Origin of the sequence: Nonomuraea spiralis (genome assembly GCF_014648435.1) — a bacterium.
GTDB classification, from domain to species: Bacteria; Actinomycetota; Actinomycetes; order Streptosporangiales; family Streptosporangiaceae; genus Nonomuraea; species Nonomuraea spiralis.
Map to the genome: position 1 here is coordinate 333879 of NZ_BMRC01000004.1, position 55429 is coordinate 389307.

General features: G+C 69.7%; 58 protein-coding genes, 1 tRNA gene and 1 pseudogene (2 of these 60 only partly in view). 31 read left to right on the plus strand and 29 right to left on the minus strand.

Annotation, left to right across the window (positions count from 1 at the left end; translation table 11 throughout):
- The 6 genes from IEZ27_RS11870 to IEZ27_RS11890 form a co-directional block, all read right to left on the minus strand.
- Nucleotides 1-624 carry the 5' portion of a DUF6082 family protein gene (locus IEZ27_RS11870; protein WP_189647213.1) on the minus strand. It extends 108 nt beyond the left edge of the window, so the window shows 624 of its 732 coding nt (coding positions 1-624); the start codon lies at nucleotides 622-624; the stop codon falls past the left edge of the window.
- 4 nt (nucleotides 625-628) lie between these two features.
- Nucleotides 629-1243, minus strand: a complete 615-nt coding sequence (locus IEZ27_RS11875; protein ID WP_189647214.1) for a DUF6879 family protein — start codon at nucleotides 1241-1243, stop codon at nucleotides 629-631.
- Nucleotides 1236-1505, minus strand: a complete 270-nt coding sequence (locus tag IEZ27_RS53795; protein ID WP_229823892.1) for a hypothetical protein — start codon at nucleotides 1503-1505, stop codon at nucleotides 1236-1238. The genes IEZ27_RS11875 and IEZ27_RS53795 overlap by 8 nt, the downstream gene beginning before the upstream one ends.
- A gap of 130 nt (nucleotides 1506-1635) precedes the next feature.
- A complete protein-coding gene (locus IEZ27_RS11880) occupies nucleotides 1636-3435 on the minus strand; it encodes a flavin-containing monooxygenase (protein ID WP_189647215.1) in 1800 nt (599 codons plus the stop codon).
- 79 nt (nucleotides 3436-3514) lie between these two features.
- Entirely contained in the window at nucleotides 3515-4045 is a 531-nt protein-coding gene (locus tag IEZ27_RS11885; RefSeq protein WP_189647216.1) for a flavoprotein, read from the minus strand.
- Between the two features lie 49 nt (nucleotides 4046-4094).
- Nucleotides 4095-4583, minus strand: coding sequence for a MarR family winged helix-turn-helix transcriptional regulator (locus IEZ27_RS11890; RefSeq protein ID WP_189647217.1), 489 nt, complete (start codon nucleotides 4581-4583; stop codon nucleotides 4095-4097).
- Nucleotides 4584-4670: 87 nt separating this feature from the next.
- Between IEZ27_RS11890 and IEZ27_RS11895 the strand changes: the two genes are divergently transcribed.
- A complete protein-coding gene (locus IEZ27_RS11895) occupies nucleotides 4671-5519 on the plus strand; it encodes an alpha/beta fold hydrolase (protein ID WP_189647218.1) in 849 nt (282 codons plus the stop codon).
- Nucleotides 5520-5535: 16 nt separating this feature from the next.
- On the opposite strand, the gene IEZ27_RS11900 is transcribed toward IEZ27_RS11895, so the two are convergent.
- On the minus strand, nucleotides 5536-6204 hold the full coding sequence (locus IEZ27_RS11900; RefSeq protein ID WP_125640925.1) for an HNH endonuclease family protein: 669 nt from the start codon (nucleotides 6202-6204) through the stop codon (nucleotides 5536-5538).
- Between the two features lie 84 nt (nucleotides 6205-6288).
- On the opposite strand from IEZ27_RS11900, the gene IEZ27_RS11905 reads away from it, so the two are divergent.
- Nucleotides 6289-6873, plus strand: coding sequence for a hypothetical protein (locus IEZ27_RS11905; protein ID WP_189647219.1), 585 nt, complete (start codon nucleotides 6289-6291; stop codon nucleotides 6871-6873).
- Entirely contained in the window at nucleotides 6870-7400 is a 531-nt protein-coding gene (locus tag IEZ27_RS11910) for a MarR family winged helix-turn-helix transcriptional regulator (protein ID WP_189647220.1), read from the plus strand. The genes IEZ27_RS11905 and IEZ27_RS11910 overlap by 4 nt, the downstream gene beginning before the upstream one ends.
- 522 nt (nucleotides 7401-7922) lie before the next feature.
- Here the strand turns inward: IEZ27_RS11910 and IEZ27_RS11915 are convergent.
- On the minus strand, nucleotides 7923-8792 hold the full coding sequence (locus tag IEZ27_RS11915) for a permease-like cell division protein FtsX (RefSeq protein ID WP_189647221.1): 870 nt from the start codon (nucleotides 8790-8792) through the stop codon (nucleotides 7923-7925).
- Between the two features lie 287 nt (nucleotides 8793-9079).
- Between IEZ27_RS11915 and trpS the strand changes: the two genes are divergently transcribed.
- Nucleotides 9080-10060 carry a tryptophan--tRNA ligase gene (trpS, locus tag IEZ27_RS11920; protein WP_189647222.1) on the plus strand — a complete coding sequence of 327 codons (981 nt, stop codon included), beginning with the start codon at nucleotides 9080-9082 and terminating at the stop codon, nucleotides 10058-10060.
- Here the strand turns inward: trpS and IEZ27_RS11925 are convergent.
- The gene (locus IEZ27_RS11925) at nucleotides 10049-10597 is read right to left on the minus strand and encodes a hypothetical protein (protein WP_189647223.1); all 549 of its coding nucleotides are present in this window, start codon (nucleotides 10595-10597) and stop codon (nucleotides 10049-10051) included. The genes trpS and IEZ27_RS11925 overlap by 12 nt on opposite strands.
- Before the next feature lie 88 nt (nucleotides 10598-10685).
- Nucleotides 10686-13304 carry an ATP-binding protein gene (locus tag IEZ27_RS11930; protein WP_189647224.1) on the minus strand — a complete coding sequence of 873 codons (2619 nt, stop codon included), beginning with the start codon at nucleotides 13302-13304 and terminating at the stop codon, nucleotides 10686-10688.
- A 63-nt stretch (nucleotides 13305-13367) separates the two neighbouring features.
- On the opposite strand from IEZ27_RS11930, the gene IEZ27_RS11935 reads away from it, so the two are divergent.
- On the plus strand, nucleotides 13368-14483 hold the full coding sequence (locus tag IEZ27_RS11935; protein ID WP_189647225.1) for an epoxide hydrolase family protein: 1116 nt from the start codon (nucleotides 13368-13370) through the stop codon (nucleotides 14481-14483).
- Between the two features lie 546 nt (nucleotides 14484-15029).
- Here IEZ27_RS11935 and IEZ27_RS11940 read toward each other — a convergent pair.
- Nucleotides 15030-15734, minus strand: a complete 705-nt coding sequence (locus IEZ27_RS11940) for a hypothetical protein (protein WP_189647226.1) — start codon at nucleotides 15732-15734, stop codon at nucleotides 15030-15032.
- Nucleotides 15735-15834: 100 nt separating this feature from the next.
- On the opposite strand from IEZ27_RS11940, the gene IEZ27_RS11945 reads away from it, so the two are divergent.
- Nucleotides 15835-16656 carry a TetR/AcrR family transcriptional regulator gene (locus IEZ27_RS11945; RefSeq protein ID WP_189647227.1) on the plus strand — a complete coding sequence of 274 codons (822 nt, stop codon included), beginning with the start codon at nucleotides 15835-15837 and terminating at the stop codon, nucleotides 16654-16656.
- 1004 nt (nucleotides 16657-17660) lie between these two features.
- Nucleotides 17661-17915: a hypothetical protein gene (locus IEZ27_RS11950; RefSeq protein WP_189647228.1), complete on the plus strand. Its 255-nt coding sequence runs from the start codon at nucleotides 17661-17663 to the stop codon at nucleotides 17913-17915.
- Between the two features lie 442 nt (nucleotides 17916-18357).
- Here IEZ27_RS11950 and IEZ27_RS11955 read toward each other — a convergent pair whose 3' ends face one another.
- Nucleotides 18358-19182: a hypothetical protein gene (locus IEZ27_RS11955; protein WP_189647229.1), complete on the minus strand. Its 825-nt coding sequence runs from the start codon at nucleotides 19180-19182 to the stop codon at nucleotides 18358-18360.
- Nucleotides 19179-19679: a SigE family RNA polymerase sigma factor gene (locus IEZ27_RS11960; RefSeq protein WP_189647230.1), complete on the minus strand. Its 501-nt coding sequence runs from the start codon at nucleotides 19677-19679 to the stop codon at nucleotides 19179-19181. The genes IEZ27_RS11955 and IEZ27_RS11960 overlap by 4 nt, the downstream gene beginning before the upstream one ends.
- Nucleotides 19680-20351: 672 nt before the next feature.
- Between IEZ27_RS11960 and IEZ27_RS11965 the strand changes: the two genes are divergently transcribed.
- The 4 genes from IEZ27_RS11965 (at nucleotide 20352) to IEZ27_RS11980 (ending at nucleotide 24311) form a co-directional block, all read left to right on the plus strand.
- Complete coding sequence (locus IEZ27_RS11965) at nucleotides 20352-21383, plus strand: hypothetical protein (protein WP_189647231.1); 1032 nt, start codon at nucleotides 20352-20354, stop codon at nucleotides 21381-21383.
- A 2-nt stretch (nucleotides 21384-21385) separates the two neighbouring features.
- On the plus strand, nucleotides 21386-22603 hold the full coding sequence (locus IEZ27_RS11970) for a hypothetical protein (protein WP_189647232.1): 1218 nt from the start codon (nucleotides 21386-21388) through the stop codon (nucleotides 22601-22603).
- 659 nt (nucleotides 22604-23262) lie between these two features.
- Entirely contained in the window at nucleotides 23263-23538 is a 276-nt protein-coding gene (locus IEZ27_RS11975) for a site-specific integrase (RefSeq protein WP_189647233.1), read from the plus strand.
- Between the two features lie 191 nt (nucleotides 23539-23729).
- Nucleotides 23730-24311, plus strand: coding sequence for a DUF6461 domain-containing protein (locus IEZ27_RS11980; protein ID WP_189647234.1), 582 nt, complete (start codon nucleotides 23730-23732; stop codon nucleotides 24309-24311).
- 288 nt (nucleotides 24312-24599) lie between these two features.
- Here IEZ27_RS11980 and IEZ27_RS11985 read toward each other — a convergent pair whose 3' ends face one another.
- On the minus strand, nucleotides 24600-24998 hold the full coding sequence (locus tag IEZ27_RS11985; RefSeq protein ID WP_189647235.1) for a hypothetical protein: 399 nt from the start codon (nucleotides 24996-24998) through the stop codon (nucleotides 24600-24602).
- Nucleotides 24999-25106: 108 nt separating this feature from the next.
- On the minus strand, nucleotides 25107-26537 hold the full coding sequence (locus tag IEZ27_RS11990; protein ID WP_189647236.1) for a M20/M25/M40 family metallo-hydrolase: 1431 nt from the start codon (nucleotides 26535-26537) through the stop codon (nucleotides 25107-25109).
- Between the two features lie 475 nt (nucleotides 26538-27012).
- On the opposite strand from IEZ27_RS11990, the gene IEZ27_RS11995 reads away from it, so the two are divergent.
- The 6 genes and pseudogenes from IEZ27_RS11995 (at nucleotide 27013) to IEZ27_RS12010 (ending at nucleotide 30813) form a co-directional block, all read left to right on the plus strand.
- Nucleotides 27013-27525: a hypothetical protein gene (locus IEZ27_RS11995; protein ID WP_189647237.1), complete on the plus strand. Its 513-nt coding sequence runs from the start codon at nucleotides 27013-27015 to the stop codon at nucleotides 27523-27525.
- A gap of 364 nt (nucleotides 27526-27889) precedes the next feature.
- A complete protein-coding gene (locus tag IEZ27_RS12000; RefSeq protein WP_379478585.1) occupies nucleotides 27890-28279 on the plus strand; it encodes a DUF6463 family protein in 390 nt (129 codons plus the stop codon).
- Between the two features lie 646 nt (nucleotides 28280-28925).
- The gene (locus IEZ27_RS12005; RefSeq protein WP_189647408.1) at nucleotides 28926-29456 is read left to right on the plus strand and encodes a CbrC family protein; all 531 of its coding nucleotides are present in this window, start codon (nucleotides 28926-28928) and stop codon (nucleotides 29454-29456) included.
- Nucleotides 29383-29805: pseudogene (locus IEZ27_RS55485) on the plus strand (helix-turn-helix domain-containing protein); the annotation flags it as partial. The gene IEZ27_RS12005 and the pseudogene IEZ27_RS55485, both read left to right, overlap by 74 nt.
- Nucleotides 29806-29839: 34 nt before the next feature.
- A complete protein-coding gene (locus IEZ27_RS53800) occupies nucleotides 29840-30019 on the plus strand; it encodes a tyrosine-type recombinase/integrase (protein WP_229823894.1) in 180 nt (59 codons plus the stop codon).
- Nucleotides 30016-30813: a tyrosine-type recombinase/integrase gene (locus IEZ27_RS12010; protein WP_229823895.1), complete on the plus strand. Its 798-nt coding sequence runs from the start codon at nucleotides 30016-30018 to the stop codon at nucleotides 30811-30813. Before IEZ27_RS53800 ends, IEZ27_RS12010 begins: the two co-directional genes overlap by 4 nt.
- A gap of 41 nt (nucleotides 30814-30854) precedes the next feature.
- Here IEZ27_RS12010 and IEZ27_RS12015 read toward each other — a convergent pair.
- The 3 genes from IEZ27_RS12015 to IEZ27_RS53805 form a co-directional block, all read right to left on the minus strand.
- Nucleotides 30855-30927 (minus strand) — tRNA-Ala (locus IEZ27_RS12015).
- Nucleotides 30928-30942: 15 nt separating this feature from the next.
- Nucleotides 30943-31671, minus strand: a complete 729-nt coding sequence (locus tag IEZ27_RS12020) for an HAD-IA family hydrolase (RefSeq protein ID WP_189647240.1) — start codon at nucleotides 31669-31671, stop codon at nucleotides 30943-30945.
- Between the two features lie 15 nt (nucleotides 31672-31686).
- Entirely contained in the window at nucleotides 31687-31806 is a 120-nt protein-coding gene (locus tag IEZ27_RS53805; protein ID WP_020542320.1) for a DLW-39 family protein, read from the minus strand.
- 978 nt (nucleotides 31807-32784) lie between these two features.
- On the opposite strand from IEZ27_RS53805, the gene IEZ27_RS12025 reads away from it, so the two are divergent.
- The 3 genes from IEZ27_RS12025 (at nucleotide 32785) to IEZ27_RS12035 (ending at nucleotide 36302) form a co-directional block, all read left to right on the plus strand.
- Nucleotides 32785-32994 (plus strand): heavy-metal-associated domain-containing protein, encoded by a 210-nt coding sequence (locus IEZ27_RS12025; protein WP_189647241.1) that lies wholly within the window; start codon nucleotides 32785-32787, stop codon nucleotides 32992-32994.
- Nucleotides 32991-33977 (plus strand): hypothetical protein, encoded by a 987-nt coding sequence (locus tag IEZ27_RS12030; RefSeq protein WP_189647242.1) that lies wholly within the window; start codon nucleotides 32991-32993, stop codon nucleotides 33975-33977. Before IEZ27_RS12025 ends, IEZ27_RS12030 begins: the two co-directional genes overlap by 4 nt.
- Nucleotides 33978-34088: 111 nt before the next feature.
- Nucleotides 34089-36302: a heavy metal translocating P-type ATPase gene (locus tag IEZ27_RS12035; protein ID WP_189647243.1), complete on the plus strand. Its 2214-nt coding sequence runs from the start codon at nucleotides 34089-34091 to the stop codon at nucleotides 36300-36302.
- On the opposite strand, the gene IEZ27_RS12040 is transcribed toward IEZ27_RS12035, so the two are convergent.
- Nucleotides 36285-37475 carry an MFS transporter gene (locus IEZ27_RS12040; RefSeq protein WP_189647244.1) on the minus strand — a complete coding sequence of 397 codons (1191 nt, stop codon included), beginning with the start codon at nucleotides 37473-37475 and terminating at the stop codon, nucleotides 36285-36287. The genes IEZ27_RS12035 and IEZ27_RS12040 overlap by 18 nt on opposite strands.
- On the minus strand, nucleotides 37472-37921 hold the full coding sequence (locus IEZ27_RS12045) for a carboxymuconolactone decarboxylase family protein (RefSeq protein WP_125640851.1): 450 nt from the start codon (nucleotides 37919-37921) through the stop codon (nucleotides 37472-37474). The genes IEZ27_RS12040 and IEZ27_RS12045 overlap by 4 nt, the downstream gene beginning before the upstream one ends.
- 73 nt (nucleotides 37922-37994) lie before the next feature.
- Here IEZ27_RS12045 and pdxR point away from each other — a divergent pair, with 73 nt between their 5' ends.
- The gene (gene pdxR / locus IEZ27_RS12050) at nucleotides 37995-39392 is read left to right on the plus strand and encodes a MocR-like pyridoxine biosynthesis transcription factor PdxR (protein ID WP_229823933.1); all 1398 of its coding nucleotides are present in this window, start codon (nucleotides 37995-37997) and stop codon (nucleotides 39390-39392) included.
- Here the strand turns inward: pdxR and IEZ27_RS12055 are convergent.
- Nucleotides 39389-39907, minus strand: a complete 519-nt coding sequence (locus IEZ27_RS12055; RefSeq protein ID WP_221762469.1) for a universal stress protein — start codon at nucleotides 39905-39907, stop codon at nucleotides 39389-39391. The two genes, pdxR and IEZ27_RS12055, sit on opposite strands and share 4 nt — an antisense overlap.
- Nucleotides 39908-40018: 111 nt before the next feature.
- On the opposite strand from IEZ27_RS12055, the gene IEZ27_RS12060 reads away from it, so the two are divergent.
- From IEZ27_RS12060 to IEZ27_RS12070, 3 genes are read left to right on the plus strand one after another with little or no spacing between them, the layout of a single operon-like run.
- Nucleotides 40019-43216 (plus strand): BTAD domain-containing putative transcriptional regulator, encoded by a 3198-nt coding sequence (locus IEZ27_RS12060; RefSeq protein ID WP_189647247.1) that lies wholly within the window; start codon nucleotides 40019-40021, stop codon nucleotides 43214-43216.
- A gap of 35 nt (nucleotides 43217-43251) precedes the next feature.
- Nucleotides 43252-43413, plus strand: a complete 162-nt coding sequence (locus tag IEZ27_RS12065; RefSeq protein ID WP_185844989.1) for a hypothetical protein — start codon at nucleotides 43252-43254, stop codon at nucleotides 43411-43413.
- Between the two features lie 49 nt (nucleotides 43414-43462).
- Complete coding sequence (locus tag IEZ27_RS12070) at nucleotides 43463-46063, plus strand: LuxR C-terminal-related transcriptional regulator (protein WP_189647248.1); 2601 nt, start codon at nucleotides 43463-43465, stop codon at nucleotides 46061-46063.
- Here IEZ27_RS12070 and IEZ27_RS12075 read toward each other — a convergent pair.
- A complete protein-coding gene (locus tag IEZ27_RS12075; protein WP_189647249.1) occupies nucleotides 46060-46740 on the minus strand; it encodes a hypothetical protein in 681 nt (226 codons plus the stop codon). The two genes, IEZ27_RS12070 and IEZ27_RS12075, sit on opposite strands and share 4 nt — an antisense overlap.
- 165 nt (nucleotides 46741-46905) lie before the next feature.
- Here IEZ27_RS12075 and IEZ27_RS12080 point away from each other — a divergent pair, with 165 nt between their 5' ends.
- The 3 genes from IEZ27_RS12080 to IEZ27_RS12090 are packed head-to-tail and all read left to right on the plus strand — an operon-like array spanning nucleotide 46906 to nucleotide 49362.
- Complete coding sequence (locus IEZ27_RS12080) at nucleotides 46906-48285, plus strand: MFS transporter (RefSeq protein WP_189647250.1); 1380 nt, start codon at nucleotides 46906-46908, stop codon at nucleotides 48283-48285.
- Nucleotides 48286-48305: 20 nt separating this feature from the next.
- On the plus strand, nucleotides 48306-48845 hold the full coding sequence (locus IEZ27_RS12085) for an RNA polymerase sigma factor (protein WP_229823896.1): 540 nt from the start codon (nucleotides 48306-48308) through the stop codon (nucleotides 48843-48845).
- Nucleotides 48838-49362: a zf-HC2 domain-containing protein gene (locus tag IEZ27_RS12090; protein WP_189647251.1), complete on the plus strand. Its 525-nt coding sequence runs from the start codon at nucleotides 48838-48840 to the stop codon at nucleotides 49360-49362. Before IEZ27_RS12085 ends, IEZ27_RS12090 begins: the two co-directional genes overlap by 8 nt.
- On the opposite strand, the gene IEZ27_RS12095 is transcribed toward IEZ27_RS12090, so the two are convergent.
- On the minus strand, nucleotides 49359-50687 hold the full coding sequence (locus tag IEZ27_RS12095) for an aminotransferase class I/II-fold pyridoxal phosphate-dependent enzyme (RefSeq protein ID WP_229823897.1): 1329 nt from the start codon (nucleotides 50685-50687) through the stop codon (nucleotides 49359-49361). The two genes, IEZ27_RS12090 and IEZ27_RS12095, sit on opposite strands and share 4 nt — an antisense overlap.
- 47 nt (nucleotides 50688-50734) lie before the next feature.
- On the opposite strand from IEZ27_RS12095, the gene IEZ27_RS12100 reads away from it, so the two are divergent.
- Nucleotides 50735-51358, plus strand: a complete 624-nt coding sequence (locus IEZ27_RS12100) for an FMN-binding negative transcriptional regulator (RefSeq protein ID WP_189647253.1) — start codon at nucleotides 50735-50737, stop codon at nucleotides 51356-51358.
- On the opposite strand, the gene IEZ27_RS12105 is transcribed toward IEZ27_RS12100, so the two are convergent.
- The gene (locus IEZ27_RS12105) at nucleotides 51336-51563 is read right to left on the minus strand and encodes a hypothetical protein (protein ID WP_189647254.1); all 228 of its coding nucleotides are present in this window, start codon (nucleotides 51561-51563) and stop codon (nucleotides 51336-51338) included. The genes IEZ27_RS12100 and IEZ27_RS12105 overlap by 23 nt on opposite strands.
- 110 nt (nucleotides 51564-51673) lie before the next feature.
- Here IEZ27_RS12105 and IEZ27_RS12110 point away from each other — a divergent pair, with 110 nt between their 5' ends.
- Entirely contained in the window at nucleotides 51674-52150 is a 477-nt protein-coding gene (locus IEZ27_RS12110; RefSeq protein ID WP_125640822.1) for a GbsR/MarR family transcriptional regulator, read from the plus strand.
- Here the strand turns inward: IEZ27_RS12110 and IEZ27_RS12115 are convergent.
- Together IEZ27_RS12115 and IEZ27_RS12120 are read right to left on the minus strand one after the other, a co-directional pair.
- On the minus strand, nucleotides 52147-52371 hold the full coding sequence (locus tag IEZ27_RS12115) for a helix-turn-helix transcriptional regulator (RefSeq protein ID WP_125640819.1): 225 nt from the start codon (nucleotides 52369-52371) through the stop codon (nucleotides 52147-52149). The two genes, IEZ27_RS12110 and IEZ27_RS12115, sit on opposite strands and share 4 nt — an antisense overlap.
- Complete coding sequence (locus IEZ27_RS12120; RefSeq protein WP_189647255.1) at nucleotides 52372-52791, minus strand: hypothetical protein; 420 nt, start codon at nucleotides 52789-52791, stop codon at nucleotides 52372-52374.
- 184 nt (nucleotides 52792-52975) lie between these two features.
- Here IEZ27_RS12120 and IEZ27_RS12125 point away from each other — a divergent pair, with 184 nt between their 5' ends.
- Entirely contained in the window at nucleotides 52976-53305 is a 330-nt protein-coding gene (locus IEZ27_RS12125; RefSeq protein WP_189647256.1) for a CU044_2847 family protein, read from the plus strand.
- 95 nt (nucleotides 53306-53400) lie between these two features.
- Here IEZ27_RS12125 and IEZ27_RS12130 read toward each other — a convergent pair whose 3' ends face one another.
- Both IEZ27_RS12130 and IEZ27_RS12135 read right to left on the minus strand, forming a co-directional pair.
- On the minus strand, nucleotides 53401-53790 hold the full coding sequence (locus IEZ27_RS12130; protein WP_189647257.1) for a YybH family protein: 390 nt from the start codon (nucleotides 53788-53790) through the stop codon (nucleotides 53401-53403).
- 102 nt (nucleotides 53791-53892) lie between these two features.
- Nucleotides 53893-54474, minus strand: a complete 582-nt coding sequence (locus IEZ27_RS12135; protein WP_125640808.1) for a TetR/AcrR family transcriptional regulator — start codon at nucleotides 54472-54474, stop codon at nucleotides 53893-53895.
- Between the two features lie 90 nt (nucleotides 54475-54564).
- On the opposite strand from IEZ27_RS12135, the gene IEZ27_RS12140 reads away from it, so the two are divergent.
- Nucleotides 54565-54936: a DUF4267 domain-containing protein gene (locus IEZ27_RS12140; protein ID WP_189647258.1), complete on the plus strand. Its 372-nt coding sequence runs from the start codon at nucleotides 54565-54567 to the stop codon at nucleotides 54934-54936.
- Between the two features lie 31 nt (nucleotides 54937-54967).
- On the opposite strand, the gene IEZ27_RS12145 is transcribed toward IEZ27_RS12140, so the two are convergent.
- On the minus strand, nucleotides 54968-55429 hold the final stretch of the coding sequence (locus tag IEZ27_RS12145; protein ID WP_189647259.1) for an MFS transporter. The gene runs 804 nt beyond the window's last position; the window shows 462 of its 1266 coding nt (coding positions 805-1266); the start codon falls outside the window, past its right edge; it ends in the stop codon at nucleotides 54968-54970.

The following is a 55429-nucleotide window of genomic DNA, read 5'->3' on the forward strand; positions in this document are numbered from 1 at the left end:
CCGGCCGGGCGCCGCCGCCGGGGACGCCGCCTCACCGCCGGTCATCTCCCAGTAGACGTCGTCGATGATCCGGTTGAACCGGCGTTCCCTGCGCGACCCAGCGCTCGTCATCCGCAACGCCCTCACCTGCCGCCAGAACCCGTGCCCGATCGGCCCGGCGAGCACCGTACCGGCGATCTCGCGCAGGTGCGCCTCGGTGATCGAACGCAGCTCCCACATCAGCAGCCAGTGGTTGAGGATCATGTTCACGTACAGGTGGGCCCGCTGGCTCTCCTCGTCGCCCGAGGCGAAGAACGCCCCCCAGCACGCCCGGTAGAGCGGGTCGTCCATCGCCATCTTCATCAGGTCGCCGTGCAGGGTGCGCAGCGCCTGTTCCCGGGCGGACTTGGCTTCCCTGGCCTGGAGCACGAGCGAGAACGCCACTCCGATGAGCGCGAGGACGGCCAGGATGGCCGAGGCCGCGCCGTACGTCTGGCCGATGTCGCCGAGCACCGACCAGTCGCCCCGGCTGCGCCCCAGGGCGGCCAGGAAGAAGGGGGACGCGACGACCAGGCCCGCGGCGGCGACGACCGACAGCAGGAGCAGGATGGTCACCCAGTAGCGCCCGAAGGACCGCCTGTTCACCGGGCTAGAACGTGGCGGAGTGGCGCACGGGCGGCGGGAGGACGTCGCGTTCGGCGGTCATGTACGGGATGAGCTCCACCCCTTGGCCGAAGAGCTTCTCCATGTCGTCTCCGCAGCTCTCGATCAACGACCGGTCGAGGATCTTGCGCGCTCCGGTCAGTGTGCCGTCCTCGCTGTAGAGCACCTCGTACATGACCGTCGAGTCAAGGACGACCAGCTCGGGCAGCGGACGGGAGAAGCCGAGCGCCGGCAGGCGGTCGGCTTCGAGCACGCGGATCTGCTCGCCGGCCAGCGCCCGCAGCCGAATGTAGTAGAGCTCCCATTGGACGTAGCGGCTGAAGGGCCGCTCGACGAGGCGGACGCGCCGCATCGCGAACTCCCCGGCTTCGCGCAGCGGCCGCTGGATCTCCTGGCGGCGCTCGTCGATGAGCCGGATCGCCTCGCCCCAGTCGCCGGCGTCGAGGGCCTGCCAGCTCGGCTCCTCCGGCTCGCGATAACTTTGGTGCGTCTCAAGCTTCCAGAACACCCGTTCCAGCCCGCTGAAGTACGGCCAGAAATCCGAGAAATACTCATCGGGCGTGAGGAGCTGGGACTTCGCCGCAGCGACGTTTCTAAGCATCAGGGATATCCGGCTTGGCGGCAACGAGCATCTTGCGGGGAATCACGACGAGGCGTTCGTCACGGGCAATACTAACTCCCGCAGGCAGACGGCCACGGTAACTCTCCGTAAGGTCGCGTCCGATTATCGCGATATCGCCGTTCGATAGCTCCCAGATGTCAGGACATGAAGGACTTGCCGTGGTATCGCCCAGTTCAAGGGCTGACCTCCCCAGGCGTCGTCGCAGTTCGGACGATGCGTCAGCTTCCCATGGACGCGCCACGGCATAACTCCTTTTCTCTGGTGGCGTTACGCATGAGTGTGACATCGAATACCATGACCGACAATATCCGGCTGCGGAAGAGTGAATTCACCGGCGAGGCAGTAATGGCGCCCGTATCAGGCGGGCGAGATCACATTCTCCGGGCGCGCTCGCGGAACTCCAGTCCCTCGAACGTTCCCGACGTACGCCAGCGGTCGATATAGGAGAAGTACGCCGTCGCGCCCTGTGGGTGGCCGATGTTGAGACGGCCCTTCATTCCCGGGTCGCGGCCCTCGTTGTTGTAGTAGCCGGGTGTGCAGTCGGCGGAGGCGCCCAGGATGCCGCCCGGCCCGGACAGCAGCAGCTCGATCCAGGCGTTCTCGGCCTCCTCGGTCACCTCGATCTCGTCGAAGCCGTGGTCGAGGGCGTGCCGGATGATCATGGCGATCGTCCGGCCGGCCTCCGTCAGGTTGTGCGGGATGTTGGAGATGAGGTTCGCGCCCTGGGCGGGCTGGACGATGAAGGCGTTCGGGAAACCATGCACGTGGATGCCGTGCAGGGTGCGCATGCCCTCCGCCCAGCGGCCGGTCAGCCGGACGCCGTCGCGACCGGTCAGCTCGTAGCCGGCGCGGCGGGTGTAGTCGGTGGTGACCTCGAAACCCGATGCGTAGATGACGCAGTCGACCTCGTACTCGACGCCCGCGACCACCACGCCGCGCTCGGTCACGCGCTCCACGCCCCTGCCGTCGGTGTCGACGAGACGGGTGCCGGGCACGTTGAACGCCTGAAGGTACTCGTCGTGGAAGCAGGGACGCTTGCAGAGCTGGCCGTACCAGGCCTTGAGCTTCGCGGCGGTCTCGGGGTCGCGGACGATCGTGTCCACGCGGGCCCGGATCTCCTCCATCTTCTCGAAGTCGCAGTCCTCGTACGCCTGCGCCATCTTCTCCGGGGTCAGGTCCTCGGGCGGGAGCGCCGCGATGCGGGCGCGGACCCGGCGGGCGATGTCGGTCCAGCCGTCCATCACCAGGTCCTCGCCGGTCAGGCCGCCGGTCTGGTTGCCGGTGAAGTTCTCCAGCCAGCGTTGCTGCCAGCCCGGGGTCGCGATCCCGGCGAACCAGGCGGGGTCGGTGGGCCGGTTGTCGCGTACGTCCACGGACGAGGGGGTGCGCTGGAACACGTACAGCTCGGCGCAGGCGCGGGCCAGGTGCGGCACGCACTGCACGGCCGTCGCGCCGGTGCCGATGACGGCGACGCGCTTGCCGGCCAGCCGGTCCATGGGCGCGCCCGAGGGGTCGCCACCGGTGTAGTCGTAGTCCCATCGGCTGGTGTGGAACGAATGCCCGCGGAAGTCGTCGATGCCCGGGATGCCGGGGAGTTTGGGCACGTGCAGCGGGCCGATCCCCATGACCACGAACTGGGCGGTGAACGCGTCCCCGCGGTTCGTGCGGACGGTCCAGCGCGACCGGGAGGCGTCCCATTCCAGGTCCTGGACCTCGGTGTGGAAGAGGGCGTCGTCGTACAGGCCGTAGTGCTTGCCGATGCGGCGGCAGTGTTCGAGGATCTCGGGGGCGTGCGCGTACTTCTCGGTCGGCATGTGACCGGTCTCCTCCAGGAGCGGCATGTACACGAACGACGCGGTGTCGCACTGGGCTCCCGGGTAGCGGTTCCAGTACCAGGTGCCGCCGAAGTCGCCGCCCTTCTCGACGATGCGCACGTCGTCGATACCCGCCTCCTTGAGCCGGGCGCCGGTGACGAGCCCGGCGAACCCGCCGCCGACGAAGGCGACCGTCACGTGGTCGGTCTTCGGGGCGCGTTCCGTCCTCGGTGTGTACGGGTCGTCGAGGTAGTGGGCGAAGCGGCCGGTGAGGCGGACGTACTGGTCGTTGCCGTCAGGTCGGAGCCGTTTGTCGCGCTCTTCGAGGTATTTGCGGCGGAGGGCTTCTTTGTCCATGCGTCCTCCGGGGACGACGAGGTACCGAATTCCAGAATGTCATTCGCGAATCTCGTTCGACAAGGGGCGCGCTCCCTCCCTACGGGCGCAGCGCCCTGAGCGCGCTCTCCCAGACATAGGTGTCGTTGCCGTCGCCCGCGCTCGGCTCGTGCGGCTCGAACTGCCCGGGGCCGAGCAGGACGCGCACGCCCTCCGCGCGCAGATCCGCGACACTGCGCAGGAAGGGCGCGCGGGCGGCGAGCGCGCTGTTGACGAAGGGCAGGACGACCACGGGGATGCCGAGCCCCGGAGCCTCGGCCAGCAGCCCCAGCGCGTAGGTGTCGGCGATGCCCCCGGCGAACTTGTTGATCGTGTTGTACGTCGCCGGCGCCACGATGATCGCGTCGGCCCTGGGCGGCCTGGGCTCGTGCGGCTTGCGGTAACGGCTGCGGACCGGACGCCCCGTCCGGCGTTCCAGCTCGGGCACGTCGATGAAGTCGAGCGCCGACGGCGTGGCGACCACCTGGACGGTCCATCCCTCGTCCTGGGCCGGGCCGACGAGCCGGCCCACGTCGCCGGCCGGACCTGCCGCGCACACGATGACGTAGAGGCTCCTGCCGGGGGCGGTCACGCGGCTCGCCGCCGTGCTTGCCGTCGTGCTCGCCGTCGTGTCGGTGTCTTCACGGTTGAGATCGTAGAGCGCCCGCCGGGGCTTCGACGTCCCGTACGCGGGCGGCGACCTCCGGGGTCAGGTGGCGGGCCAGCACCTCCAGGGCGGCGACGACCTCGCCGACCACGCCGGGGTCCGGGTCCGCGAGTGCCGCGCCGAGAGCGTCGTCGATGGTGGCGGCCCGGACCTCGGCGACCCGGGCGGAGGGCGTCGCGGCGGGACGGATGAGCCGCCGCCGCCGGTCGGCCGGATCGGACGCGCCCTCGACCGACCCGGTCGACTCCAGCCGGGCGACGGCCGTGGACACCTGGCTCTGCGGCAGGCCGGTCCGCGCCGCGACCTCGCTGACCGTCGTGCCGGGATGGGCGACCACGTCGCCGAGGACGACGAGCACCGTACGGACCGAGCCCCGCGCGCCGTCCCCCTTGGGCTGGGGCATCGCCTGCTCGCCGATCTTCATGAGGGTCCGGCCGAGCAGGAAGAGTTCGACTCCGTTCATGGACCCAGAATACATCTAACTTGATACATCTAATTCGATGGATTATGGTCTGGAGGCGAGATCACGTCCAACCGAGGAGACTCCGCCATGACCGTCCTTTCCGTCCCGGGTGCCACCCTCCACTACCAGGTCGAGGGCAGCGGGCCCGTCCTGCTGCTGTCCCAGAGCGGCGAGGGCGACGCCGACCGCACCGTCGACCTCGTGCCGCTCCTGGCCGACACGTTCACGGTCGTCACCTACGACCGGCGCGGCCTGTCGCGCAGCGTCCTCGACCCGGCCGCGCCGCCCGTCACCATGGCCGACCACGCCGACGACGTGGCCCGGCTGCTCGCCGAGGTGGCCGACGGGCCCGCGCTGATGGCCGGGTTCAGCATGGGCGCGGCGATCGGCCTCCAGGTCGCCGCACGTCATCCCGGCGTGCTCGGCACGCTGATCGCGCACGAGCCCGTCATGCCGAACCTGCTGCCCGACGCCGGCCGCGCCGACCACGTGGCCGAGCTGACGGCCATCCAGCAGGCGTACGCGTCCGGCGGGCTGACGGCGGCCCTCCCCGCGATCACCCGGCACCTCGGCATCGACCCGGCCCACGACGAGACCGAGGACGGGCTCACCCCGCAACCGCTGACGGCCCGGCGGCAGGCCAACTTCGGGTTCTTCATCGGGACGGAGTTCACGGCGGTCACGAAGGACGCCCTCGACCCGGCGCGGCTGGCGCACACCGGGACGCGGGTGATCCCGGCGATCGGCCGTACGACCCGGCCGTCCGTGCACACCTACCGCTGCGCGCTCGCGCTGGCCGAACTGCTCGGCACCGAGCCGGTCACGCTTCCGGGCGGCCACAACGGCAACACCGCCTTCCCCCACGCGACCGCCCGGACCCTCAAGACGCTGCTCACCACCCCCGAAGCCCTCGGCGAACAGGCCTCAGACCTCTGACGGGCAGCCAGGACGGTCAGCGGCAGGTACGGAGCATGTTCGCGAGGGCCACGCGCTCGCTCCGCGTGACGGACAGGCGGTAGTGGTGTTTCACGGTGATCCACGAGGTCGCGTAGCGGCACCAGTAGGCGCGGCGGCGCGGGCGCCAGCTCTGCGGCCCCTGCCCGCCCTTGGCGATGTTGGCGGAATGGCTGACGGTGACCAGCTCAGGACGGGTGAGGTCGTTGGCGAAGGCCCGCCGCCGCGCCTGGCTCCACCTCTTGGCGCCGGAACGCCAGGCGTAGGCCAGCGGTACGACGTGGTCGACGTCCACCAGGCGCTCGCTCTTCAGTCGTTTCCCGTCGTACGGGCTGTACCAGACGCCCTTGACCGGGTGGCAGGCGGCGTTCCTGCGTACCCGCCGGCCGTCGCGGGCCAGGACCGTCTCCCGTACGTCGCACCTTCCCTTGTGACGTCCCCACTTCGGCTGGAACCGGCGATGGCTGTAGCCGCGCAGCGATAAGGGCCTGGCGACGCGGAGTTGCGCCAGCATGCGGCGGGCCCGTGCCGCGGCGGCGTCGGCCTCGGCCCGCGTACGGACACGGGCCTGCGCGGACGCCGGCTGCGGAGCGGCGATGACAGCGGCGATCGGGATGACCAGGAACGCGAGGACGGCCAGCAGGACGGCCCGTCTCAGGAAGATCATGCTTTACCCCATACCCACCCGCGGCGGACGTGCTCCAAGTGGATGGCCAGCCCGCCGCAAGCGGGGGTGCGTACCTTCCTGACCATGAGAAAACGCCTTCCCCTCCTCGCCCTTCTGACGGCCGCCGCCGTGTTGCCCGCGGCCGCGCCCGCCTCGGCCTCCTCCAGCGGACAGGCCAGGACCCTCTCCTTCCGCGGCATGACCTTGACGATCCCCGCCGACTGGCAGGTACGCCGCGAGGGGGACCACGTCGTGGTGGTGACCGGGTTGTTGTGCAAGAAGGCCGAGCCGTTCGCCCCCGACTGCGAGAGCTTCTGGATCTTCGGGCCGAAGGAGTACACGAACGTGCCCGTCGGGGGCGGTTCCGTCACGTACACGGGGAAGCAGCAGTTCCATCCGTTCAGCGGCGTGATCCCCTGCCCGTTCAACTCCAACCAGAGCTGGTATCCCGGCGAGAAGGCGTCCTACCGGGGGCTGCGGCCGGTCGGCGCCGGGCACAAGGCCCAGTACAGCACCTGGCCGAACAGGTGCGTGACGAACAACACCGGCCGTACGACGGCGAAGTGGACCCAGCGCGAGTGGTTCCTGCCGAAGTCCAGGATCCTGGTGGTGGACGTCTGGAACACGTACGGGCTGCCGGGGGTGCTCAAGCGGGCCCGCTGGACGTGACGAACCCCCACCAGGCCGACGACGAGGACGGCGTCCAGCCGCGGGAGCTGGGGGCCTACTTCGTGCTCCGCGAGGCCGTCAGCCTCCTCGAACACCAGGTGGAGCAGCAGCTACGCGCCGACGGCGGCCTCAGCCACGTGCAGTTCCACCTCCTGGCCCGCCTCCACCACGCCCCCGGCCCCCTGACCATGACCCAGCTGGCCGACGGCGTCGTCTACAGCCGCAGCGGCCTGACCTACCAGGCCGCCCAGCTGGAGAAGGCCGGGCTCGTCACGCGCGGCGCCACCCCGCACGACGAACGCGCCACCCTGGTCACCATCACCGACGAGGGCCGGGCCGTGCTGGACCGCGTCCTGCCCGGCCACGTGCGGCTCTCCCGCCGTCTGCTGTTCGATCCCCTGTCCGACGAGGACGTCCACCGGCTCGGCGACATCATGACCCGCGTACGCGACCACATGCGCACCCGTCCGCCCCGCTCCGCCGCCCCGCGCGGACGCCGGCCCGAGCCCGCCGCCCCGGAATCGTGACGCGCTTCGTCATCGGCGACGGATATGCGGCGTACGAGGGGCCGTCGTCCGACAACTCCCTCCACCGTCACGCCGCCTTCCAGGTGACCGCCGCCGTGGAGGGCGAGGTGGTCGTCCTCGACGAGCACGGGACGGCTCACCGCGGCGCGGCCCTGGTCATCCCGCCCATGGTGCGGCACCGCATGCCGGGGGCGCCGATCGTACGCATGTGGTTCGTCGAACCGCAGTGCTCGTTCGCGTCCGCGCTGCGCGAGCGCTGCGGCGCCGGGATCACCCCGGCCGCCGACCTGCGTGGCCTGCGCGAGGAGGACGTACGTCCGGCCGGGCCGCCGCGGCGCGACGTGCATGGCCACCGGGCTGCGCCACAGCCGCTCGCGCGTCAGGGCGACGACGGAGTCGTACAGGCGGGTGAGACCGAGGCGGCCGAGGGCTGGGGTGAAGGTCTGCTGAGACATGAGCGCAGTCTCGGCCGCGCGCCACTTCCCGGTCTTGAACAAAACGCTCGAACGACGACCGCCGCGGCTAATCACACCCCTTGGTCGCGGTCGCGATTCCTCGGAGCCCGTATTCCGTCAGGAGCCTCAGGTCTTCCTGCATGCATCCGTAGTCGAACACCTGACTGACCCCCGGCATCCCCGCCAGCCGGGTACGCGAAGAACCCCACCGTACGCCGGGCCGCATCTGCAGCCGATAGGACTCCGGCATGTCCGACTCCCTGGTGGCCTCGACCAACGCCGTATTTGCCGCGTACATCTCGGAGAAGACCCGGTAGGCCGTCTTCTGGTCCTCGAACTCGTACGATTCGAGCCCTGGAATACGCTCGATGAAGGCCACGATCGCCTTCTTCTCCTTGGCGGTGGCGTCCGCCTTGTTCGCCTTGCCCCGCCCATGCCGGCATCCGGCATCGAACGAATCTCGACCGCAGAGAAACACCGAGACCTCCACCAGCTGGAACGGGGACGCCGCCTCGACCTGCTGCTTCGCCTGGTCGACGACCAGCGCCACCCCCGGCCGCGAACGCGCCGACGTCACGATGCGCCGACGATCGGCCGCCTCCGTCACCCGTACCCGGAACGACTCCGGCAGGTCCTTGGCCCGCACCTTCTCCCTGCCGGCGAACTCCCGCCGCAAAGCCTGGTACGACGCTTCCCGGCTCACGAACCGCACCTCGGTGACCTCGGGCAGCGCCCTGAGAAACGACTCGACGTCCCGCCGTTGTTTCGCGGTCGCGTACCGCTTGCCGCAATCGGCGGCGGACGGCGTACACAGGAAGACCGCGATTTCCCGGTCGTTCCCGGGAACAGGTTCCGCCCCGGCCGGCACGACCTGCGCCGCCATTCCGGAGAATGCCACGACGGCCGCGACCGCCACCCGCCATAACCAGCGCTTCACCGAACTCCTCATTCCGCGATCAGGCTTCCGGGAACGCGACACCGCTTCCCGGAATTGCGTGATCGCATCAACCCCGAGGACGCGAGCTCTCCGAAGCTGGTGGTACCGTAAGCGTTATGCGGATGATCCACTCATTTCTCGGCTGGTGGCGCCCCTGACAGGGCGGCACTGCTCATCCGCGCAGACCTGAACCAAGCGGCCGCCCAGTCCCGGGCGGCCCGTCGGTGTCACGGTGCCTCGGCCGACCCAGGACGTGAGGCGGCTCCCGACCTGAGGGAGCTCCACCGATGCCACGACGACTCACGGGCTTCACCCCGTCCGGCGACCTGCACCTCGGCAACTACTTCGGCGCCATAGCCCCGATCATCGCCCAGCAGTCCACCACGGACACCGTCGTCTTCATCTCCGACCTGCACGCGCTCACCCTGGACCACGACCCGGCCCTCGTCCGGCAGCGGACCCTGGAGTTCGCCACCCTGCTGCTCGCGGCCGGTACGGACCCCGAGTCCTGTCTGTTCCTCGTCCAGTCGCACGTGCCCGAGCACACCGAGCTGCACTACCTGCTGGAATGCACCACCGGCTACGGCGAGGCCCAGCGGATGATCCAGTTCAAGGAGAAGTCCAGCCGCCAGCAGCAGGTACGCATGTCCCTGCTGACCTACCCGATCCTCATGGCCGCCGACATCCTCCTGTACGACACCGACGAGGTCCCGGTCGGCGAGGACCAGCGCCAGCACGTGGAGCTCGCCAGAACCGTCGCCCAGCGGTTCAACACCCGATATGCACCCGTTTTCACCGTGCCCACGACGGTCAACCCGCCGGTGGCCGCCCGGCTCATGGACCTGACCTCCCCCACCGACAAGATGAGCAAGTCGGCCGCCTCACCCGGCGGCGCCCTGCGCCTGCTCGACACCCCGGACGTACTCCGCCGCAAGGTCATGCGCGCGGTCACCGACGCGGACAACACAGTGGCGTACGAACCGGACCGCAAACCCGGCGTCTCCAACCTTCTGGCCATCCTGGCCGCCTGCACCCACGGCGACCCCAAGGAACTGGCCACCCGGTTCAACCGCTACGGCGAGCTCAAGGAGGCCGTGGCCGACGCGGTCGTGACCACCCTCACGCCCGTCCGCGACCGCTACCTGCGCCTGTCGGAAGACCCCGGCCACGTCCAGAAGGCCCTGCGCGCCGGCGCCGAACGGGCCCGCGACCTGGCCACCGCCAAGATCCGCCGGGCCAAGGAGGCCATCGGCCTGCTACCCGTCTGACTGCGACACCCCGAACCGCCCGACCGCCTCTGAACCCGCCCAGAGGCGGTCCCCACCCGCGGATCCCGTGACGCCTTCCACCCGGGACCTCCTCGCCCTGCCGCGCACCCTTCGACGTACGGGGGCGGCCCGCGGGTCGTAGCCGGACCATCGAACCAGGGCGATGGCGAGACCGACGACGATCGTGACCACACCAGAGGCGAAGGCCAGGAGCGCCACGAGGCTCTCGCCGTCCGGATCCCCGATACCGGGGGGATCTCCGTCGATCCAGCCCATCGTGGCCCATGCCAGCGCGGCGACGATCACACCGAACACGCTCGTGACCGCCCCCAGCACGAAGCCGGGAGGACGGGACCACAAACCCAGGGCGGCGAGCACCAGGCCGGCCACCAGCCCGACAGGGACGGCGATGAACTGGCCCACCTCCAGCAGGATCAGGGCACTGAGCCGCGCCTGCTCGAAATCCTCGCCGCGTCGCAGCCACATGAGCGGCATCACCACGCCGCCGAGAAGGCCGATCGCCAGTAACCGGAGCATCGCCACGTACAGCATGATCGTGGATCGCCGTCCGGCACGCACCTGCGATCGCGGGGGTGGTTTCGTTCGGCTGGGCTGTTCGTCTGGGCTATTCGTCGAGCGTGAGGTCGGCCAGCTGGCCGCGGGCGGTGACGCCGAGCTTGGGGAACGCCTTGTACAGGTGCTGGCCCACGGTGCGCGGGCTCAGGAACAGGTGCGCGGCGATGTCCCGGTTCGACAACCCCGTGGCGGCGAGCTGCACGATCTGCCGTTCCTGCGGGGTGAGCCGCACGAATCGGTCGGCGCCGGTGCGGCGCGGCGCGCTCCAGCCCGTGGCGCCCAGTTCAGTACGCGCCCGCTCGGCCCACGGCTCGGCGCCGAGGCGTTCGAAGACCTCCAGCGCGGCCCGCAACTGCTCCTGGGCCTCGCCGGTGTGGCGGGCCCTGCGCAGCCACTCCCCGTACAGGAGTTCGGTACGCGCGCGGTCGAAGGGACGTTCGTGGGCGGCCAGCGCGGCGCGGAAGTGCGCCCCGGGGTCGCCGGAGCCGTCCAGCAGGGCGCGGCATCGGGCGACCAGGGCGTCGGCCCAGCGCTGATCCAGCATCGCCGCCCAAGCCTCCAGCCGGGCGAACGGCTCCACGGCACGGGCGATCCGGCCGCTGCGCAGCGCGGCCTCGACCAGGTCGGGGACGTGGTGCATGGCCTGGATCCGGTTTCGGGACCGGCCGTAGACGAGCGACTCCAGGCTGAGCAGGGCCTGCTCGGAGCGTCCTTGGCCGAGATCCAGCAGGGCGAGCGCGCCCGGGTGCGCCGTGGCCGGGTCGAGCGCCTCGCCCCGGACCGCCGCGTACTGGTCCAGCAGCCCGGCGGCCTGGCGCGCCCACGCGGGCTGGCTGGTGTCGTCGGCGATGGCCACAGCCTCGCTGGCCAGGCCGCGCGCCTCGGCGTGGCGGCCGCGCGCGTACTCGACCCGGGAGAGGAACGTCAGCGCCTGCGGCAACAGGCCGACCATGCCCTCGGCCCGAATCGTGGCGGTCGCCGCGGAGGCCAGCATGTGGGTACGGGCGTCGTACTCGGCCAGGCCCAGCCCGCCGATCAGCAGCAGCCCGCGACGGTCGGCCTTCGCCAGCGCGCGAGCCGACTCCACGACCTCGGCCAGGGGCGGAAGCCCGTCAGCCGGCCGCCCGAGCGCCATGGCGATGAACCAGCGCGACAGCCGGTGAACCGGGACGACCTCGTCGCCGGGCGGCACCTGGAGCGCGTCGAGCTGTTCGGCGGTGCGCCAGGCCATGTCGCGATCCCCGTCGAACCAGATCATGGACGCGGCGTCGAGCAGGAGCCAGGCGGCCGAGCGCGGATCGGCGGCCCGCAGATGGTCGACGCCCGCCGACAACATCGCGTGCGCTCCGGTGAGAAGTCCTTCGCCGTAGTCGGAGCAGGCGCGTACCCGGATCAATCGGGAGGTCAGCTCCGTGTCGGGATTGCCGGCGCCCTCGGCCAGGTCCCTGGCCCGGTCGAAGCGGCCGCTGAACTCGGTGGCCTCGGCGGCCAGCGTGAGCCTGCGCGCCCGGTCCGCGACCTCTGGACTCAGCGCGGCGGCGCGCTCGTAGGCCGCCGCGGCGGCGGCGTACCCGCTGCGGGAGTGGGCGCGGGCGGCGGCCGCCTCCAGCCGGGCCGCCACCTGCTCGTCGGGGGCCAGCGTGGCCACGGCCAGGTGCCAGGCGCTCCGGTCGGCGTCCGCGGTACGGTCCAGGGCCTGGCTGAGCGCGTGGTGCACGGTCAACTGCCTGGCCAGCGGCGTACGCTGCCGGACGGCCGCGCGTACCAGGGGGTGGCGGAACTCCAGCCGCTTGCCCTCGCCCAGGACGACCAGCCCGGCCGCGAGCACCCGTTCCAGGTCCTCCGGCGTACTGCCCAGCCCCCCGGCGGCGGCCAGTACGACGCCCGGCTCACCCGTGCTGTCGGCGGCGGCGACCTGGAGCATGACCTGGGCGCTGGTCGGCAGCCCGTCGGCCTGCGCGGCGAACGCCTCCTCCAGGCGGACGGTGAGGGAGAGTTCGTCGGCGGGACCGTGCGACTTGGGCAGTTCGATGAGCGCCAGCGGGTTGCCCGCAGCCTCGGCGAGGATCCGCTGCCGGAACCCGGCGGGCAGGGTGCGGCCGGCGGAGTCGAGCAGTTCCACGGCCGCCGCCTCGTCCAGGCCGGACAGCTCCAGCACGGGCAGTCCCTTGGCCTCGAACCCCGGACGCGCGGCGAACACCATCACCACGCCTTCGGCTCCGAGCCGCCGGGCCGCGATCAGCAGCGCTTCGGCCGAGGCGTGATCCAGCCATTGAGCGTCGTCGATCAGGCACACCACCGGCCCGTTCTCGGCCAGCTCCGACAGCAGCGACAGGACCGCCAGCCCGATCAGGAAGCGGTCTCCCGTACCGCTCTCGCCGAGCCCGAAGGCACCGCGCAGGGCGGCCGCCTGCCGGTCCGGGATGCGCTCCAGGCTGCCGAGCACCGACCTGAGCAGCATGTGCAGCGCGCTGAACGGCAACTCCGCCTCGGCCTCGATGCCCGTGGTCCTCAGGACGTGGGCGCCGCTCCCGTCGGCGTGACCGAGCAGGGCGGTCTTGCCGATGCCGGGCTCCCCGCGCACGACCAGGGCGCCGCTGACTCCCTCCCGCGCGCCCTCCAGCAACGCATCGAGCATCTTCGACTCATGAACCCGCCCACACAACATTGGTCGAACATACCTATGCGATGACTCATGCCGAGATAAAGGGACGCTTCTACCGTTATCGACATGAAGCCCTACAGCGTGAACATTCCTCAGTCCGACCTCGATGACCTGCACGAACGGCTGCGCCGTACCCGTTGGACCCGTGAGATCGCCGGGCAGGGCTGGAGTCGCGGTGTGCCCCTCGACTACCTCAAGGGGCTGACCGACTACTGGCTCAACGACTTCGACTGGCGGGCGGCCGAGACCGAGTACAACAAGCACCCGCAGTTCGTCACCGAGATCGACGGGCAGAACATCCACTTCTTCCACATCAGGTCGAGCTCCGAGACCGCGCTGCCGCTGCTGCTCCTGCCTGACAACCCGGGCGGCGTGATCGGTTTCCTCGACGTCCTCGACGACCTGTCGCGCGACTTCCACCTCGTCGTCCCCACCTGCCCGGGTGTCGGTCTGTCCGGATACGTCACCGAGCCCGGCTGGACCGTCCCGCGCACGGCGGCGGCCTTCGCCGAGCTGATGTCCCGGCTCGGCTACGACCGGTACGGCACGCAGGGCGGCGGCGGAGGCGCCAACCTCGGCCTGGAGCTGGCCCGCCAGGCGCCGGAGCGGGTGGTGGGCGTGCACGTCAACGCCTGGGTCGCCTTCCCCTCGCCGGACGAGAGCGAGTTCACCGCCGACGAACAGCGACGCCTCGGCATCATGCAGAACTTCATGCAGGACGGGCTGGGATTCAACCAGATCATGTCGACCCGTCCGCAGACGCTCGCGTACGGGTTGTCCGACTCGCCCGTGGGCCAGCTCGCCTGGATCGTGGAGAAGTTCAAGGAGTGGACCGATTCCTCCGCCGAGCTGCCCGAGGACGCCTTCTCCCGCGACCGGGTGCTGACCGAGGTGAGCCTCATGTGGTTCACCGCCACCGCGGGCTCGGTCGCCAACCTCTATTACGAGGTCGGTCACGACCCGGGCGCCTACGCCCCCAAGCCGCGGGTGACCGTGCCCACGGCCGTACTGCTGGCCAAGGACGACGTCACGATCCGCCGCTTCGCCGACCGGGACGCCGACGTCCAGCGCTGGACCGAGCTCGACCGCGGCGGCGCCTATCTGGCGCTTGAGGTGCCGGACTTGCTGGCGGCGGACGTACGGGCGTTCTTCGGCCCGCTGGCCTCCACAGCCGGCGCCTGACCCTGGCACCCGCCTTGTTCAGGTGTCAGACCAGTACCAGGCAGATCGCGAACGGGAGGGGGATGAGCGTTGCCGTACCGAGCCAGGCCGCGAGTCCCCGCCCGCTTGGCGAGGTCGTCCGTACTCCTGCAGTCCATCGGCAGGTATTCGGTCAGCAGCCACCACTCTGAACAGAGCGGCATGCTCGCGGGCACGCCCAGAGCGAGGTTGACCAGGGCGGGCCCCGAAAGACCGCCCCTGGCAACCTACGGTGGACAACCGTACGGCGGCGATCGCGAGAGCTGGATCCGTCCGGCGCGGCACCCCTTACCGGGGCGTTCGACCAGCACATCGGGGCCGGCGCGTGGCGCCGGCCCCGATGTCCCACCGCTGTCCGGAACCACCCCCAGGTCCCAGACCTCACGCCCGAACGGCGCGGCGGCCCTTGAAGCTTTCATCTCAGCGGAGCTCGTCGCCCCGATCCTGCCCGCACCTCCACGATCTCCGCCGTACCGGCAACCCTCTGGCCGGTCTCAAGGTACGTACGGGAAACGACCGACAGCGAGGTCAGACCCTGACATCGGCCCGCCCCCGCGAGGAGCCGATGTAGCCCGACGCCGGCGAATTCCTCTTCTTCAGCGTCGCGACACCGACGGCCGCCAGCCACATCGCGGCGATGCCGTTGAACATCGCGACCGCACCCCAGCCGTTGGAGGCGTAGAACTCCGACGAATTGAAGCCGAAGAACATCGACGGCACTCCGGCCAGGTGCAGTGCGGCGATGGCGAACGACGACCCGCCGACCCACCGGGGAAGTGCGCGGGTGCGCAGCACCGCGTACCCGAAGGCGACACCGAAGACCACCAGCATCAGGTGGCTGATGGAACCGTAGAGCAGGTAGGTGGGTACGGTGCGGGTCGGGTCGATCAACTCGGTGGCCTTGATGGCACTGCTGCCTTCGAACCCCTTGGCGACCATGTCGACGATCGTCCATGCCACGCCGGCGGTACCGGCGACCGCGCCGAACCATTCGTACCGGGCGTCGGCCCGCGTGATCAGGGACCGGACCCCGGCCATGAAGACCAGGAACAGCGTGAGCGCGAAGAAGTTGAAGAGCGTACGGGTGAGGATCAGCCAGTCCGGCATGAGGGCGCCGGTCTCGACACCGCAGGCCGGGGGGTCACACGCAGGGACCACGAAGTAGAGGGGAAGTTCGGCCATCGCGAAGACGGCGCCGAGGATCGCGGCCCAGCCGATCCAACGACGGGCCACGGCCGGGAGGTGAATCTGTGTCGGTAATGAAGTGTTCATGGCATGCACAGTATCAACAACTGTGTAAGGCGTCTACTATTTAAGGGAGATCTTCGAGAGGATGCCGGCCATGACCCCACGCAAGAGCTCCGGACGCGACCTCACGCGAGATCGCGAGATCGCGTCCGATCGCGCGCACATCGATGACGCCGACCTCGAAGCGCTGCCGCCGGGCCTGGCCGCGGCCTGGGGCGTCGTCGACACCGGGGGGCGGCGCGGTCCGAAGCCGGCGCACAGCGTCGAGAAGATCATCGCGGTCGCGACGGAACTGGCCGACGAGGAAGGCATCGCCGCCGCCTCGCTGCCGAAGGTGGCCGCCCGGATCGGCGTGACCACCAACGCGCTGTACCGCTACGTCAGCTCCAAGGACGAGCTCATCGTGCTCCTGGCCGACCGCGCCTGGGGCGACCCGCCCGCGCTGCCCGACGACGATTGGCGAGAGGCGGCCGCGCTGTGGTCACGCCAGCTGTTCGAACGTTTCCTCTCCCGTCCATGGCTGCTGGACGTACCGACGACCGTCTCCCTGACTCCGCACAACGCGGCCTGGCTGGATGCTCTGATCACCGCACTCGGGTCGACCGGCATGGAGGCGCAGCAGATGCTGAACTGCGCGTACCTCCTGGACAGCCACGCCCGCTACGGCGCCAACCTGCGGCGCAACACTCCGACACCGGCCGCGTTGCGCCGCGCGAACCCTGATCAGCAACGAGCGGTACGCGCGGTCCGCGTGTTCCTGGACAGCCAACTCCGCTCCCGCAACCTGAACGCCGTCGCGGACGCCATGGAGGACCCGATGTTCCTCTCCGACGAAACCCCGCTCGACGGCTTCGAATTCGGCCTCGCAAGAATCCTCGACGGCATCGAGGCGCACGTTCAGCGGTGAGAACGTCCCAACAGCCGGCCCGTCGCACGGAAGGTCGCCGACGCGGGAGCCCCATCACCCCGCGTCGGCCCATTCATTCCGCACGCCGAGCACTCTGGCCCGTACCCGGATACCGATCTTGATCACTTCCGAATAAGAGGACCTGATCCCGCTGCCGGCAGCGCAGAGGATTCTCACTACCCACCCGCAAGAAGCCAAGGCCCGCGACGGGTCGAGGGATACGGCATCAACATCTCCGCCTCCTACAGTGGTGTCCCGGAGGACGGCGGGATCCTGTGCTGAAACCGCCTCACAAAAAGTGAATTGCCAATCCTCAGCCCCGCCCCAAGATGTGAGGGCGTGGAGTGGTTAGCGGTGACGAACAGCCGCTTCAATTCGAAGAGTCAACCCGACCAGAACCACGAGCATGAACACTCCGAGAACCTGCCACGGAGGCTCACCCTCTGCGATAAACAGAGCTCCCCCGCAAAGAGCCAGACCCAACAGCAGAATAAGGGTGCCACACAGACGAACGGTGTCAATCTTGTCCGCCTCGGTGGGTGGGGTTGTATGGAGCACCGTTCATCTCCTCCCTACCGCGGTCATGGCGAGAGCATCCCACGTTGATCCACGATCCGGAAGCTACGCAGGCGTTCGCTCACGCTGCTCCACTCCGTTCCCAATTGGGCGATCAGGAACGCGATGAAGCAAGACGAGGTTCGACAGGAACATCCTCGAACTTGCGCGCCGTACCCGAGGAACGTGCCGACCGGCCATCCCAAGCGCTCATCGTGGCCCAAGGAGCACACACGACTTCCAAGGGGGAACTGTGAGCGCGATCCTGGTCAGCGCCCAGTGGACGCCACCGCACTGATCGCATACCCATCCGCTGCGTTCCACCGTCGTTCGCCTTCGACGCTGTACGCCCAGGAAGCCATCACCTTGCAGAGCCTTCCACCCCTTCCGGCGGGGCGGGGTACCCGCGATCATGGTCAGCTCATCGCACCCCCGGCAGAGGAGCGGACGTGACCTTGGAAATGGATGTTGTGACCGCCATCGACCAGTACTTCGCCCGGTACGGAAGACGGCGCCACAGACTCGCCCGCCTGTATCGCAGCACGGTGGAGTTCATGGTCGACGAGTACGGGACAGAAGCCCTTGACCGGCTCGAGATGGACATCCAGTGTCCATGCTGCGACCAGGAACAGGACCGCGTTGAACGGCTGTCGTGGATGAAATCCAAGTACCGGCGACGGAACAACGCCCGTCAACGAACCTGAAGCGGCACCGGCCTCCGCTTCGGTGGGAGAGCTCGAATCCCTGACTTCTGCTACAAGGCCCCAAACAACCTCCGTGAGTGTACGTAGACGTCCACCGCCTCGCCGTTCGTCCTCGTTCACTGAAGTTCGAGATCGTCCGTACGGGCTGCATCTGTGCGGCGGCGCGGCCGTGCCGGCGTGCGGTGCCCGGCCCGGTGTCCCGCCGCCGGCGGATACCGGCCCCCAGGCCGCACGCCCGGACGGCGGGCGGGCGGAGGGCCGGAAGTACGGCGACGCGCCGCGTCCCGTTCGATCCCTGCAAGATCAATTCGGCGGCCTGGACGGGAACGGGTCTCCGGTCGTGCTCGGCGCCTATGCCTCTCTTCGGCTCTCCGCTCATGGTGGGACGTTCTTCCTGTGCCCCCGGCGGGCGAGCCGCCCTCCCATCGTCGCGCCTCTGGGGTCAGGAAGTGTGGCGGCCGCGTTCGACGGCGGTGGGGTCGGAGGTCGCGGTGGGGTCGGCGGCTGGGCGATCGTAGACGCCGACCGACCACCCGCCCGGCTGCTCGCCGACCTCCGCCGAGAGACGTTCCAGCACGTCCGGGCGGGGAAGCGAGACCCTGGCCGCCTGCTCGTCGCACGTATCCGTCGTCTTCGTGAACGCCCGGCAGCGGCCGAGCTCTTCGGCGACCTTGACGACGGGGGCGTCCGAGGGGAAGACCCATACCTGGATCGTCTGCCGGCCCTTGAGCCACTTGGCGGGCGCCGACAACCGGTCCTGGTGGCCTCCCACCCCGGCTCCGCACCGCCCGGACGTGCCGCCCGATTCACCGCCCTTGAGCGAGATCCAGACGACAACCCAGGCTCGGGGATCAGCACAAACCACCTTGTATCCGGTGGAGACGCTTGTCGGTGTGAACGTCACGGTCTGGCGGACGCCTGTCGTACCGAAGCGCTGGGAGTGGATGAGGGGAAGCGTGAACCTCTCGGCACCCCGCACCACGAGAAACTTCTCGGGCAGTTCGGGGGGCGTCTCGATCCGCGCCGAGTTGGGCGGCTGGGCGGCCGCTGCCTGGTCTGTCCGATCGGGGCCCGTCAGCACGACGGCGGCGGTGACGGCGGTGGCGGCGACGGCCAGCGCCGCCCCGAGGTTCAGCGAACGCCGAGTCCGCCGCATCCGGCGACCTCGGCGCAGGATCACGTCGAGATGGGCGACCGGTTCCCTACCGGTCGCATCGTGGGCGTACGTGTCCAAGAGCGTGCGCAGGTTGCTCTCCGTGTGCCTCATCGCTGGAGCTCCTCCAGGTTCATGGTGCGGATGTCCGGATCGACGCGCAGACGGGTCAGGGCCCTGCCGAGCTGGCTCTTGACCGCTCCCAGCGAGCAGCCGAGGATGTCGGCGATCTGGGTGAGCGTCCGTCCCTCGAAGTAGTGCAGGACGATCACCGCCCGCTGGCGTGGCGACAGGGCGACGATGGCTTTCCACAGCGCCGCCTGGTCCTCCACGGCGGCGGCGTGGTCCTGCGGGACGGCCGTATCGGGCAGGGTTTCGACCGGCACCTCACCGCGCCACAGTCGGCGCCACCAGGTGGCGTGGGTGTTGACGATGATGCGATAGACGTACGGATCGGGGTTGCCTTCGATCCGTCGCCAGGCCACCCATGCCTTGGCCAGCGCTGTCTGCACCAGGTCCTCGGCCGCGCCCCAGTCCCGGGTAAGGAGGTACGCCATCCGGCACAGCCGTAGATGGCGATGCGCCACGTACTTGGCGAACCCGTCGTTCATCAGTCATCTCCGTCTCGTCGTCTCCGGCGATGACTACAACCTGGGAGGCACGTACGGATGACAGGTGTTCGTACTGAAGTCCAGCCGGCCTGACGGGTTCCTGCGCAGCGATGAGGCCGTCGTGCCTTCACCCGGACCGTTCTGGCTCCAAGAGCCCTGACGACACCGGCAGGTCCGCCGCCTACTTTCCGATCGCTGTTTTCAGCTTCACCGCCGAGAACCTGTGGTTCCGGCAGAGACGGCGAAATGAGGCCCCTGGCGGCTCTGCGTACATGCTCGTACTCGCCTGCGCACATCAAGAAGTACGCCGACAACCGACGAAACGAGGCTGTTCAACAATGGAGCGTCGGGGTTCAGCTCTTCGCGGATTCAGCTTCGCGAGGCGGACGAAGCTGTCGAGGTTCGGCACGGTGTAGAGCGGGCCTTGCCTTCTAGGTTGTTGCCCACGCGATGCAGCAAGCTCGTCGCGCCTGGGGAGCACGTCTGCCAGATCGCCGATCCAGCCCTGTGTCTGACTACAACACGCGTCCGACACGGTCGGATATTCACGTTCGTGACGGATATAAGCCTTAACGCCCAGAATAAATCGCCTGCTACGCAATTGCAAAAGAAATGATCGACACGCTATAGTGCTCCGTCTCAGCCGGCGATGGACCACGATAGAGACAATCGATGTCATTGCGCGCCCTGCTCATTGCAGTCATTCTGCTCGCGTCCGGTATCGCGGTGGTGCAGACACTGAACCTGTCGACCACTGTCAGGGCTGTGCTGTCTGTAGCCGCGGCCCTGCTTGCTGCAATGACACTTTTCCTGCTGGTCAAGAATCTCAGGAAGAACCGTATCGGTCGAACTGATACAGATGTCGCCTCATCCGGCAACGCCGGAGCGGCACAGTCCACAGTGGGAGCCGTGAACAGTTCCGGGCTGACCCTCGGAGTTGTCGCCATTGGAGTTGCAAGTTTCGCTGCAACGAACGTGCTCGGCCCCATCGTCAACCGGTACTTCCCAGAATTCGGCGTCTATGTGGACGACCTTCTTGACAGCAGTGCCCTCGACATTGAGTACCAATGGCCGATCATGAGTGACTGCGACGTCCGTACGGCGGTGGCCATGCAGGCGGGTGGGCGCTCCCTTGGAAGCTATTCATTCACCTTCCGCGAAGATCCGAGGGTGACAGTGGCAAGCGCCGGCGGTATGGCATGGGACGCGGGTGGCATCGTCCTGAGTTTTTCTGCGAAAAAGAACCGCAATGTCGTCGTCCACAGCATATCTCCGATTATTTTGGGGGTCGAGGACAAGCCGCGTGTCGCATGGGTCTTGCAAAAGAGCAAGGGATGCGGCGGTGGTGATGATTCCCCTTACCTCCTCCTCGACCTCAAGCATTCGAAGTTGCTGATCGTCAAGGGCAAGAAGAAGTTTGACAGTTCGGCAGCAAGCGGACCCAAGATCCGGGATTTCCCAGTCAGCATGGAGAAGTCGATCACCGTTCCCCTTGTGGTGGAGGCGTGCTCGGGGCTATATCGATGGATGCTAAAGGTGGAATATTCGGTGGATGGAGTACGGACGGAGCAAACCATCGGCTCCGAGAAGAAGCCTTTGCTTGCTGCCGGCGGCATCGCCGGAGTCCCGATCTACGACATCGTCCCGGCGAAGTCAGGCGTCGGGCGGACTGTAGAAGCTACTGGCGGGAACTGCGGCAGGTAAACATGGATGAACACTTTGGTTTTCCCGCAAAAAGCATGGTCTATTTCCTGAGGTATCTGGTCGCAACCATTGCTTTATCGGGGCCACTCGTCGCAGGGTGCGCGCTCTCTCCTTACGAAGACGCTCCCGTACGAGACAGCTGGAGATACGTGCCGACCGAGAAAATGAATGTCGAAGGAGGTGCGTTCTCCCCGGACTCGATCGCGCAATCAGGAGATATGCTCATTGCCGTCGGAGACACGCGATCCTCGGGCGTGGTCACTCTCAGATCCTGGTACTCCAAGAACGGATTCGACTGGCGCATCGGCAATCTTCACGTTACACGGAAGGCTCCAATATCCCAGCTCAAAGCAAAGCTCATTCGCCGGGGGAGCGGTTTTTTGCTGCTCGGTCTCGCTGCACGAGACAGCGGATTGGATCACGCATTTGCGCTTCAGTCGAGTGACGGAGTCAACTGGACAGGGTTTCCGCCCGTCCCAAGCAGGCACTATCTCATGGCGCCTTATGCAGCCTCCACAGAAGAAGGTGTCCTGGCCATGAATGACGACATCTGGCTCTCACGAGTTGGATCGACGCGTTGGGAAGCAGTCCCGAACCCCTTCACGAAGTGCGGGCCACAGAATCTGTTCGGCGATGCTTTCGGCACCTCTGCTGTGGCAGCCTGCAAGAATAAACCTACAGCGAAGACCCGACTCAGCCTCCTGTCGATACAAGGAGCACTCCCACCACGTTTGGTGACGATACCGGAGCTTGTCGTGGTTTCAGGCATGACGACGATCAACTCCCAGGTGTTGTTGGCGGGATACAAGCCAGTGGAAGATCAGGGAATTATCGACATGCCCAGGGAGTCCGAGGAGGAGGATTCTCATAGTGAGAAAATAGAAGCCGTCTGCTATCTCACGAAAGACGAGGGGCGGACCTGGGCCGAGTTGCGCCCTCTTCCAGTGCCCAAAGGGAGCTTGGCTGAACCGGGGAGCGCTTTTACGGTTGGAGCTAACTATCTGGTCACCGGATCGATTGGAGACTTGGCGCGAAACGTCGAGCACCCAGCGGTCTGGGTGAAGTCATTTTCTTCCGACGACTGGCAACTGCACCGCCTACCACCACTGGAGACCGACCAATGGTCCTTCGGGACGATCGCACAGATCGACGGTAAGATCATTATCTCTACTCATCTGAATTATCAGTCCACGATAGCCGGCTTCTACATCAACTCCTAAATTGATATACCACCTTCAGATTGACAACAAGGCTACCCTGGGCCATGCTGCTGCACAGCCATCCTCTGACGATATCCATATCTCCTGATGAAGCGGGAGGGTTGGCGGCATGGATGTGCGGCGATCCTTTTGGTATCAGCTCGGGTCTGCGTGCAACTTCATCTTCTGTGGGTGGAGCGGGGCTGGTGTGGTGTTCGGGCTCTCCGGGTTTCGCGGGCCCATGCCGGGTGCTTGGCTGACAGGGATGTGGGTGTTTCTGTCGCTGAGCATTCTGCTCAAGATTGTTGCCGGAGTCGTATGCCTGGCGCGGAAGCGAACTAGCCAGGATATAAAGGATGCCCCGGTCGTTGAGTGACGGATCGCAGGGATACCTGGACTGGCTCACTGGCTAGAGAAGCGTGTGCGGCAGCTCGACCAGTCGATTGTGGCGCCAGATGGTTCAGCCATGGGTAACGGCGACGCGTTGGCTGGCTGCGGGGACGTCAACGCAGGGCATGCGGCGGCGCGGCGCGCCGCCGCATGACTCCGGAATCGTCAAGGTGGAATGCCAGCTCATCCAGATCACCGGCAAGGGACTCACCTTCACCGACCCCAAGTGAGCGGCAGGCAAGCGAACCGTCGTCATCCCGGACCTGATCTCCGACGAACTCAAGGTCCACATGAGGTACTTCGCCGTGGACGGCGACCTACCGAAGATCCACGACCTCCGGCACACCGGCAACACCCTCGCCGCCGGCACCGGCGCCTCCGTCCGGGAACTGATGGCACGCATGGGCCACTCCAGCACCCGCGCCGCGCTCATCCACCAGCACTCCACCGACGAACGGCCACGCGATGTGGCACGCAAGCTCGACGAGCCAGCAAGGGAAGCCCTCAGCACATCGGGTAAGGCCCCGGAACAAGGCCCGCTAAAGATCAGAAGCCCAGGCCGATGACCTGGGCTTCTGTATGTGTGGAGCCTAGGAGATTCGGCCCCTGACATCCTGCTTGCAAACCGGCCTGATCGCCAGACACAACGGCCTCGACCTGCGCTGAGGACGATCCGCGAGTGGCCGTGATCGACCGCTGCTGACTGTCTTCAATGGCACGCTAATGGCACGACGATCAATAGATGAGGGTGTTGCGGATGGCGTTCACCTACGCCGATGTTGCTTGGCTGGCCGAAGACGACGAGTTGGGCGATCTGTGGTGCCTGACCTTCGTGCGCGGAGTCAGCGAGGTGGAGGCGCTTCTCCGGCTGGACGCTGACCCGGAGAGCATGCGTCCGCTCACCTATGACGAGTTGATGGACGATGGCCTCTTTCCTGAGACCGTCCTCGCGGGGCGAGTGGGCGACTGGACCGTGCTCATCGAGGAGAGCGGGTGGACGTGCACGGAAGCCGACAAGGCTCAGGCTCTTTCGGCCGGGACCGTGGCCGTGACGGTCCTGAGGCACGACTACGCGTCCGACGACTTCGTTTACGCGGTGGACGGGGAGTTGGTCACCTATTTCAACCCAGAGATTCCAGGGCAGCGGCACGGAAGCGATCCTGATCGGCTCAACGACCTGATGAGGGAGGCGGGCCTTGATCCGGAGGACGGACTCGGAATCGGTGCCGAAGCGCCGTCGTCGGCGTCCGGAGCGCTTCTTCTCGCGGCCCGGTTGACCGGCGTGGTACTGACCCCGGACATTGTGAAAGGAGCACTCACGAGCGGCGTCGTCGGCTGAAGTGTCCTCGATGCCACGTTCGGCGGCCAGTGAGAACACATGGGGCCCTGGCACTCACGGGTGATCAAACAAAGAGGCCACTCATCGCGTTTCCGCCGGTGAAGCTCTCCTTCTGCTGGTGTGGCAGGTGCAAGGTCCGTACTTGCGTAGGCTGAGCCGACGGTTCTGCAGCGCGTGCCCGTTCCGTTCGAGAGATCGCCCTCTATCTGCGGCATGACGATGCTTCACTACTGCCGACTCCATGATCACTGCACGCTTATTGCACGGGGCCACGCTGAGGCAGAACCGTCAGGCGACGGTGTCACCCTTCGTTGCGTCTACTGCCAGCGGGCCGGCGGTCTTTCCTATGAGCAGAGCAAAGAGCAGGGCCGTGAGCATGAAGCCGGTAACTGCAGGGACCGCTATAAGGAGGGAGAGCGAGAGATTCTCATCGGACACCCAGGGGTCGTAATCCGGCTGGATGAGGGCGACCCCCAGCATGGCGAAGGGCGCCACCAGCCCAACGATCGGCCACGCAGGCAAGCGGGCCAGCAGAGCAGCCACCATGCTGAGCGGGAACGGCGCCAGCGCGAACGCCATCACCAGCTTGAGCTCAGAATCCGAATCACGGGTCGGCCACTGGAGGAGAAGCAGCAGTAATAACGCCACCACAGCCCCTGCCAAGGCGGACCTCAAGAGAAGACGCACAACGTGACTATTGGTGATCAGGGACCACCAGGTCGATATCGAGGTAACTGCTCTGCTGAACTTCGACGATCAGTATGGGCCGGTCCTGCTGCCCCCCTTCTGATCGGGTCAGGTATGCCCACCGGCGCGTGCGTGCGCGTCGAGGAGGTGCGCGACCGCTTCGGTGACCTGTACGGCGAACGGGATGTGCAGCCATTCGTCCGGAACGTGCGCGTTCGAGTCCGCACCGAGCGCGCCCGTGACGACGAACTGCGCCTGCGGATACCGCCTGCCGAGCATCTCCGTGAAGGGGATCCCGCCGCCGATGCCCATGTTCTGGCACGGCTTCCCGAACACGCGATCACCGACCTGCCGCAACGCCGAGGCCAGCCATGGGGCCGGTGTCGGCGCGTGCCAGCCGTTCAGGACCATGAAGTCGCCGACCTCGACGTGCGCCCCGTACGGCACGTCGGTCGTGAGGATCTTCTCCAGCGCGGCCCGCGCCGCCTCGGCGTCGGCCGAGGGCGGCAGGCGGAAGCTCAGCCGGAAGGAGGTCCAGGGCCGCAGCACGGCGCCCGCCACCGCGGGGTCCGGGAGCCCGCCGGCGCCGGTCACGGACAGGGTCGGCCGCCAGGTGTTGTTGAGGACGAGCTCGACGTCGTCGTCGGAGACTCGCCTCATTTCCGGCAGCAGCGGCAACCGGGGCACGGCGACCTCCGGATGGAGCGCGACGAGCTCCGCCGCCTCCGCGCGCCGTTCCTCCGGGATGGGCACCGCCATCTCGGCCACCTTGACCTCACCGGTCTCCGAGTCCTCCACCCGATCGAGCAGCCGGCGCATGACACGGAACGAGCTCGGCACGATGCCGCTCCCGAGCCCGGAGTGGATGCCCGTCTCGAGGACGCGCACCGTGACGGTCGCCTGCACCGCGCCGCGCAGGCTGGAGGTCAGCCACAGCCGCTCGTAGTCTCCGCCGCCCGCGTCCAGGCAGACCACCAGCGACACCTCGCCGAGCCGGTCGGCGAGATGCTCCAGGTACGCGGGCAGGTCCGGGCTGCCGGACTCCTCGCCAGTCTCCAGCAGCAGGACCGCCCGGGCGTGTTCGCCGCCTGCCCCGCGTACGGCCTCCAGCGCGGTCGTGGCGGCGTAGCCCGAGTACCCGTCGTCGGCGGCACCGCGGCCGTAGAGCCGGTCGTCGCGGATCACCGCCTGCCACGGACCCAGGCCCTCCGACCAGTCACCCAGCGGCGGCTGCTTGTCGAGGTGCCCGTACAGCAGGACGGTCCCGGTCGCCGCCGCGCCCGGCGTCGCGGGCACGTCCACGAACAGGAGCGGGGCGCGGCCGTCGAGCTGTACTACGTCGCACCGCGCGTCGGGCAGGCCCCGCGACGCCACCCAGTCCCGCACGTGCTCGACGGCGGCCCGTAGATGACCGTGCTCCTCCCAGGCGGCGTCGTAGGCGGACGACACGGCGGGAATCTCGATCAACCTGGAGAGGCTGGGCAGCACGTCCGTCGCCCAGGCCTCACTGATCGATTCGCGAAGCTTCTGATGGTCCATGTGGTAATACTGGCGCAACCGCCGCGCCTCTCACGCACGGCGAGCACGACGGCCCAGCCACAAGCTGCCGGCCATGATCGGCCGTCGCTCACCGGGAGTAGACCGGACAGGACCTCTCCCTTGGAGAACAACTCGATCATTTGGAACGTATGGAGCAAGAGGCTCAATCACTAAGGCCGTTCCTCTTGGGACGGCCTTAGCTGGCTCGGGATGGCGCCCATCTCAACGGATCGCAACTTCGCCGTTACTCCGGGATGGCGCCTGAAGATCGACCTCGTCAACACGCCTCTTGCCGGGGCCTTACTGGACCGCCTAATGGTGGAACGCGTGGGCCTCTGAACCTCGGTGAGGTGTTAGAAGCATTTCGAGACTTCGTCGGCAAGGCTGTCTCGCCTCCTGACTGATGCTCTCACCGAGTGAGCGGAGGCCGACAGCCCCGAGAAGCCCCGGCGACGGCATCCGGCACAATCACTGAATGTTCAACTTCGGAATCCCCGGATACAGGCCGGAATGGTTGAGCGAACGCTCGGCGATCACTGCCACTCATGGGGTGAGACTGGGCCACCTCGTCGGCCGGCGACTGACCCGAGCGCTGCTGGTGTGGGACCTTGACGAGGACAAGTGGTTCGCCGACTGCCCGGTCCTCCTGGACTTCGAGGGCGAACAGGTCGAGATCAACTACTGGAAGTTCGACGAGCTCTCCATCACCTGGAACACCATCAATCCAGCGCGCTCGCCGGACTGGCCGGACTTTCACCTCGCGTGGCGAGACGACGTACCGGATGAACTCACTGCACTGGTCGGGCAGCCTTGTTCGGCAGTGGAACTGCTGATGTGGAGGAACAGGGATCTCGTGGAGGGGACGATCGCGTCCTTAGGGTTCGGCTTTCCGAACGGCCAAATGACGATCTACAACGCGCTTGACGAGAACGGCATGGAGTTCACTCCGCCTGGCGACCAGTACGCGCGTTACAGCATGGCCTTCTGATCCGTAGGTCCGCAAACGATCTTCAGAGCCGTCCGGACGCGTTCGCCGGGCTGGTCGGCCGTCGCCCCGCCGTTCAGGTTCGTTCGGCTCAGTTCGTGATCGTCCGTCCGGGTGGCTCCCAAGGCGGCTCCCAGAACGGCCTCCATGTACAGGCTGGCGGCGCAGATCTGGAGCGCGAGTGACTGCCATCCTGGCGCTATGGCGAAAAGAGTCGACCACGGCTGCGCCCGTAGGCGCCACACCTGTGCCACTCGCCGGAGCGAGGGAGCGGCATCCCCCTGCGGGGGGAGTCACGCCGGACCGCGGCCCAGAGAAGCTGGCAACCATGAGCACTACACCCGCGGCCTACCCACCTGCATTGTCCGTGCCCCCGAGTCGGCTCACCATCTGGGCCGGCCGAACCATGATCTTGATCGCCGTGGCGCACACCGCCGTGTTCGCCCGCCTCGCTCCCTGGTCTAGCTGGCTCGCCGGGGACCTCCGCAACCGTGCCGCGGACAGCGACTCGGTGGCAACGTTCTGGGCGCTGCCCGGTGGATTCGTCGTGGTGCTGGTGCTGCTAGGACTACTGGTGGCACGGGCGGGGCGGCAGGGACAACACGTCCCCGGGTATGTCGGCTGGGTGATCCTCGCCTGGGGAGCGCTGGCCGTCAGCCTGATCGGACCGAGCGGTTTCCTTCTCGCAGCCGTCCCGGCCGGGCTGCTCATTGCGGCGAACATCACCGCCAGACGACACCCCCACGCTTCGTCCTGAGCAAGTCTCGCCGGTCGCCCACCTCTAACGGCTCCCGCTGATCGCAATGCTCAAGGACTTGCCTTGGCTTGGAAGCAGACCGCAACCACATTGCCCGGTGGGCCAGGGCTGAAGAACGAAGCCCTGGACCGTCGATCGCCCCCGACTTGTACGGCGGCGGACCATGCCGTGGCGATCGTGAGGGTCGCATCTGTGCGGTGGCGCGGCAACCCCGGTCGGAGCGACCGGTTGGTACGACGCGGCGGGCGTGCGGTGCCCGGCCCGGTGTCCCGCCGCCGTTCGGGACCGGCCCCCAGGCCGCACGCCCGGACGGCGGGCGGGCGGAGGGCCGGAGGTGCGGCGGCACGCCGCGCCACCGCCTTGATACCTACAAGCACAATTCGGCAGTGCTTCAACCCTCAAGACATCCACAGCTGTTCGCTGCCGTCTCGACATACTGGCCGCGGTGTGAACATGGTGCCGTCCATCCACCAGCATCCATGATCGTCCGAGACCGTTGTCAGCAACTGCTTAACAGTCTCGGCCTTCAGCCGAAGGTGTCCAGCGGCGAGAGGACCCGCACCGCAAGGCAGTCAGCCCCGAGGAGAGGAAGCGTCACGCCAGCATGATCTTCGCCCTCTGCCTGTCCGCTGCATACGCTGTCGCCATGCTGCCCGACTTCGCCTATCACCCGGACCCGCTCAATACGGGATCGGTGACGGCATCTGATGCCACCTGCGTGTGTTGTGGGGAACAACGGGGCTACGTTTACACAGGGCCGGTCTACTGCGTCGAGTCTCTCGCCAGCGAGCCATGCCCCTGGTGCATCGCGGATGGAAGCCTCGCAGTCCGCTTCGACGCCACGTTCGTGGATGGGTATGACGCCCCAAGCGGCGTCCCAACGGAGAAGATCGAAATCATCAGCCGCCGAACTCCCGGTTTCTCCACTTGGCAGGGAAACCGTTGGCTGTATCACTGTGGCGACGGAGCTGCATACCTCGGCGCAGTCGGGGCACCAGAACTCGTTGCTTACCCGGATGCACAGGAGATGCTGCGCTTCGAGGAATCCACTGGTGGATGGCCTTGCGAGCAAGTAGATGGCTTCCTTGCTGCGCTCGACAAGGATGGCAACCCAACCGGTTATCTGTTCAGGTGCCGCAACTGCGGGATCCACATGGCGTACGCGGACTACACCTGACCTTGCCCCAATCACGTTTATCACGATCACCTCGACGCTGGAGATCCCCACCAGCGCGTGGCGGTGCGGGCCGCGCCCGGCCGAAGAGCCGCGGCACGGCCAGCGACCGCCGGACGCGTGGGGGGCGCCCTTGGCCTCTGTGGAGGTATTGCTTATCCGCGCTTGTGCCCGCGCTTCGAGCCAGGCAGGTGGTAGAACGCTCCCTGTGGACGAGCGGCGGGATCGGCTGAGGGCGCTGGGTGAGTTGCTGCGGAGGCTTCGGCGGGAAGCCGGCCTCACTGGTCAGGATCTTGCAGCCCGAACGCAGGTGTCACAGCCTACGATCTCTCGGATCGAGACCGGGCAGTTGCTTCCAGCGCCCGAGACGGTAGAGCGCTTGGTCAGTGCGCTCGGACGCCGGGAAGATTTCTTTCGGCAAGTACGCCACCGACTGGATCAAGGAACGGCCCAACCTACGCCCGCGCACGATCGAGCTGTACGGCTACCTGTTCCGCACGCACCTCAAGCCCACCTTCGGGGACAAGCCGCTCAGCGAGATCAAGGAGCCGCATGTCCGGCAATGACGGAAGAAGCTCCTCGACAACGGCGTCAGCGAAGTGACTCTCGCCAAGGCATACCGACTCTCAAGGCGATCCTGTCCGCAGCTGTGGACGACCAGCTCATCAAGCGCAACCCATGCCGGATCAAGGGCGCAGGCCAGGAGAAATCCCCTGAAAGGCCGGTGCTCACGGTCGCCCAGGTGTACCGAATCGTCGAGGTGATCGAACCCCGCTACCGCGCCCTGGTCCTCCTCGGCACATTCGCGAGTCTCCGCTGGGGCGAGCTGACCGGCCTCCAACGGCGAGACCTCGACCTCGACACCGGAACCGTCAAGGTGGAACGCCAGCTCATCCAGATCACCGGCAAGGGACTCACCTTCACCGACCCCAAATCAGCAGCCGGCAAGCGCACCGTCGCCATCCCAGACCTGATCATCGACGAACTCAAGGCCCACGTGGAGGACTTCGCCATTGACGGCGACGACGGTCTGATCTTCGTAGGCCCCGACAACGGCCCGCTCCGCAACACCAACTTCAACCGCCGCGTCTGGACCAAGGCCCTCCAGGACGCCGACCTACCGAAGATCCACTTTCACGACCTGAGGCACACCGGCAACACCCTCGCCGCCAGCGTCGGCGCCTCCATCCGGGAACTGAGGGCCCGCATGGGCCACTCCAGCACCCGAGCCGCCCTGATCTACCAGCACTCCACGGACGAACGTCAACGCGAGGTGGCACGCAAGCTCGACGAGCTGGCAAGGGGAGCCCTCAGCACATCAGGCACGCAACGGGCACGACCCCAGAACAAGGCCCACTAAAGATCAAAAGCCCAGGCCGATGACCTGGGCTTTTGTATGAGTGGAGCCTAGGAGATTCGAACTCCTGACATCCTGCTTGCAAAGCAGGCGCTCTGCCAACTGAGCTAAGGCCCCTTCGACGAAGATAGCTTACCGGGCCGAGGAAGCCACCTGCGTCGTACCGAGGTCGTCGCTCAGGACCAAGCCTGGGACGTCCGCCATCGAGTCCAGGATGTGCGTGGCTCCGCCCTTGAGCAGGCGCTCCCTGCTGTGCACCCCCGTCATCAGGCCTGCCACCACGGACGCTCCGGCCCGGCGTCCGCAGAGCATGTCGCTCTCCGAGTCGCCGATGACCGCCACGTGGCGTACGTCCTCCACGCCGAGTCGGAGCACGGCGTGCAGGACCATGTCCGGCCAGGGACGGCCGCGGCCGCCGGCGTCCTCGGGGGAGATGGCGAGGTCGACCTTGTCGTGCCAGCCGAGGACGCCGAGCACGCGGCTCAACGTCGTACGGCTGAAACCGGTGATCAGGGCGAGCTTGATCCCGGTGCCGCGGAGTTTGTCGAGGACCTCCAGGACTCCGGGCATGGGCACCAGACCGGCACGTTCCAGCGCACCTTCGTAGGAGCGCTCGAACGTCAGGTTCGCCGCCTGGGCCTGGGCCTCGTTACCGGGGAAGATCCCCCGGAAGACATCGATCTTGGGGCAGCCCCGGGACCGGTGCACGTGAACCATGGCACGCGCGTACGCTCCGGTCCCGGGCACTATGCCCTGGGTGGCGATCGCCTCGGCGAAGGCGCGCTCGACCATGGCGATGTCACCGACTGTGGTGCCTGCCAGGTCCAGGCACGCCAGCTTGATGGGGACGACGTCACTCATCGCCTCGCCGGTCGGTTAGTTCTCGCTGCCGGTCGCCTCGGTCCAGAGATCAAGCTCGGCGCGGTCGGCCTGCACCTTACGCCAGATCAGCAACCCCCCAAGGGCGATCAGCGCCAGAACGAGCAGCTTCTTCACGGTGTGACCCCACTTCTTCGACGGCCTCACCTGCCGGGGTGAGACCCAACGGTTGACATGCAGCCTAGCAAGGGATGGCTGTGCTCCTTGTGTTCGCACGAACCAGATGTGCGGCTTGTGCGTAGAACGAGCTTTCAGCCCGGCCTGGATCACCCCTTTGACCCCGGCTTATACCCACCCCGTCCCGGGCAACCTGCCAATCACTTCGGACAACATCCCGATCATGCCAAATATCCCGTCACCTCGCGCACCGAGGTACCCCAGAGAGGGGATGGTCACGTTCCCGCTCACCCTGGGGACACCACCGGGGGGTATGGGGGAAGGGAGTGGTCGCGGTCAAGACCGGGGCGACACCGCCTGGGGGAGCGATGGGGCGGATGCCAGCGCTGGTGGCCGGTGTCGGCATTTATGCCGGCCTGCATGCCGGTGGATGAGGTCGGGCCTGACTGGCGCGGATATGGAAGAACGCGAATACGGAAAAAGCAGGGCAGGTCTCTGGCGAAGTCAGCGCGACCGAGCAGGTCAGCTTCGTGCTCGCCACCAGATCAGCTTCGCGCTCGCCACCAGATCCGCTTCGTGCCCGGCCTGGCCGTCATGACGGCCAGGCCATCTCGAAGGGCCAGTTGCTCACGGATGGGATCCAGGCAATGCTCCTCGCGTCCCGGCCCTCGCGTCCCGGTCCCCGGGTCCTGGTCCCGACTTCTGGTCCCGGGTTCTGGTCATCGGGCCGCGTCCTTTGGGGCGCGTTTCTCGGTGCCATGAGGGTGGCCGGGGCGGGCGCAGAGCTCGCGTTCGCACTCCCGCGCAGGTCCGCCGTTCAGAGGTGGGCGGAGGTGCGGGAGCGGGTCGACGTACGGGAGAGAGGGCGGGCGTCCGGGGAGGGTGATGTGAATCTCACAACTCGGGCTTGCATACCCTAGGGGGGTAGGGTGTTAGACTCTGGGGCAGAGAGTGGAACGAGGGACCAGGGAGATTGACATGAGCACCGCCACCTACACCGTCAAGGGCATGACCTGCGGCCACTGCGTCAGCTCGGTCAAGGAGGAGGTCGGCGGCGTCGCGGGTGTCACCGGCGTCGACGTCGACCTGGCCAGCGGCCTTCTGACGGTGACCAGCGACAACGAGGTCGACGCCGCCCAGATCGCCGCCGCGGTCGAGGAGGCCGGGTACGAGGTGGCGAACCAGTGAACACGGCGGCCAAACTCGGCTCCTACGTCCTGGGGCTCGCCGTCGTCTTCGGCGGGGCCCTGGGCGTGGGCCGAGCGGTCGGCCCGGTGGGCCAGGAGCCGCCGAAGGAGAGCCACGCGGCCATGGCCGAGAGCCAGGAGCACGGCGACGGGCAGGACACGCCGAAGCAGACGTCCGACGAGGCCGGCAAGACCGGCAGTACCAGCACTACCAGTGAGACCAGCAATACCAGCGAGATCAGTGATACCCCTGGGGGGCTACAAGTGTCGCAGAACGGATACACCCTCAACCCGTTGACCCCGATCGAGACCGGCAAGACCACCGACTTCCGTTTCACGGTAACCGGGCCGAGCGGCCGTCCGGTGACCGACTACCAGGTCGAGCACGACAAGAAGCTGCACTTCATCGTGGTCTCCCGTGACCTCACGACCTTCCTGCACGTGCACCCGGAGATGACGCCCGACGGCATCTGGTCGGTCGGGCTGACGTTGCCGGAGGCGGGGGCGTACCGGGCATTTGCCGACTTCGCGCCGACGGGCGGCGAGAAGCTGACGCTCGGCGCCGACCTGCAGGCCGCGGGCGACTACCGGCCGAAGCCGCTGCCCGAGGCGAGCCGGGCCTCGAAGGTCGGCGACTACACTGTGAGCCTCGACGGAGAGCTGGTCCCGGGGCAGGCGAGCAAGCTCACCCTCTCGGTGAGCAAGGACGGCGAGCCGGTCACCGATCTGCAGCCCTACCTGGGCGCGTTCGGTCACCTGGTCGCCCTTCGCGCCGGCGATCTGGCCTACCTGCACGTACACCCGGAGCAGAGCGACAAGGCCGGGCCGCAGATCACCTTCTACGCCGAGGTGCCGAGCGTCGGCGACTACCGGCTGTTCCTCGACTTCAAGCACGGGGACGAGGTCCGTACGGCGGACTTCACCGTGCGCGCCGCCCAGGGCGGCGCGACCACCGCGGAGCCGTCAGCCCCGCACGGCCACTGAGCCGCTGAGCCACTGAGACACCAAAACGCCGAAGACATCAGAACGCCGAGAACACCGAAACCCCAAGACGCCGAACCCCCAAGACACTGAGACGATGAGAAAGGAGAGGTGATGTCTTCCCTCACCGAGGAGAAAGCTGTCGAACTCACGATCGGCGGCATGACGTGCGCGTCCTGCGCCAACCGCATCGAGCGCAAGCTGAACAAGCTTGAGGGCGTGACCGCGACGGTCAACTACGCGACGGAGAAGGCGAAGGTCACCTTTCCGGACGGGCTGGACCCGCAGGCGCTGATCAGCGAGGTGGAGAAGGCCGGGTACAGCGCCGCGCTCCCCGTCGCCAAGAAGCAGGAGGGGCAGGAGGAGCAGGCCGAGCCCACCGACGAGCTGCGTCCGCTGCGCGACCGGCTGATCGCCTCGGTCGCGCTGAGCGTGCCGGTGATCGCGATGGCGATGGTCCCGGCGCTGCAGTTCACGAACTGGCAGTGGTTGTCGCTGGTGCTGGCCGCCCCGGTCGTGGTGTACGCCGGCTGGCCCTTCCACAAGGCCGCGTGGACGAACCTGCGTCACGGCGCCGCCACCATGGACACCCTGATCTCCATCGGCACGCTGGCCGCGCTCGGCTGGTCGCTGTGGGCGCTGTTCTTCGGCACGGCGGACACGCCGGGCATGACGCACCCGTTCGAGCTGACCATCGAGCGCACCGACGGCTCGGGCAACATCTACCTGGAGGCCGCGGCGGGGGTGACGGCGTTCATCCTGGCCGGGCGGTACTTCGAGTCGCGTTCCAAGCGGCGGGCGGGAGCCGCGCTGCGGGCCCTGATGGAGCTGGGCGCCAAGGACGTCGAGCTGGCCGACGGGCGGCGGGTGCCGGTCGAGCAGCTCAAGGCGGGCGACACGTTCATCGTGCGGCCGGGTGAGAAGGTCGCCACGGACGGCGTGATCGAGGAGGGCACCTCCGCGGTGGACGCCTCGATGCTGACCGGGGAGTCCGTGCCGGTGGAGGTGCGGCCGGGCGACGCGGTGACCGGCGCGACCGTGAACGCGGGGGGCCGGCTGGTCGTCCGGGCCACGCGGGTGGGCTCGGACACGCAGCTCGCGCAGATGGCCAAGCTGGTGGAGGAGGCCCAGACGGGCAAGGCCGAGGTGCAGCGGCTGGCCGACCGGATCTCGGGCGTCTTCGTCCCGATCGTGATCGCGCTGGCGCTGGGCACGCTGGGCTTCTGGCTCGGCACGGGGAACGGCGCGGGGGCTGCGTTCACCGCCGCGGTGGCGGTGCTGATCATCGCCTGCCCGTGCGCGCTCGGCCTGGCCACGCCCACGGCGCTGCTGGTCGGTACGGGCCGGGGAGCCCAGCTCGGCATCCTGATCAAGGGCCCGGAGGTGCTGGAGTCCACCCGCCGCATCGACACCATCGTCCTGGACAAGACCGGCACGGTCACCGAGGGACGCATGACGCTGGCCGGTGTGCACCTGGCCGAGGGGGAGAGCCGCGAGGAGGTGCTGCGGCTGGCCGGGGCCATCGAGCACGCCTCCGAGCATCCGATCGCCCAGGCCGTCGCCAGGGCGGCGAAGTCCGACGCGACGGTGGAGGACTTCGCCAACATCGAGGGCCTCGGCGTGCAGGGCATCGTGGACGGGCACGCGGTCCTCGTCGGCCGCCCGAGGCTGCTGGCCGAGTGGTCGCAGCACCTGCCCGCCGGCCTGGTGGCCACCCTTGAGGAGGAGCAGGCCAAGGGCCGTACGGTGGTCGCGGTCGGCTGGGACGGCAAGGCCAGGGCGCTGCTGGTGGTGTCCGACGTGGTCAAGGAGACGAGCGCGGAGGCCATCCGCAGGCTGCGTACGCTCGGTCTGACCCCGGTCCTGCTGACCGGCGACAACGAGGCCGTCGCCCGCCAGGTCGCGGACGAGGTCGGCATCGACGAGGTGATCGCCGAGGTGCTGCCCGCGGACAAGGTGGACGTGGTCAAGCGGCTCCAGTCCGAGGGCAAGGTCGTGGCCATGGTCGGCGACGGTGTCAACGACGCGGCCGCGCTCGCCCAGGCGGACCTGGGGCTGGCGATGGGCACCGGAACGGACGCCGCGATCGAGGCGTCGGACCTGACCCTGGTCAGGGGCGACCTGCTGGTGGCGGCCGACGCGATCAGGCTCTCCCGCAGGACGCTCGGCACGATCAAGGGCAACCTGTTCTGGGCCTTCGCCTACAACGTGGCCGCTCTCCCGCTGGCCGCGCTCGGCCTGCTCAACCCGATGATCGCGGGGGCGGCGATGGCCTTCTCCAGCGTGTTCGTGGTCAGCAACAGCCTGCGGCTACGCCGCTTCAAGTGATCGTTCGGCCCATCTGACGGCCGGTGCCATGGCGGCGCCGGCCGTCATGAACGTCAGGCCGAGCAGCAGCCAGCCCACGGCGCCGCCGTCGAGCACGAGCGTGGTGAGCACCACCGGGCCGAGCATCCTCGCGACGGCCGTGCCGGTGCCGAAGAAGCCCTGGTACTGGCCCTGCCTGTCGTCGGGGGCCAGCCCGAAGCCGATCTCCCAGGCGCCCGCGGCCAGCAACATCTCCCCCGCGACCTGTAGACAACCCGCCGCGATCAGGAAGACCCAGCCGTACGGGCTGAGGGCGAACACCGCGCAGGCGGCGAGCATCACGAGACCCGCCTTGCGGACGGCCGAGGAGGCGTCCCGCAGGTCGCGTACCCGGCGGGCGACGCGGACCTGGAAGAGCAGCACGCTGCCGGTGTTGAGCACGAGCAGCACGGAGATCATCCACGTGGGCGCGGACGTGCGTTGCGCGATCCACAATGGCACCACGAGGCTGAGCAGCGGCATGTAGAAGAGCATGACCGCGTTGATCAGCGTGACCAGCGCGTACGGCCGGTCCCTGAGCACGGCCAGCCGGGGGCCCGGCGCGGCGGGCGCGGGCCGTACGGCGGGCAGCGTGAGCAGCACCAGCGCGGCGACCAGGAAGCTCAGGGCGTCGAGCACGAACACCGCGACGTATCCGGCGCGTGTGCCGACGGTCAGCGCGACGCCGCCCAGCGCGGCCCCGACGGCCAGGCCGCCGTTGAGCGTGGACTGCAAGACGGCCCGGACGACCGTACGGCGGGCCGGTTCGATCAACCCGGCCAGCAACGCCTGGCGAGCCGCCGACAGGCCGGTCTGCGCCGTGCCGTACAGGCAGGCGACCAGCACGAACAGCGCGTACGAGCGGACGAACACGAACGAGGCGGCCGCCAGCGCGGTGGTGAGCGCGAGCAGCACCGCCACGCCGCGCGGCCCGCGCCGGTCGGCCAGGTGGCCGAGCGGGACCCCGGCCACCGAGCCGACGGCCCAGCCCAGCGTGAGGCCGAGGCCGATCTCGGTGGCCGACAGGCCCACGACATTCGCGAAGTAGAGCGCCGAGGTGACCAGATAGGCGCCGTCGCCGACGGCGTTGGCGAGCTGCGCGGCGGCGAGGACGCGCTGGCTCCTGACGCCCTGCGGGACGCGCTCGGTTCTCACGCTTTGTAGGACTCTGGGGTCATCCGGGTGGCGACGCCCATCCGGTTCCAGGCGTTGATGGTGGCCACGGCCACGACCAGCGCGGCGAGTTGCGGCTCGTCGAAGTGCGCGGCGGCCCCGGCCCAGACCTCGTCGGTGACGTCGTCGGTGGACAGCCGGGTGGCGGCCTCGGTGAAGGCCAGGGCGGCGCGTTCCTGGTCGGTGAAGAAGGGGGCCTCGCGCCAGACGGCGACGGCGTGCAGCCTGGCGTCGCTCTCCCCCGCCTGCTTGGCGTCGGAGCTGTGCATGTCCACGCAGTAGACGCAGCCGTTGATCTGGCTGGCGCGCAGCCGGACGAGTTCGAGGAGGGGCTTGGGGAGCGTGCTGTGGGCCACGAACCTGTCCAGGCCGCCCATCGCCTTGTACGCCTCGCCGGCCAGCGTTCCGAGTTCCATACGTTCGGTCATGCACCCATTTTGTCCGCCCTCTTGTCCCGATATAAGCTCCAATTTCCGGCAAGTTGATTGGGCCAAATTGGACGTGCACATCAGCCTCGAAGGCCGCGGTGACCTGGCCGCACAGGTCTACCGCCAACTGCTCGACGCCATACTCGACGGCCGGCTGCGGTCGGGCGAGCGGCTGCCGCCGACGCGGGAGCTGGCCCGCCGCCTGGAGATCTCCAGGAACACGGTGGCGGTCGCCTACGACCGGCTGGTGGCCGACGGCTTCCTGATCGGCAGGGCGGGGGCGGGCACGTTCGTGTCGGCCGAGCCGGTACGCGGCCGGGCCGCACCCAAGGGAGTGGTCAGGCCGCGGGCGTTCTGGCGGGAGCTCGGCGCGGCCGCGAACGTGGCGCCTGCCCGGTACGACTTCCGCGTCGGCGTACCGGACGCGCGGCTGTTCCCGATGGAGACGTGGCGCAGGCTGGTGGCGAGGGAGCTGCGGGTCGGCCTGGCGACGTACGACGACCCGTCAGGCTATGGACCTCTACGTGACGCTATTTCGCGTCATATCGGGATCAGCCGGTCTGTCCATGCCGGGCCGGACGACGTACTGATCACCAACGGCGCGCAGCAGGCCCTCGACCTCGTCGGCCGCGTCCTGATCGAGCCCGGCACGACCGTCGCCGTCGAGGAGCCCGGCTATCCGCCCGCCCGCCGGCTGTTCCGCTCGCTCGGCGCCCGCGTCGTCGGCGTGCCCGTGGACGCCGAAGGCCTGGACGTCTCTGCCATCCCCCGCGCGGCGAGCCTCGTCTACGTCACGCCCTCGCACCAGTTCCCGCTGGGCACGCCCATGTCGCTGGCCCGCCGCGCCGCCCTGCTCGCCTGGGCGGAACGCCGGGCCGCCGTGGTGATCGAGGACGACTACGACAGCGAGTTCCGCTTCGGCGAACGTCCGCTCGAACCCCTGCAGAGCCTCGACCGCGCGGGCCGCGTGATCTACGTGGGCTCGTTCTCCAAGACCCTGCTCCCGATGCTCAGACTGGGCTTCCTCGTCGCCCCCGCCTCGCTCGGCCCGGCCCTGCGCGCGGCCAGGCAGCTCTCCGACTGGCACGGCGACGTGCCCACACAGGCCGCCCTGGCCCGCTTCATCGACGAGGGCCTGCTGGCCCGGCACATCAGGAAGGCGACCCGCGAGTACGCCGCCCGGCACGCCCTGATCGCCGAGACGCTGGCCGGGGAGGACCGCCTGCGCCTGATCCCGTCCGCCGCGGGCCTGCACGTGTGCGCCCTCTTCGCGCCGGGCGTGTCCGTACGTCCGGCGCCGGACCTGGCCGTCGAGCAGCTCGACGCCTATTGCGGCGAGACCCCGGCACAACCCGGCCTGGTCCTGGGCTACGGCGCCATCGGGCCGCACGACCTCCGCCCCGGCCTGCGCCTGCTCACCGACTCACTGAAGCCGGCCTCACTGGAGACAGCCTCACTGAAGCCGGCCTAGAAGTGCCGGCGGCTCCAGAACCGACGCGCCCGCTCCCCCGACAACTCCGGATCGTCCGGCGGCGAGGGTTGCTGCACGATGACGACCGTCGTCTTGGCGTGGCGGGCGCAGTACATGCTGGTGGAGGGCAGCAGGATCCGGCTGAGCATCCCGCGCCTGCCCCGCCCGAGCACCAGCAGGTCACCCTCCCGCGCCAGATCGACGAGGTGGTAGCCGGGATCGCCGACCTTGCTGACGCTCGCCACGCGCAGATCGTCGGGCACGCCCCCTGCGACGTCCTCGAACACGCCCGCGATCACCTCCGCGCAGCGGCTCTCCTCGCCCTGCCGGATCGCGTGCTGCACGGGCAGCGCCTCGGGAAAGGGATGGACGGGTGCACGACTGACGTGAACGGCCACCAGAGCCATCCGGTGCAGCCTGGCCGCGCCGATGGCCCAGGCGAGTGCCCAGCGCGAGGCCGGGGACTCGTCCACCCCCACGATCAGCCTCACACCGCCAGGCAGATCCTGTTCCACGGTGCCTCCTGGAAATGAAGTACGACCATAGTGCGCCAACCGGCGAGTTACCGGGAGGTGGCACTTTGCGAACTCTGGAGTCCCCCGCGAGCCCGGGCGTAGCATGCGGGGGTGGAACGAGGGTGGGTGCAACCCCGTCCCGCCCTCGACCGGCGGCTCGACGGGGCGCTTACGCACAGGCTCACCACGCTCGTGGCCTCTACAGGCTACGGGAAGTCGATCGCGCTCGCCGGTTGGAGCCACGCCGTCGGCGCGGTGCTGCACCTGCTCGGGCCCGCCGACCGCGACCTGCCGACGTTGGCGGGATCGGTGGCGTCGGCGCTGGCCGAGGCCGTGCCGGGGCTGCCCGCCGACCTGCTGGCCGCGGCCGGGGCGCCGCTCGGCCCCGACGCCGACGAGCTGTCCAGGGCCGCCGCGCTGGCGGGCGCGCTGGCCGAGTCGCTGGCCCGGCGGCTGGCCAGAGGGCTGGCGCTGATCTTCGACGGCGTCGACGCGATCGCCGGCGCGCCGGGCTCGGTGCGTTACGTGGAGACGCTGGTCCGCGCCTCGCCCCGCCACCTGCATCTGGTCACCGCCTCGCGGGCGCCGCTGCCGTTCCCGACGGCCCGGCTGCGCCAGGACCACGAGGTGCTCGACCTCGACGCCACCGACCTGGCGCTCACCCCCGCCGAGACCGCCGCCTGGGCTCGCGAGCGGCTGGGCGAGCAGGGCGCGGGCATCGCCGCCAGGCTGCACGAGGCGTGCGCGGGCTGGCCCGCCGCCGTCCAGGCCGCACTCGACACGCTGGCCAGGGAGGAGCCGGCGAGCTGGCCGCGCACCGCGGCGAGCCTGACCGCCGGGTCGGCCACGCTCGAACACCTGACGCTCGCCGCGTTCAAGGACCTGCCGCAGGGCATGCGCGAGCTGCTGCGCGCGGCGACCGTCCTGCCGGTGCTGACCTCCGGCCTGTCCGCCACGCTCGGCGCGCCGCCCGACACGCTCCCCGCCCTGATCAGCCGCGGCCTGTTCGTCGAGGCCGACCAGGACGGCCACCGGCTGACCTCGACCAGCAGGCACGTCCTCACCCGGCACGCCCCGCTCGACCGGCACGAGGCCCACGACGTGGCCGCCGTAGCCGCCCGCTGGTACGTCGAGCACGACCAGCCCGAGCTGGCCCTGCGCGCCGCCGTCGCGACCGCCCATCCGGACCTCGCCGCGTCGCTGCTCAACTCCCACGGCCCCCGCCTGGCCGAGCGCGGCGACGTGATCGCGGCGCTCGACCTGCTGCCCGAGCCCGCCCGGAGCTCTCCCCCGATGCTCAGGCTCGCGGGCATCGCCGAGCTCAACCGCGGCCACTGGACCCGTGCCCGCGAGCTGCTGGCTCAGGCCGCCGCCGGTCCCGCCTTCGACGCGTTCCTGGCCAGGCGGCTCGGTTTCATCGACCACCTGCGCGGCGACCTCGACGCGGCCATGGCGGCGTACGCCAGGGGCCACGCGTACGGCTCGCCGCCGGCCGACGCCGCCATGTGCGCCGCCTCCATGGCCTCGGTCCTGTGGCTGAAGGGCGACCGTACGGGCTGTGCCGAGCTGGCCGACCGGGCGCTGGAGCAGGCCGGCCTGCTGGGCGACCCCGGCGCGCTGGCGATGGCCAACACGGTGCTGGCCATGCTCGCCGCGCTCGACGGCGACCGCCGCGCCAACGACGCCCACTACCTGCGCGCCCTTGAGTACGCCGAACGCGCCGGCGACATCGTCCAGCTCATCAGGATCCGGGCCAACCGGGCCTCCCGCCATCTCGACGAGGGCGCCTACGCCGAGGCGCTGGCCGAGACGGAGGCCGCGAGCCGGCTGTGCGACCTGGTGTCGTTCGCGCCCTACGCCGCGCTCAACGTCGCCAACCGGGCCAAGGCCCTCGTCGGGCTCGGCCGGCTGGAGGAGGCCGCGATCGACGCGGCAGACGCGGTGGCCAGGTGGGAGGCGATGGGCTCGCGGCTGGTCAGCGTCGGCCTGGTCAGGCTGGGCGAGATCCACGAGCTGCGCGGCGAACGCGGGCAGGCCGCGGCGACCTACCGCCGGGTGATCGCCGAGACCGGCCCGCTGGGCGAGGTGCAGACCCTGTCCAACGCGCTCAACGCGCTGGCCGGACTGCTCGCCGAGGAGGACCCTGAGGAGGCCGGCGAGGTGGCCCGGCAGGCGCTGGCGCACGCCGACGGCATCGCGGGCGTCGCCGCGCGGGTGGCCGCGGCGCACGTGGCCCTGGCCGGGGGCCGCCGCGAGGAGGCCGCCCGGCTGCTCGACGCGACCGAGCCCGTCGCCGTCGAACGCCGGGACCACGCGGCCCAGGCCGTGATCTGCGAGCTGCGCGCCCGGCTCGACGGCGATCCCGCGCGGGCCGACGAGGCGGTGCGCAGGTGGGCGGCGCTCGGCGACCCGATCGGGCTGGCCAGGGCCGAGCTGGTACGCGCGGCCCTGTCCGACCCGGCGAACGGCGGCGAGGCGGCCGTACGGGTGCGCGAGCGGATGCACGCGATCGGCTGCCGGGCGCTCGACGACCGGATCGACGAGCTGATCGCCCGCGCGGCGCCCGTACCGGGGGCGGCAGTGGTGATCGAGACCATGGGAACGTTCCGGGTGCTGCGGGGGGCGGTGCCGGTCCCGCGTACGGCCTGGCAGTCGCGCAAGGCCCGCGACCTGCTGAAGATCCTGGTCAGCCGCCGGGGCGGGGCGATCAGCAGGGAACGGCTGGTGGAGATCCTGTGGCCCGAGCAGCAGGACGACACGGTCGGGCTGCGGCGGCTCAACGTCATGGTCTCCACGCTGCGCGCGGTGCTCGACCCGGCCCGCGAACGGCCTCCGGACGACGTCGTGGTCTCCGAGGAGGGCGCGCTGCGCCTGGACCTGGCCCACGCCGACGTCGACGTGGAGCGCTTCCTCGACCTGGCGGCCGAGGCCGTACGGCTGGAGCAGGCGGGCCGCGCGGCCGAGGCGCTGGAGCGGTGGACGGCGGCGGAGGGCGCGTACGGCGGCGAGTTCTGCGAGGAGGACCCCTACGCCGACTGGGCCGTGGGCCTGCGCGAACAGGCGAGGCTGGCCTACGTGCAGGCGTCCGCCCGGCTGGCCGCGGCGCGCACCCGCGAGCGACGCTACGACGAGGCCGCCCGCTACTGGCTGCGCCTGCTGGAGCGCGACGGCTACGACGAGCGCGCCCACCTGGGCCTGGTACGCGTGCTCGACCTGGCGGGCCGGCGCGGCGACGCCCGCCGGCGCTACCACCTCTACGCCGAGCGCATGCGGGAGCTGGAGGTCGAGCCCGCGCCCTACCCCACCTGAACCAGACCTGAACCATCCGGGGGGATGGTGCTGCGATGAGGACGGTCATCGTACGGCTGGTCGAGCCCGAGCAATCCGGCGGCCAGCTCCGCGGGCTGCTCGAAGAGGTGGGGGGCGAGCCGGTGCCGTTCAGCGGGGCCGACGCCGTGATCACCCTGTTGCTGAACGCGGCCGGCCTGAACCGCGATCCCGCCTGAACCTCGCGCGAACCTCCCCTCGCCACCATCTGTGGTGAGAGGAGGCACGATGAGCGAGCAGCTGGGGAGCGGATGGCCGTTCGTCGGGCGAGGGGGGTCGATCGCGACCGTGCGCGAGGCGCTGCGGTCGGGAGCAGGCGCGATGATCGCCGGTGAGGCGGGGGTCGGCAAGAGCAGGCTGGCGGCACAGGCGCTGGCCGGGCTCGACGGGTACGAGGTCGTACGGGTGCTGGGCACCGAGACCGCGTCGATGATCCCGTTCGGGGCGTTCGCCCACGTACTGACGGGCCCGCCGCACGCGGGCGAGAACCTGCTGCGGTGGGCGGCGCGGCACCTTCGCGGCGGAGGAAGCGGCGGAGGAAAGGGAGAACTGCTGGTGAGCGTGGACGACGCGCACCGGCTCGACCCGGCGTCGGCGGCGCTGGTGCACTACCTGGCCGCCGGTGGGGAGGCCAGGGTGCTGGTCACGGTGTGTACGGGCGGGCCGCTGCCGGCGCCGGTGGCCGCGCTGTGGAAGGACGAGCTGCTGACCAGGGTCGAGCTGCCGCCGCTCGGCCGCGACGAGGTCGGCCAGGTGCTGGCGGGCGCGCTCGGCGGGGAGGTGGCGGCCGGGACCGTACGGCATCTGGCGGCCGTCACCGGCGGGAACGTGCTCTACCTGCGCGAGGTCGTGCACGCCGGACGCACGTCCGGCTGCCTGGCCGAGAGCGGCGGCGAGTGGCGCTGGCAGGGCGAGCTGTCGATGACGACCCGGCTGCGCGAGCTGGTCGGCGCCCGGATCGGGCACCTGGACCAGGACGAGCGCGAGGTGCTGGAGCTGGTGGCGTTCGGCGAGCCGGTGGGCGCCGAGCTGCTGGTCGCGCTGACCTCGGCGGGCGCGGTCGAGCGGGTCGAGGCCCGCGGCCTGGTCACGGTCGCCGGCGACGGCCGCCGGGAGCAGGTACGGCTCGGCCACCCCCTGTACGGCGAGGTGGTCCGCGGCGACTGCGGCACCCTGCGGGCCAGGCGGCGGCTGCGGACACTGGCCGAGGCGCTGGAGACCCGCGGCCTGCGGCGGCGCGAGGACGAGCTGCGCGCGGCCGTGTGGCGGCTGGACAGCGGCTCGGCGGCGGCGCCCGGGATGTTGTTGTCGGCCGCGAACCTGGCCTGGGCCAGGCGCGATCCGCGGCTGGCCGAGCGGCTGGCCAGGGCCGCGATCGAGGCGGGCGCGGGCGTGGCGGCGGTCGCGCTGCTCGGCCAGGTGCTGATGGTCCTGGGCGACGCGGACGCGGCCCTGGCGGCGCTGCGGCAGGCGGCCAGGAACGCGGTCACCGAGGACGAACGCGCCCAGCACGCCTTCAGCCTGGGCCTCAACCTCGCCTGGGCGGGCGCGGACGCCGAGGCGTGCCGGGTGCTCGACATGACCGACGAGACGCTGACGGATCCGGCCTTACGACAGGAGAGGCACATCTACCGGGGCGTCGCGGACTTCTTCGCCGGTCGGCTGGCCGGGGCGGCGGGCTCGCTGGCTCGGGCGCGCGCGTACGCGCCGATGACCGTACGGGGTGCGGCGCACGCGGCCGGGCTGGAGGCGTGGATCGAGGCCTACTCGGGCCGTACCAGACGCTGCCTGGCCGTGGTCGAGCGGGCGCTGGCGGGCAAGGACGACTGGGAGGACGACGCCCCGCACGCGCTGCCGACGCTGCTGGACGCGCGCTGCGCCGCGCAGGTGTTCTCCGGCCGGCTGGACGCCGCGGCGCGGACGGCCGCCGAGGGCATGGCACTGACGGTGGCCGAGCTGTCGGTGTCGGGGTTCGGGGCGTACCTGGCGGTGGTCGGCGGGCTGCGCGGCGACGCGGCCGGCGCGGCCCGCTGGGCCAGGGAGGAGGCGGCCCGGTTGCCCGCGCGTACGCCGTACCTGGGGCGGTGCCTGGCCGAGCTGGCCCACGCGCGGGCGTTGCTGGGCGAGACCGGGGCGGCGCGGGCCGCGCTGGCCGAGGCCGAGGAGCTGGCCTCGCGCTGGGCCTTCACCAGGCAGCCGGTCTTGCGGGCCGCGGTCTGGGTGGCGGCCTCGGCGGGCGACCTGGACGAGGCCGTACGCCTGTGCCTGTCGGCCGCCGGTCTGGCCGAGCGGCACGAGCAGTTCGGGCACCTGATGTTCGCGCTGCACGACCTGGTGCGGCTGGGCGCGCCCGCCCTGGCGGCCCGGCGCCTGACCGCGCTGGCCGAACGGGTGGACGGCCCGCTGGCCGCGCTGGCCGCCCGGCACGCCCGTGCCGCCGGCGACCCCGCCGAGCTGCGGGCCGTCGCCGCCGAGTTCGAACGGCTCGGCCTGATCCTGTACGCCGCCGAGGCCCTCGCCCAGGAGTCGGCGGCCCACCGCCGCGCGGGCCGGGGCACGCTGGCCAAGGGGGCGCAGACCAGGGCGTGGGCGCTGGCCAAGCGGTGTCCGGGCGTCTCGACGCCCGCGCTGGTCGAGCTGGCCACGCCGGAGCTCACGCCGCGCCAGCGGGAGATCGTCAAGCTGGCCGCCGCCGGGCTGACGAACCGGCAGATCGCCGACCGGCTGACGCTGTCCACCCGTACGGCGGCCAACCATCTCCAGGCGGCCTACGAGAAACTGGGGGTCAACGACCGTACACAGGTGGGACGGCTGTTGGCGGCCCTCTAGACGAGGGCGAGAAGGCCGTCGTACAGGGCCTGGCGGTCGCCGTCCGTCATGGCCCGGTACGGCTCGGCGGCCCGCCGGTTCGTGTCCGCCTCGATGGCGGCCCGCCTCGACGGGTCCTTGAGCCCGATGATCCCGGCCGCGGTCAGCCCGGCCGCGCGCCAGGACTCGGCATGGGCGTCCGCGCGATGGTGACGCAGCGCGGCGAGCCGGTTGAACAGCAGCAGACCGGCCGGGGCGGCGACCGGCTCGTACGGCGGGGCCATCACCTCCAGCGCGCCGCCGGGCACCCGTACGGCCCGGTCGAGCACCGCGCCCACGGACGCGGCGAGACCGGTCACGTCGTGGCCCGCCCAGACGCGGCCGGCCGCCTCGGCGTGCAGGGCGTACAGGGCGTCGATGAAGGCCAGGCCCGCGGACGTCGGCCGCAGGGTCCCGTCGGCGTCCCGGACCAGGGCGCCTTCGCGCAGGTGGGTCTCGACGTTTTCGGTGACGTCGCCGTACCGGTGGACGGCGGCGAGCGCGGCCGGGGTCACCGGGCGCAAGGGGAGCACGTAACGCAGGTCGTCGAGCAGGCCGGGGGTCAGGCCGGTGCGTCCGGCCAGGTCCAGGACGGCTCCGCGGGCGGCGGCGTGCACGTTGACGTGGGCCGCGTCGATGACGGGAGCGACCGCAGCCACAAACTCCAACAGGTCCCGAAATTTCGGCATTGAGCGTCATTATGTCGCTGATTCCGTGGTCGATCAGCAGGAAACCATAATCACCCGGCTCCAGGGTGGGCTCAACCGTCCGGCGTCCGCCGGTGTTCTCCCACCGCCCGGTTCCTCCCTCCCCTGGAGTCCCCCATGTCCCTCCGTCCTCGCTGGGCGGCCCTGCCCGTCGTGCTGGTCGCGGTGTTCATGACCACGCTCGACTTCTTCGTCGCGAACGTGGCCGTGCCCTCGATCCGCGCCGACCTGCGGCCCGGCGACGCGGCGATCCAGTTCGTGATCGCCGGATACGGGCTGGCGTACGCGGCGGGCCTGATCGTCTCGGGGCGGCTCGGCGATCTCCACGGCCCGCGCCGGCTCTTCACCGCCGGGCTGGCCCTGTTCACGCTCGCCTCGGCCGCCTGCGGCGGCGCGCCGGACGCCACCACCCTGGTGCTCGCCCGGGTCGCGCAGGGCGCCGCGGCGGCGCTGCTCGCGCCGCAGGTCCTCACGCTGATCGGGGCACTGTTCCCGGGCGCGGACCGGGCGAGGGCTTTCGGCTGGTACGGCACGGTCGTGGGCCTGGCCGGGATAAGCGGCCAGGTGGTGGGCGGGCTGCTGGTGGCCGCCGATCCCCTGGGCCTCGGCTGGCGAGCCTGTTTCCTGGTCAACGTGCCGATCGGCCTGGCGGCGCTGGCTCTGACCGGGCGGCTGGTCCCCCGCGTCCCGGGGGCCGGGGCGCGTACGGGGCTGGACCTGGCGGGGGCGGCCCTGGTCGCGGCGGGCCTGATGGGCGTCGTGCTGCCGCTGGTCCAGGGGCGTGCGGAGGGCTGGCCGCAGTGGACGTGGCCGTGCCTGGGCGGGGCGGCGCTCACGCTGGCGGCGTTCGTACGGCGGCAGCGCCGGCTGGCGGCGGCCGGTCGCGAACCGCTGCTGGATCTGGAGGTGTTCGGCGAGAAGGGGTTCGCGGCCGGGCTGGCGGCGGTCGCGCTGCTGTTCGGCACCTCGGCGGGCCTGTCGTTCGTGCTCGCCCTGTACCTTCAGGACGGCCTCGGCCTCGGCCCGCTCGCCGCCGGGGCGGTGTGCACCGCGCTGAACCTCGGCTTCTTCCTGGCCTCGCCGCGCTCGGCCCGCGTCCCCCGCGTGGTCGGCCCGCTGGCGCTGCTGCTCGGGCTGGGGCTGCTCTACCACGCGGGGGACTCGCCGTACCTCGTGGCGTTCGCGCTGCTGGTGGCGGGTGCGGGGATGGGCCTGGTCATGTCGCCGCTGCTGTCCTCGGTCCTGGCCTCCGTACGCCGGGAGCACGCGGGCGCGGCGGCCGGGGTGCTCGGGACCGTTCAGGAGACCGGCGGCGTGCTCGGCGGCACGGTCACCGGCGCGATCTTCTTCGGCTCCCTCGACGGCGGCTGGCACGCGGCCACCAGGGCCGCCCTGCTCGTACTCGTCGTGGGCGCGCTGGGCGTGCTGGCACACTCGGCGCTGCGTCCCCGGCGGGCCGTCCCGGCCCCTGCGATGTCGTTGAAGCCGAACCGCTGATCATCTCCGTAGTACCGGGTGTGTGGCTTGTTTCGGACGAGTCTCTGCTGGCCGGCATGGCGACCGGCGACACCCAGGCCGCCACCGCCCTCGTACGCCGCTACCAGGCCAGGGTCTACGGCCTGGCCCGGACGATCGTGCGCGAGTCCGCGCTCGCCGAGGAGATCGCCCAGGAGGCGTTCGTCAGGGCGTGGCGCCACGCGGCCGCGTACGACGCCCGGCGCGGGGCCGTACCGGCCTGGCTGCTGACCATCACCCGCAACCTCGCCCTCGACGCGCTGCGCATCAGGCGCGAGGAGCCGGTGGATCCGGCCGTCCTGATGACCCGGCTGCTGGCCGTAGAGCCCGCCGACGAGGCGCCGCAGGACGAGGAGTTCGTCAGGGAGGCACTGCGCGGGCTTCCTCCCGAACAGGCCAGGGCGGTGGCGTTGACGGTGTTCTACGGGATGACGGGGAAGGAGGTGGCGGAGATCGAGGGGGTGCCGCTGGGCACCGCCAAGACCCGCCTGCGCAGGGGGATGGCCCGCCTGCGCGAACGGCTGAAGGCCCGCGATGACTGAGCCCGGCGGCTGCGCGGAGACCGGCGACCTCATCCCCGAGCTGGCCGCCGACACCCTCACCGGCGCCGAACGCGCGGCGGCCCTGCGTCACCTGGCCGCCTGCGCACGCTGCCGGCACGACCTGGCGGACATGGCCGGGCTGGTGGACTCGATCACCGCGCTGGCCCCGCCCGAGAACCCGCCGCCCGCCTTCGAGTCGCGCGTGCTGGCCGGGATGACCGGCAACTGCTGCCTGGCCGCCGCCTTCCACGACGGCCGTCGCCGGGTGGGCACGGCCTTCGCCTACCAGGGCTCCCCGAGCTGGCTGTTCCTGGTGGTCCAGTCGGCCTCGGGCAGCGGCGCGTACCGGGCCACGCTGGTCAGGACGGACGGCCTGCGCGTCCCCCTGGGCGAGGTGCCGGTCTCCGGCGGCAGGGGCTCGTGGGGGACGACGATCGACACGCCTGTCGCGCAGGTGGGCCGTATCGTGCTGGCCAGACCGGGGGCGGGAGATCTGGTGGCCGCGTTCTGGCCCTAGCCGTAGCGGCCGGAGGTGGGCGGGCGCAGGGCGGTGGCCAGGTCGTCGGCCAGGCGGGCGGTCTCGCCGGGCCGCAGCGTGGAGACCGTCAGGCGCAGCGCGGGCGGCGTACGGACGCGGTTGCGGGCGCCGGGCGCGGCGCCCCAGCCGAGGGCCAGCAGCCGGGTGACCGCGGTGGTCTCGTCGGCGACCGGCACCCAGACGTTGAGCCCGCTGCGGCCGTGCGCCCGGATGCCGCGCGCGGCCAGCGCCTCGATCAGGCCGTCGCGGCGCTCGGCGTACGCGGCGGCGACGGCCGGCGTGTCCACAGCCTGTGCACGCCAGAGGTGGGCGACCGCGCGTTGCAGCAGATGGCTGACCCAGCCCGCGGCCAGCCGCTGCCGCCCGCGCAGCCGGTCGAGCGTGACGGTGTCGCCCGTGACCAGTGCCAGCCGCAGGTCAGGGCCGAACGCCTTGGCCGTCGAACGGGTGAGCAACCACCGGGTCGTGACGCCGGACAGGGGATGGAGGGGGAGATCCACCAGGCTCGCGCCGTGGTCGTCCTCGATCAGCACCACGTCGGGGCGGGTGGCGAGCAGGGCACGCAGGTCCGCGGCGCGTGCCGCGGTGACGGCCGCGCCGGTCGGGTTCTGGGCCCGTGCCGTGATCACCACCGCTCGTACGCCCGCCCGTAGCGCCCGGTCGAGCTCGTCCGGCAGCGGGCCCTCGTCGTCCAGCCGCATCGGCACCGGCCGCAGCCCGAGTACGGCGACCAGGTCGAGCAGGGCCGTCCAGCCCGGGTCCTCCACGCCGATGGCGTCGCCGGGCCGGAGGTGGGCGGCCAGGACGCGCTCGACCGCGTCGAGGGTGCCCGAGGTGATCGCCAGCGGCGCGGCGGGCACGCCGTCGGCACGCAGGCGGGTGGCGGCCAGGGTGAGGAGTTCGGCGTCGTCGCCGGTGCCGTACATGGCCGGGTGCTCCTCGTGCGCCCTGGCCGCGGCGGCGAGCGCGTCGTGCAGCGGCGGCAGCAGGGCCGGGTCCGGATTGCCGTGGGACAGGTCGCGTACGCCCGGCGGCACCTCGATGCGGATCTCCTCGCGCGTCGTGCTGGCCGGACGCGGCCGGACCCGGGTGCCGCGCCGGCCCGCCGTCTCGACGATGCCGCGCTCCCGCAGCAGCCGGTAGGCGGCCGCGGCGGTGTTGGGGCTGACCTCGGCCATCGCGGCCACCTCGCGCACGGGCGGCAACGACGCCCCCGGAAGAAGCAGCCCCGCGGACACGGCGGCCTCGACGCCCGCCGCGATCTCACTGGCCGTCCCGCCAGCGATCAGATATGTTTCTGACACAAAATACATTATGTACTAATACAAAGCCCGACGGGAGGGGTTTCGTCATGCTCATCCACCCCTGGGACGCGGCCCGCGACGACGACGAATGGCGTACCTGGCTGGCCACCCGCGACTTCGGCCAGATCGCCGCGAACGGCCCGGACGGCGGCCCGCCCGTCGTCGTCCCCACCCATTTCCTGTACGACGGCGCGGCCGAGGTGCTGCTCCACCTGGCCAGACCCAACCCCCTGTGGACGGCGATCGAGGCCGACCCGGTGGTCCTGCTGACCGTGCACGACGACTACGCCTACATCCCCGGCGGATGGCGCACCGGCTCCCCCGAGACCGGCGTGCCCACCAGCTACTACGCCTCCGTCCAGCTCACCTGCCGGGCCGAGATCGTGGACGACGCCGAGGGCAAGGCGGAGATCCTGCGCCGCCAGCTCGCCCACTTCCAGCCCGACGGCGCGCACGGCGTCGTGGCGGCCGGCGAGGGGCCGTACCACCGGCAGCTTCCCGGGCTGCGCGGGCTGCGGCTGGCGGTGACGGAGGTGCGCGCCAAGTTCAAGTACGACGGACGCCGTACCGTCGAGGACCTTGAGCGCATCGCCGGCATGCTGGCCGAGCGCGGCCGTCCGGGCGACGCCGGGGCCAGGGAGCAGCAGCTCAGGCGAATGGCGGGGAAGTAGCGCAGGTGCGCAGCATGCAGATCAGGGCCCGCTTCTCCCGTACGGTGACGGTCAGCCCGTAGTGGTGCTTCACCGTGATCCAGGCCCGCGCGTACGTGCACCAGTACGACCTGCGCGGCGGCCGCCACGTCGCCGGGCTGCTGCCGGACTTGTCCACGACCGAGGTGGGCTCAGGCAGGACCAGGATAGGAGCAGCAGTGGCCACACGACGACGATCACGGGTCCAGCATTAGCAGCGGGCCGTTGTTGCTCCTAGTATTTGACCACCTACCGAGAGCAATGTCGGCCGAGATCGCGGCGGGCTGGAGGTCCCACATGGCAGCGCAGGACGGCCCAGGCCGGGAGCAGGTGCTCGACTGGGTCGAGCGGGTCGCGGCCTTCGTCTCCGAGGAATGGGGACTGGCCCCCATCACGGGCCGCGTCCTGGGCTGGCTCATGGCCTGCGACCCGCCCGCCCAGAACGCGTCCGAGATCGCCGACGCGATCGGCGCGAGCCGCGCGTCGCTGACGACGACCATGCAGCTCCTGACGTCCCTCCGGCTCGTCCACAAGGTCCGCAGGCCGGGCGAGCGCAACGTCTACTACCAGATCGAGGACGACGCCTGGTCGAAGGTCCTGCGCCAGAAGCTGGCCGCGTTCACGGCGTTCGACGCGCTGGCCGAGGAGGGCCTGCGGCTCGGCTGGACCGACGAGGCCCAGACCGCCCGCATCCGCTCCGCGCACGAGTCCATCGCGGCCGTCGCCACCGCCCTCGACAGCCTGTGGAAAACCGGCGCGCCTGTGGATAACTAGCCTTCGGAGTCCGGATACTGGAAGACGTCGTCGAGGGGCACCCGGAACACCCGGGCGATCTGGAAGGCCACCTCGAGAGAGGGTGAGTAGCGGCCCTGCTCGATGGCGATGACGGTCTGCCGGGTGACGCCGATCCTGCGGGCCAGCTCGGCCTGCGTCATCTCCTCGTGGGCGAACCGCAGGGCCCTGATGGAGTTGGTGACCTTGGTGGCTTTGCCCATCTACAGGCCCCTCCGACAGGCGACCAGCCGCACCGGCGTGGCCACCAGGGCCGACAGGACGAGGCCCGCGTAGATGGCGTTGGCGATCCAGAAATGGGCGGCTTCCGCCATGGTCAGGCCAAGGGGGACCATCATGGAGACCCCTAGCACAAGGCCCCCGACATGCTGGGCCGAACGGTTGATTTCCCTGTCTCGCACGTCGCTCTTGTGACTCTCGCTGGGCTTCACGGTCTCGACCACGATACGGCCCGCGATCGACAGGGCGATGCCGATCCCGATCGCCCACAACATCGGCGCGACATGGGGGACGGCACTGAGAGGACCACCGGCGGCGCGGCCGAGGACGACGACGACGTAGGCCGCGTAGGTGCCGGCCGTCGCCACGAGATAGATCCAGGCGCCCCTTTCCTCGTACGACATCACACCTCCGGAAAGTAAAATATCCCAGACATGATGTCAATGATTTTGGACTTCTCCACCGCTGTGGACAATCAGCGTCTTCCTGTGGATAACTTTGGCGCCGAGGCCGTCCTCTGCTGGAAAGCCCACCGTCGAGCGGGCCAGTCCAGCATGCTTGCTCTTGTCCCAGGACAGGAGGCCAACCGTGCGCTACTTCCTAGAGGTCCCCCTCGACGACGGCGGCACCGTGCTCGTGGAGGTCGACGAGCAGCACGCCGACGAGGCGCTCCCCGCTGGACGGGCCCGCGCGGCCGTCGAACGTATGCCCGAGGCGCTGGGCGCGGGCCTCCAGCGCGTCCAGACGTTCGCCACGGACGTCCTGCGCCGCATGCGGTCGTGCCCCGAACCGCCCGACGTGGTCACGGTGGAGTTCGGGATGAAGTTGACCGCCAAGGCGGGCGTGGTGATCGCCGAGTCGACGGGAGAGGCCCACCTCAAGGTCACCGCAGAATGGCGGAAACCGGAAAACGCCTGACCTGCCCGCTCACGTCTTGACGGCGGAGACCGGACAACGGCTGACCTGCCCGCGCACGTCTTGATGGCGGAGACCGAAAACGCCTGACCTGCCGCTCACATCTTGATGGCGGTGCCCTGCGCCGAGACGAGCCGCCAGCCGCCGTCGGCCCCGGCTGCGTACACATGCGTGTACCGGCTCCCGGCGCTGAACGTGCCGCCATCGGGATTGGTGAAGTTCATCCCCGTACGTCCCACCACGATCCCCACGTCCCCGACGAACCGTACGATCGCCTCGTCCGGGAACGAGTCGATCCTGGGGAAACTCAGGCTGCCCGACGCCACCAGGCCGAGCAGGAGGTCCTTGCCGGCGACCGTCCCGTCCTCCACCCCCACCAGGACGAAGTCGTCCGCCAGGAGCTCCTTCAGCCGGTCGTGGTCATTGGCCACGAGGGCGTCGAAGAAGCTCTGGTCGAGCTCCAGAAGGGTGGCGCGATGGGTGCTCATGGGCGTCGTCGTCCGTTCTCGTCGATGGGCGGACACCGAATGTAGACGTTGACGCTGATGACAAGGTCAACCCGGCGAGGCTGATCGGACCGGTCGGATCGGTCAGTCCGGCCGGGCCGTGAACCTGGCCAGGAGCAGCTCCAGCCTGCGGTCACGGTGTTCCCGGGGCAGCCGGGCGCCGCGCGTGAGCGTGACCAGGCCGTGCAGGGCGGCCCAGAAGGTCTCGGTGACCAAGGGCAGGTCCTCCTCGGCGGCGTGCGGGCGAACGCCCTCGACCAGCTCGCCGAAGGCCGCGTGCAGGGCGGCGGGCGCCTCCGGGGTGGCGAACGGCAGATCGACCTTCTGGGTGAATATGACGTCGTAGAGCGCCGGATGCCGCTCGGCGAAGGCCGTGTAGGCGGCGGCGACGCCCGCGAGGCCGCTGTCCGCGTCGGCCGCCGCGGTACGGGCTGCGCGCAGCTCCACCGCGAGGTCGGCGCACCCTTCCACGGCGACGGCCGCCATGATCGCGTCCTTGCCCTTGAAGTGGCTGTAGAGCACCGGCTGGCTGTACTCGATGCGCTCGGCCAGCCGCCGGGTCGTCACCGCCTCCCAGCCCTCGGCCTCGGCCAGCTCACGGGCCGCCGTAATGATCAGCTTCTCGCGCTCCGCACGTTCGCGCTCCCGGCGCGCCTGAATCGGCATGCTTCTGATTCTAGCACCGCTAGCGCATCTGCCAACGCTCTGCTAGCGTTGTCATCGTTCCTAGCACCGCTAGCCCCTCTGGAGACGGACATGCTGACCACCATCGCCTACGGCCTCGCCATCGCCCTCAACCTGCTGGTCATCCTGATCGGCGCCCGCTTCCTGCTGGTCCCCCGCCTCGCGGCCACCGGCTACGGCGTCCCCGCCAAGCAGGACGGCGACGGCGCCTACCTGATCATCAAGGGCCTGCGCGACGGCACGTACGGCCTGCTCGGGCTGGCCCTGCTGGCCTTCGTGGGCGCCCAGGCCGAAGCCTGGTTCATGCTGGTCGTCGCCCTGATCCCCCTCGGCGACACCCTGATCGTGTCGCGCAACGGCGGCACCAAGGCGGTCGCCTTCGGCATCCACTTCGCGACGGCGGTCGCCCTCCTCGTCAACGCCGCCCTGCTCTTCGCCCTGTGACCCGCCGCCGTCCTTGTGTTCCGCTCGGGTGCTACCCGGCCGCCGTCGCCGTCCGTACGTCCCGCTCGATCTCCCGCCGGGACGTACGCAACGGCGAGAACCACATCACCACCGGGCCGACCAGCATCCCGGCGGAGAACACCAGAAGAGACCCCCGCATGCCGATCCCCCCGGCCAGCAGCCCGGACAGGACCGCGCCGACCGGCGTGGCCGCCCACGTGAGCCACCGGGAGGTGGCGGCCAGGCGGCCCTGCATGTCCTTGGGCGTCAGGAGCTGCCGCAGACTGCGCTGCGTGCTCTGGAAGACGAGCGTGACGATGATCAGTATCGACCAGGACACGCCCACGACGACCTGCCCCGCCAACCCCGGCTCCACCAGGCCGATCGACCCGCTGCACAACGGATACGCGAAGGCGGCCCCGAGCAGCACACGCGGCATGCCGTACCGGTCGGTGAGCGGTCCGGCGACCGCCCCGGCCGCCAGGCCGCCCGC

Coding starts and splice junctions, on each gene's coding strand:
- IEZ27_RS11875 (WP_189647214.1), bottom strand. CDS start 1,243: ATGCTTAGAAACGTCGCTGCGGCGAAGTCCCAGCTCCTCACGCCCGAT.
- IEZ27_RS11880 (WP_189647215.1), bottom strand. CDS start 3,435: ATGGACAAAGAAGCCCTCCGCCGCAAATACCTCGAAGAGCGCGACAAA.
- IEZ27_RS11890 (WP_189647217.1), bottom strand. CDS start 4,583: ATGAACGGAGTCGAACTCTTCCTGCTCGGCCGGACCCTCATGAAGATC.
- IEZ27_RS11895 (WP_189647218.1), top strand. CDS start 4,671: ATGACCGTCCTTTCCGTCCCGGGTGCCACCCTCCACTACCAGGTCGAG.
- IEZ27_RS11900 (WP_125640925.1), bottom strand. CDS start 6,204: ATGATCTTCCTGAGACGGGCCGTCCTGCTGGCCGTCCTCGCGTTCCTG.
- IEZ27_RS11905 (WP_189647219.1), top strand. CDS start 6,289: ATGAGAAAACGCCTTCCCCTCCTCGCCCTTCTGACGGCCGCCGCCGTG.
- trpS (WP_189647222.1), top strand. CDS start 9,080: ATGCCACGACGACTCACGGGCTTCACCCCGTCCGGCGACCTGCACCTC.
- IEZ27_RS11925 (WP_189647223.1), bottom strand. CDS start 10,597: ATGCTCCGGTTACTGGCGATCGGCCTTCTCGGCGGCGTGGTGATGCCG.
- IEZ27_RS11930 (WP_189647224.1), bottom strand. CDS start 13,304: ATGTTGTGTGGGCGGGTTCATGAGTCGAAGATGCTCGATGCGTTGCTG.
- IEZ27_RS11935 (WP_189647225.1), top strand. CDS start 13,368: ATGAAGCCCTACAGCGTGAACATTCCTCAGTCCGACCTCGATGACCTG.
- IEZ27_RS11945 (WP_189647227.1), top strand. CDS start 15,835: ATGCCGGCCATGACCCCACGCAAGAGCTCCGGACGCGACCTCACGCGA.
- IEZ27_RS11955 (WP_189647229.1), bottom strand. CDS start 19,182: ATGAGGCACACGGAGAGCAACCTGCGCACGCTCTTGGACACGTACGCC.
- IEZ27_RS11960 (WP_189647230.1), bottom strand. CDS start 19,679: ATGAACGACGGGTTCGCCAAGTACGTGGCGCATCGCCATCTACGGCTG.
- IEZ27_RS11965 (WP_189647231.1), top strand. CDS start 20,352: ATGTCATTGCGCGCCCTGCTCATTGCAGTCATTCTGCTCGCGTCCGGT.
- IEZ27_RS11970 (WP_189647232.1), top strand. CDS start 21,386: ATGGATGAACACTTTGGTTTTCCCGCAAAAAGCATGGTCTATTTCCTG.
- IEZ27_RS11975 (WP_189647233.1), top strand. CDS start 23,263: ATGAGGTACTTCGCCGTGGACGGCGACCTACCGAAGATCCACGACCTC.
- IEZ27_RS11980 (WP_189647234.1), top strand. CDS start 23,730: ATGGCGTTCACCTACGCCGATGTTGCTTGGCTGGCCGAAGACGACGAG.
- IEZ27_RS11990 (WP_189647236.1), bottom strand. CDS start 26,537: ATGGACCATCAGAAGCTTCGCGAATCGATCAGTGAGGCCTGGGCGACG.
- IEZ27_RS11995 (WP_189647237.1), top strand. CDS start 27,013: ATGTTCAACTTCGGAATCCCCGGATACAGGCCGGAATGGTTGAGCGAA.
- IEZ27_RS12005 (WP_189647408.1), top strand. CDS start 28,926: ATGCTGCCCGACTTCGCCTATCACCCGGACCCGCTCAATACGGGATCG.
- IEZ27_RS12010 (WP_229823895.1), top strand. CDS start 30,016: ATGACGGAAGAAGCTCCTCGACAACGGCGTCAGCGAAGTGACTCTCGC.
- IEZ27_RS12020 (WP_189647240.1), bottom strand. CDS start 31,671: ATGAGTGACGTCGTCCCCATCAAGCTGGCGTGCCTGGACCTGGCAGGC.
- IEZ27_RS12025 (WP_189647241.1), top strand. CDS start 32,785: ATGAGCACCGCCACCTACACCGTCAAGGGCATGACCTGCGGCCACTGC.
- IEZ27_RS12035 (WP_189647243.1), top strand. CDS start 34,089: ATGTCTTCCCTCACCGAGGAGAAAGCTGTCGAACTCACGATCGGCGGC.
- IEZ27_RS12045 (WP_125640851.1), bottom strand. CDS start 37,921: ATGACCGAACGTATGGAACTCGGAACGCTGGCCGGCGAGGCGTACAAG.
- IEZ27_RS12065 (WP_185844989.1), top strand. CDS start 43,252: ATGAGGACGGTCATCGTACGGCTGGTCGAGCCCGAGCAATCCGGCGGC.
- IEZ27_RS12070 (WP_189647248.1), top strand. CDS start 43,463: ATGAGCGAGCAGCTGGGGAGCGGATGGCCGTTCGTCGGGCGAGGGGGG.
- IEZ27_RS12080 (WP_189647250.1), top strand. CDS start 46,906: ATGTCCCTCCGTCCTCGCTGGGCGGCCCTGCCCGTCGTGCTGGTCGCG.
- IEZ27_RS12090 (WP_189647251.1), top strand. CDS start 48,838: ATGACTGAGCCCGGCGGCTGCGCGGAGACCGGCGACCTCATCCCCGAG.
- IEZ27_RS12100 (WP_189647253.1), top strand. CDS start 50,735: ATGCTCATCCACCCCTGGGACGCGGCCCGCGACGACGACGAATGGCGT.
- IEZ27_RS12110 (WP_125640822.1), top strand. CDS start 51,674: ATGGCAGCGCAGGACGGCCCAGGCCGGGAGCAGGTGCTCGACTGGGTC.
- IEZ27_RS12115 (WP_125640819.1), bottom strand. CDS start 52,371: ATGGGCAAAGCCACCAAGGTCACCAACTCCATCAGGGCCCTGCGGTTC.
- IEZ27_RS12120 (WP_189647255.1), bottom strand. CDS start 52,791: ATGTCGTACGAGGAAAGGGGCGCCTGGATCTATCTCGTGGCGACGGCC.
- IEZ27_RS12130 (WP_189647257.1), bottom strand. CDS start 53,790: ATGAGCACCCATCGCGCCACCCTTCTGGAGCTCGACCAGAGCTTCTTC.
- IEZ27_RS12135 (WP_125640808.1), bottom strand. CDS start 54,474: ATGCCGATTCAGGCGCGCCGGGAGCGCGAACGTGCGGAGCGCGAGAAG.
- IEZ27_RS12140 (WP_189647258.1), top strand. CDS start 54,565: ATGCTGACCACCATCGCCTACGGCCTCGCCATCGCCCTCAACCTGCTG.